Consider the following 56,076-nt stretch of genomic DNA (forward strand, 5'->3'; position numbering starts at 1 on the left):
CCGGAGGTGTGGGCGAAGACCGCGCTGTTCATCACCTACGACGAGAACGACGGCTTCTTCGACCACGTCGTGCCGCCGTTCCCGCCGTCCTCGGCGAACCAGGGCCTGTCGACGGTGGCGACGGGTGCGGACTACTTCGGTGGCAACGTCAGCTACGGCGCGGGTGCGTACGGTCTCGGGCAGCGGGTGCCGATGCTGGTGGTCTCGCCGTGGAGCAAGGGCGGGTTCACCTGCTCGGAGACCTTCGACCACACCTCGATCATCCGGTTCATGGAGCGGCGCTTCGGTGTCGCCGAGCCGAACATCTCGCCCTGGCGCCGGGCGATCTGCGGTGACCTGACCGCGGCCTTCGACTTCACCGCCTCGAACTCCGCACCGGTGACCCTGCCGTCCACCACCGGCTACCAGCCGCCGGACCGCAACCGCCATCCCGACTACGTCCCCGCCCCGCCGGCGATCGGCACCATGCCGAAGCAGGAGGCCGGCAGCAAGCCGACCCGTCCGCTGAAGTACGCGCCCTACGTGGACGGTTCGGCGAACATCAGCACCGGCAAGTACGCGCTGACCTTCAGCGCGGGCGCGGCGGCGGGCGGCCAGTTCCTGGTGACCTCGCCGAACCGCACCGACGGCCCGTGGACCTACACCACCGAAGCCGGCAAGACCGTCACGGACTCGTGGAACACCTACTACTCCGGCGGCGTCACCGACCTGACCGTGCACGGGCCGAACGGCTTCCTGCGCCGCTTCCGCAGCCCCGGCAAGACCGCCGGCCCGGAGGTCGTGGCCCGCCACAACACCGGCACCGGCAACCTCGACCTGACCTTCACCAACCCGGCCGGCGCCGACGCGGTCCTGACCGTCACCAACGCCTACGCCGGCACCCCGCAGACCGTCACCGTCCGCAAGGGCGCCACCGTCAACCTCACCGTCGGCCTGGGCACGTGCCGCAACTGGTACGACGTCACCATCACGTCCAACGTCACCACCGACTTCGTCCGCCGCCTCGCCGGACACGTCGAGACCGGCGCCGCCGGCCTCTCCGACCCCGGCCTCATCACGTACTGAGGTCGGCGTCCGGCGTCAGCCGTACGAGTAGCCGAGCGGCGTGATGTCGTCGACCTGGGCGGCCGTGGTCGGCTGCCACGGGTCGAGGACGGCGTCCGTCCCGGCGAGGGACGGGCGCCCGGAGTGGGTGAGCTGCCAGTGGTCCCAGACCCGGTCGACGTTGGCGTGCAGCAGCCAGAAGATCGGGTCCTGGGTGGCGGTCATCGGGTCGCTGATGGTGCCGTTGCACCAGTTGTGGACGTTGTTGTGGGCGTCCGTCTCCAGGTGCGAGGTGAACCCGGTGTAGGTGCGGCGGTGCTGCAGGCCGTCGATCACCGCCTGCGTGGGCAGGTGGTCGCCGGCCGCGCCCGGGACGCCGCGCTGCACGCCCGGCGGCTGCCACACCCAGTCCGGGCGGTGGTGGTCGGTGGCGAAGTCCCAGTACGGGATGGTCAGCCCGGGCTGCTTGCGCCGCAGCAGGTCCTCGCAGCGCAGCGTGTACAGGCGGTGCCAGGGCAGGAAGCGCCGGGTGCCGATCGGGCCCATCATCGAGTGCATCATGTGGCCCATGTCGGCGTGGATCGCCGCGAACGGCTGGTACGAGTGGTCGGCGTGGGCGTCCTTCAGCGCCTTGTTGAAGCGGTCCTTCGCGGCCTGGTCGAGCCGCCGGTGGTCGACCCGGACACGGGAGAGACTGCTCGTCAGCTGCACCAGCCAGCGGCGCACCTCCGCCACCGGGACGGTCGGCGCGCCGTCGGCCCCGGCCACGCGGACGGCGGCGGGCGGAGCGGGGACGGTCGCCAGGTGGCGGTCCAGGCGCAGTGCCAGCGCCTCCGGGTCGACGGCGGGGCGCAGGCCCCACTCGTCCTCCAGCACGCGCAGCTGCTCGCCGCTGGGGAACCGTCCAGCGGGTGCGGCGACCGCGGCGGCGGTGGTCTTCCTGGTGCGGGTGGTGGCCTTCTTACGAGGGGCGGGAGGCATGGGCGGCGGGTCCTCTCGGCAGTCCCGGTCGGCCGGTGCGGGCCGCCGGGGGCGGCTCCGGCACCGTCCACCATGAGCGGGGCGGGCCGCGAACCGGCGGCGACGCCCGGTCGCCCGGGACGAGGACCACCCGGACGGACGGGCGTACGCCGGGTGGGGCCGGCGAATAACCCTGTGCGGCCTGTCAGTGGTCGGTGGTAGACAGCCGAGGTGACGACGACAACGCTCGAATTCCCCTTGCTGCTGCGGCTGATTGACGAACGATCGGCCGCCCTCCGTGCCGCGGTCGGCTCCGCGCCGAGCCTGGACGCGCAGGTGCCGAGCTGCCCGGAGTGGACGCTGTTCGACCTGGCCCACCACTTGGGCGAGGTCCACCGGTTCTGGGCGGTGGTGCTCGGTGCCGGGCCTTCCGCCGTGCGGCCCGAGGTGGAGCGGCCGGTGGCGCCGCGCGAGCGGGAGGCGCTGCTGGCGTGGTCGGCGGAGTCGACGGAGCTGCTGCTCGGCGCGCTGCGCGAGGCCGGTCCGGAGCGGGGCTGCTGGACGTGGTGGGCCGGCTCGGAGTCGCCGCGGAACGCGGGCGCGGTGGCGCGGCGCCAGGTCCAGGAGGCCATGGTGCACGCCTACGACGCCCAGCTGGTGGCGGGTGAGCCGGAGCCGCTGCCGGTGGTGGCGGCGCTCGACGGGGTGGCGGAGTTCCTGGCCACCAGCAGCGCCGGGGCCGCGGGCTGGCCGCACGGCGAGGCGGTGATCGACTACCACGCGGGCGAGGGCGGGTCGTGGCGCCTGGAGCTGTCCGCGGAGGCCGTTCGGACCGCCGCGGTGGGCGAGGTGCGGCCGGGCGTGGTGTTCGCCTCGGCGAGCGGCCCGGCCGCCGACCTGGTCCTCGCCCTGCGCGGCCGCATCCCGCTGGACTGGCTGAAGCTGGACGGCGACCTCCGGCTCTTCGACCTGCTGGAGGAGTGGGAGCCGGAGGTGTGACCCGTGGAGGCGCTCGACGGCCCCGGCTCACACGGTGACGTCGGGGCTGTCCGCGCCGAGGTGGGCGACGGTGGTGCCGTCGCCGTGCGGGGCCAGGAGCGCCCGCAGCTCCTCGGCGGCGGTGGCGAGGTGGTGGCCGTCGCGGTCGGCGCGGAGGGTCTCCAGGAGGAAGGTGACGTGCGTGGAGTCGGCGGTGACACGGGTGCGGTGCGCGTCGCGGTGGTTCCAGTGGCGGGTGAGCACGCCGGTGGTGTCGGCGTAGACGATCTCGCCGGGCCGGGGGTGCTCGACGGTGTCGGGTTCGCCGAGCGGGGTGAAGGTCTCGGTGCCGTCGGCCGGGCGGATCACGACGCCGCCGGTCACGTGCGCGAGGTCGAACGCCCCGGCGGGCAGGCCGTGGCGGACAGAGACGGCGTTGTAGGAGTCGACGGCCGGGTTGATCCGGGGCAGCAGGCCCTGCTTGGCGAGCCGGCGTCCGAGCGCGTCGACGCTGGGCCGGATCCGGCGCGGGTTGGTGCCGAAAGAGCGGTAGGCGGTGTGCCAGGCGTCGATCCGCGGGTCGCTCTCGCCGGCGGGCTGCCAGGAGCCGTCCGCGAGCTGCCGCTCCAGCGCGGCGAGGGCGGCGTCGGTGGCCGGCCAGGGCTCGTGGCCGCGCAGGCTGGTCGCGGTGACCAGTGCGATCCGGACGTCGGGGAAAGCGGCGGCGACGGCGGGCGTCAGGTGGAAGGTGGTCGGCATGGCGGGGTCCGCTCCCAGAGGGTTCGTCAGGCGAGGGCGAGCAGGCTGACGGCGACGGCGGCGACGCCGAGGCCGAGGAGTTGGCTGCGGTGGATGCGTTCGCCGAGCACGCTGCGGGCGAGCAGCACGGTGCCGGCGGGGTAGAGCGCGGTGATCACGGCGACCACGGTCAGGTTGCCGTCGCGGACGGCGAGCAGGAACAGCAGGTTCGCGACCGAGTCCAGGACACCGGCCGCCGCCGAGATGCCGTACGCGGGCCGCTCCTCGCCCAGCCGGCGCCGCAGCAGGAGCGCGGCGGCCAGGGTGACCGCCGAGGACACCGCGCGGCCGACGATCAGCGGGGCCACGCCGCTGTCGGACGGCGCCCGGTCGAGGCAGACCAACTGCAGCGCGATCGCCGTGCCCGCGCCGAAGGCCAGCAGCAGCGCCGTGCGCGACGGGCGGGCCGCGCCGACCCCCGGGCCGGCGCTGACCAGGACGACGGCCGAGAGCGCGAGGACCAGGCCGAGGACGCCGACGGTGCCGAGGTGCTCGCCCTGCAGCAGGCCGACGGCGACCGGCAGCGCCGCCGAGACCAGCGCGGTGACCGGCGAGAGCACGTTCATCGGCCCGATCGCGAGCGTCCGGTACAGCAGCACGAACGCCGCGGCGGACGCGGCGCCGGAGGCCGCTCCCCAGCCCACCGCGCCGGTGCTGAAGTCGGCCCCGAGGAACGGCCAGATCAGCAGCTCGACGGCGAGGCTGGCGGGTGCGGCGATCAGCACCGTGCGCAGGACGTGCGCCTTGCGGGCGCCGAGTCCGCCGAGGAAGTCGGCGCACCCGTAGGCGAGGGAACTGCCCAGGGCCAGCAGGAGAGCGATCACGGCAGATCCTTCGGCGTTACAGTGGAACGACTGAACGGTACAACGGATCGACCGATTTAGGCCAATGGAGTGACCTGGGCGGTGCACTGCAGTGGTCGAAGGCGTGGAGGGGACAGCCAGGTGAGCGAGACGGACGCCACGCTGCGCGCGGTCGCGTACAACGTCCGGTCCGCCCGGCTGCGGGCCGGGCTGTCACTGGAGGAACTGAGCCGGCGGGCCCAGGTCAGCAAGGGCGCGCTGGTCGGACTCGAACGGGCCCAGGGCAACCCCAACCTGGCCACCCTGGTCCGGCTCGCCGACACCCTCGGCATCTCGGTGTCCGACCTGATGCAGGGCCGCGCCGAGGGCCGCGTCCGGGTGGTGGCGGAGGACGCGACCGCGCCGCTCTGGACCGGGGCGCGGGGGAGCGAGGCCCGGCTGCTCCTCACCACCACCGGCCCGGTACCGGTGGAGATCTGGCGCTGGCGCCTGCAACCGGGGGAGGAGTACCCGAGCCACCCCCACCGGGCCGGCGTGGTCGAGACCGTCAGCGTCACCGCCGGCCGGATGGTCCTGCTCGTCGACGGCGTCGAACACCCCGTCCACGCCGGCCAGACCGCGACCTTCGACGGCGACACCCCGCACGGCTACCGCGGCGCGGGCGACACGACCTGCCACCTGATCATGACCGTCCAACTCCCCCCGGGCCCCGCCACCACCGGCTGAAGGCCGCCGGCTGGGGGCTCCCGGCATCGACACCCGGGGGCTCCGCCCGGCCTTCCGCCACGGTCGGGACTGCGTATCCGTAGGCAGCCCTGCCGTAGGGGTCGGCCTACATCAACTCCAGAACGGACGCGCTCCATCCGAGAGCCTCAGGGGTGTGCCAGCGGGGTCGCTGTCCTGTCTCGGCCATGGCCCGGCCCGCAGCGAACAGGTGCTGATGGGTCGGGTTTTGCTTCTGGACCCGTTCCCACAGCATTCGCGCCTGCGCGTGATGTCCGGTGCTGACGAGGAACTCGAACAGGTCCTGAGCGAATCCCCATGCGGTGAGCAGAGCATCGGGGGCCGCCGGCGCGGCCTGATCGGGGTCCGCGGTGGCGGCGAACCACGGGAGTGCGGTCTCGCGAAGGTGCGCTGCGAACTGTTCCAGCCTTGCGGGGCGATCCTCGGGCCGAGTCAGCACCACGAAGTACTGCCTCGACATGTCCAGGAAGCTGGTGGCGCAGACGATCGACTCCACCGGTTCCGGCCGGCCGACGGTCAGCTCAGGATTGGCTCGACGCCACGCGCCCAGGCCCTCGTCGAAGACCGTCAGGCTCGTGACCGTGAACTTGATCAGGCTTTCCGATCGGTTCCACTTGCTCTTCTCCAGCTGGATCACCTCACGGCGCCCTGCCTCCCGCCGCTCCAGCGACTGCCGCGACCTGACCCACCCGAACCCGCCGAGCAACCGGGCGAGGCAAGCGGCTCCGGCACGGACGACATCGGCCGGCTTCTCGGCCTGGACGAGGCGAACGGTCAGATCGTCCGGCTGTGTCAGCTTCACCCGCCCATGATGCCGCACGAAGATCCGCAGCCAGGCCGCGATCGGATACAGAAGCGAGCGTCTGCTACTCGGTCGTGGCCGGAGACTCCCGCTCCCTTCGGCGCTGCTCGTACCGTGAGGGCGCGCGGAGTATCCAGGACCATGACTCGTACTCGTCGACGGGTCCCACCCGGTCGGCGCCGTCGATACAGCGCGGATCGTCCCGCTCGGCCAGTCCGTAGACGGCCCAGATGCGGGTCTGCTGGTTCTCCTCGTCGAGCAGGCCGGCCAGGGTGTCCCCGATGGCGGGTTCGGGATTCAGGCTGTGCGCGAGTCGGTAGCCAGCGACGTGGCGAACGGAGGCGTTGGCGTCCCGGGCCAGCGCAAGTACAGCGTTCAGCCCCTCGGAGGTGAACGTCTGCCGCCCAGACCTCTCCGAGTTCACGATTCTCAGGGTCGAGAGCACCCTGGCGCGTACCCGCGGGGCAGGGTGGGCCAGGTATGTGAGCCCCAGCGGCTCGATCCTCGGGTCCTCATGGTGGCTCAGGCCGGCCAGGGTCTCGGCCAGGACGTCCGGGTGTTCCTCTTGCTGTGCCCAGTCGAGGAAAAGTTCGAGCGTGCGCTGCTCGAACGGGCTCGGGACGTTCGTATGGTCAGCCTCGAGGTGGAGGCAGACGAGGACCTCTGCGCCGAAGCGGCGGTGCAGGGGATCGGGATGGTCCCGCAGTGCCGCCGCAGCCTTCCAGGTCTCGTCGTTCTGCCTCTTGGCAAGGGTTGTGACGATTTCCGACCAGACGGCGTGTTCATAGTCCGGGTACTCGAGTGCGCACGCGCGCGCCGCCAATTCGTCAATGCCCAGGTGCAGTCCGAAGTACTTCTCAAGAAGGGTGAGGATCCCTGTGTGGCCGTCGCGGACGGTCATTCCACCGAGCCGGAGCTCGTGGTAGTCGGTGAACCATTCCCTGTCCCGGACCCGAACCCGCTCGACCTCGTCCGAGGCGCCGGTCCGCTGTCGCAGCATGGCGACCGGGCCCATCTCATGCCACTGCCGGGCGCGTGCCAGGAGTTCCACCCGGGTGGCCTCGCTGATCAGCGCCGCGTCACCGAGCAGGCAGAAGACGAGGCCGATGGAGCCCCTGTCGATGGCCCGCAAGAGGGGCGTGGTCCCGTCGGGCAGCCGGCGGTCCGGGTCCGCGCCGCCTTCCACCAGATAGCCGGCGATCGTCAAGTTGAACGCCGAGATGGCCAGGCAGAGTGCGGGGGTGCCCTGCTGGTCGAAGACGTCGGGGTCCGCCCCGTCCTCGAGCAGTATTCTCACCGCGTTCTCGTCCCCGTTCCGCACCGCCGTGATGAGTGGATCCTCGCCCATCCCCAACCCCCTGTTGCGCTCGATGGCCACGCAGCCGCAGGCCGGGGGACGTCACCGTCCGATGTCCGCGCGGATGCGGTAGCGGAGATCCCGCCACCTGCTCGACGCCCTGCTGAACCCAACGATCACCCCCCGCAGGCTGCTGCACCGGTCGAACCGGCGCAGACACCAGCAGGCAACGGCCCGTCGCAGCCGCCACCGGCGGCGACTCGCCGCCTCCTCGACCGGATGGACCGCGAAGTCGCACGGGAGCGCTAGCCGAGGACGAGTTCGTGCTCGACGGACGACTCTTCGCCCGGGACGGGGACGGAGTGGCCGCTGCGGGTGAAGCCGAGCTTGCGGTAGAAGGCCTCGGCCCGCTGGTTGTCCTGGTGCACGTACAGGCGGACGCGGGTGACCTTCGGCTCGTCGAGCTCGTGGGCGAACGCGATCGCCGCGTCGAACAGGGCGCGGGCCAGGCCGGTGCCGCGCCGCTCAGGGCGGACGAACACGCCGACCAGGTGGGCCTGGTCGACGGTGGTCGGCGTACACAGGACGTCCTGGTGGCCGGCCCGCTCGATGAGGACCGTCACCGATCCGTCCCAGCCGCCGTCCGTCCGCTCGGCGACGAACTGCTGCGCGATCATGTCGCCGCGGGAACCGGCCGCGCGTGCCTGCCAGAACTCGTCCGGCTTGGAGGCGGCGCTCTCGTACGTGTCCAGGAAGGCGATTCCCGCGACCGGATCCCGCAGGGCCTCCAGGCGCAGCTCCTTGACGTGCTGCCAGTCCTCGCCGGTGACGGCTCGTACGACGTGGTTCATGTGCCGATCCTCGGGCGCGCGCGGAGATCGGGGCAAGCGGGTTTCGGTCGGTCTTCCGCGGGCCGCCCCGGTCTCACCGGCCGGGTGGCGCCCCGGCGAGACCGGAGAGGGCGGATCGGACCTGCTCGCGGAACCAGCGCTGCGCCGGGTCGTTGTCGTGGCGCGGGTGCCAGCCCATGGAGATGTCGATGGGCGGCAGTGGCAGGGGAATCGGCAGCGGGACGAGGCCGAGGGCGGCGACCAGGGGCGCCCCGGTCCGGGCCGGGACCTGGCTCACCAGGTCGGAGGCGGCGACGAGTTGGAGTGCGGAGGCGAAGGTCGGCATCGCCGCGACCACGCGCCGCCGCAGCCCGACGGCCTCCAGTGCGTCGTCGAGCGGTCCGCGCAGGCGGCCGCGCCGGGACGGGGTGACGTGCAGGGCGCCGGCGAGCGCGGCGGGGGTGAGGGGGCCGAGGGTGAGCGGGTGGCCGGGGCGGACGACGGCGACCATCTCGTCGACGAGCAGCGGTTCGATCCGGGTCTCGGGTGCCGGGGCGGTGATCACCCGGACCTCCAGGTCGGCCGTTCCCTCGCGCAGGACCAGGTCGTCGGGGTAGGGGCCCTCGGCGAGCAGGACGACGGTCACGCCGGGCGCGGTCTGCCGCAGGCGCGGGAGGAGGCGCGCGGCGAGGGTGCCGGCGAGCAGGTCGTTGGCGATGATCGTGAACGCCCGGTCGAGCCGGGCCGGGTCGACCGGGCGGCCTTCGGCGAACAGTGCGCGCGAGCGGTCGAGGAGGGCCTTCACCTCCGCGTGCACGGCCTCCGCGCGCGGTGTCGGCACCATGGACCGCCCGGAGCGGACCAGGATCGGATCGGCGAACGCGGTGCGGATGCGTGCGAGCGTGCGGCTCATCGCGGGTGCGGACAGGCCGAGCCGGTCGGCGGCGGCCGAGACCGAGCACTCGTCGAGCAGGACGTCGAGCGCGACGAGGAGATTCAGGTCGACGTCCCGGGCCGCGGCACCCACGATTTCTCCTCCCACCTGCAGAATTGTGTCTGCTGCAACATACTCTTGTGATGCGTGCATTTGAAGTTATGGTAGCCCGCTCCTAGCGTCCTTCCCGTTGAGGTCCGAGACCCGGAGGGGACGACGTGGAGACCAAGCAACTACCGGCCACCGAGCAGGCGGCGGCGGACCGGCCGAACGCCAGGGCGACCGTGATCCTGATGTCCCTGTGCGCGGGGACCCTGCAGGCGATGGCCGCCGCGATGAACCTCGCGGTGCCGTCGATCGCGCAGAGCGGCCTGCACCCGAGCCCGACCGCCCTGGTGTGGATCGTGGACGCCTACCTGATCGCCTTCGCCTGCCTGCTGATCCCCGGCGGCGCGCTGGCCGACCGGCTCGGCCGCAAGGGCGTCCTGCTGGCCGGGCTCGGCCTGTTCGCGGGCGGCGGCCTGCTCGCGGCCGCCGCCGGGAACGTGCCGCTGCTGATCGCCGGACGGCTGGTCGCCGGCGCCGGCGCGGCCCTCGCCCTGCCCGTCACCCTGGGGCTGCTGATGCTGGTCGTCCCGCAGGCCGGCCGCCCGGCCGCCGTGGCGACCTGGACCGCCTCGCTCGCCGTCGGCGGCATCCTCGGCAACGTGGTCGGCGGCGTGGTGCTCCAATTCCTGCCCTGGCAGGGGCTGTTCCTGGTGTTCGGCACCGCCGGCGCGCTGCTCCTCGGGGTCTCCGCACTGCGGGCGCCCCGGACACCCCGGCGCGCCGTGCCGCTGGACGTCCCCGGCTCGGTGCTCCTCGCCGCCGCGATCGTCGCGCTGATCCACGGACTGATCGAGGGCCGCGAGCGCGGCTGGACCTCCGCCTGGGTGCTCGGCTCCTTCGCCGCCGCCGGCCTGATCGCCCTGGTGTACGTCCGCGTCGCGCTGCGCCGCAGCCAGCCGCTGCTCGACCCGCGGGTGTTCGCGCTGCGCCCCGTGCGGGCCGGCACCATCGGCGTCACGGTGGCGTTCGCCGGGGCGTTCGCCATGTTCTACGTCAACGCCCAGTACCTGACGCTCGCCCACGGCTACTCCCTCGCGCCGGCGGGCTTCGCGATCGCGCCGATCGCCGTCGCGATGACGCTCGCCTCGCGGTCCTCCACCGGGCTGGTGAAGCGCTGGGGCGCCAAGCGGGTGGTGGCCCTCGGCTTCGCCGGGATGGTCGTCGGCCTCGGCGCCTTCTCCTTCGTCGGCGCGGGCACCCCGTACGCCCTGTACATCCTCTGCCCGGCGCTGGCCCTGGCCGGCATGGGCCTGGCCCTGCCCTCGCTCTCCGGCGGCATCATGACCGGCCTGCCCGCCGACCGGGCCGGGATGGGCTCCGGACTCAACGGCGCCGCCCGCGAGGTCGGCAGCGCCGTCGGCGTGGCGGCCATGGGCACCGCACTCGGCGCCAACGCCGCCGGCACCGGCGCGTCCGCCGCCGCACTCAGCGCCGCCATGGACTCCGGCTTCCGCGTGATCGCCGTCGCGGTCGCCCTGGCCGCCGTCCTCGTCGTCCGCTGGACCGACTGAGCCGGGTTGCAGCCCCCGGAGGCCGACGACGGTGGGCCGGTCTCCGGGAGTCTTTGCCAAACGGTCGACCAATCGGCGCTCCCGGTCGGGTAGCTTCCAAGACATCCAAGAAACGTGATGAGCGGGCCCGTTCGGCTTGACCGAGCAGGTCCGGCGGGAGGCGTGTGCCCATGAACGTGATCAACCTGACCGAGACCGCGGCCGGCCTCCCGGAGGCGTGGAGCTCGCTCCTGCTGGGCCGGGTGGGAACGGCCGGCGTGAAGGTCCTGCGGATGGACGGGACACCGGTGGCGGAGGAGAGCCACGACGCCGACGAGGCGCTCCTCGTGCTCGACGGCCGTATGGAGTTGGTGGTGGACGGCACCCCGGTGTCGGTCCGGGCCGGAGAGCTGTACCTGGTCGCGGCGGGAGCGGTGCACGCGGTCGCTCCGGGCAGCCGGGGCACGCTGGTGATCGTGGAACTCCCGGAGGACTGACGGTTCGTCGGATCGGCGTCGTTCTCACCGTCCGAGCTTGCGGCCGGCCTCGGCGGCGTCCGACAACTGGCCTTCCTCGTCCGTGCGTTGACGGGACCGCAGCACACCCAGCGCGAAGGCGATGCCGGGCGGGGCCTGGGCCGCGACCTCGTGCAGAGTCGTCTCGCCCACCACGCCGTCCTGGTGGGCGCCGAGCGCCTGCTGGACGCGCTTCGTACGCTTCGCCTGCCGGCGGGCGTGCTTCCCGAGGAGCGGCTCGCTGCTCTCCGCCGCGTAGCGGGCCCGCTTCGCCGCCTTGCGCGCCCGGTGCAGGGCGAGGTCGCGGTCGTGCCCGGGAGACAGGGCGAGGGCGGGACGCAGGCGCTCCACGACCCGCTTCCGCTGCTTCGCCATGGCCTTTTGGGCCTGCTTGCGGCCGCGGCGGGCCCTGCCCCGCAGCGGCGGATCGGCGGCGAGGTCCTCCAGCGCGTCGACCAGCGCGAAGTAGCGGGGCCGCTCCATCGCCTCGACGGCGGCACGCCAGGCGCTCGCGTACCGGTCCCGGAAGACGGCGTCCAGCAGCCGGCGGGTCGCCCGCGGCCGGAGGTCGCCGGGCAGGTCGGACGCGGCGGCGCCGAGCCGCTCGCCCATGACCTCCGCGTCCCGGGCCCGCCCGAGGATGCGGCCCAGCCGGCGGAGCTCCCTGTCGACGTCCTCCACCGCGTCCCGGCGGAGGAAACGGCGGTGCGCGGCCAGCACGCTGCGCAGGCGGCGGATGTGGACCCGCATCCGGTGCACGGAGTCGGGCTCGTCGAGCCGGACCGCCGCGTCCAGTGACTCCATCGCGGCGATGTGGGACCGCAGGTAGGCCGTGAGGCAGTCGCCGACCGAGTCGCAGGTGTCCGGCCCGGGCGGGGGCGCGGACCGGGTGCGGGCCGGGAGCGCGTCGAGTCGCCCCTTCAGGGCCCGGCCGAGCTTCGTCGGGGAGTCGGACGGCCGCAGCCCGTCCGCGAGCAGCCGCTCCTCCACCGCGTCGAGCAGCTCCGGCCCCGCCTCCGCGAGCTCCACCTCGGTCTCGGTCCAGTCCAGGGGGTGGGCCGCCGGATCGCCGGCGCCGAGCGGTTCGGCGGACACCGTGTCCCGGACGAGCTCGGCGAGGGTACGCCCGTCCTCGTCCAGCAGCAGCGTCGGCTCCCGCCGCGTCCGCAGGTGGGCCACCGCGTCGAGCCGGCCGCCACGGGCATGGACCGCGGCACGGGCGAGAAGCTCCTCCGGCGGCCCGTCCCGCTCCCCGGCGCCCGCGGGCAGACGGGTCTCGGTACGGCTCCCGTCCAGTGCGGGCGTCTTCAGATGCCACCCCGCGTCACGGCCCCCGGTGCGCCGGCGCAGCGTGACACCGCGGCGCAGCAGACGCAGGTCGGGGGTGTCGAAATACACGGCGTCGAGCCGCATCACCGGCTCCCGGCGTACGGACGCCGCTCCCGGCAGGCCGTCCGCGGCCAACGGCGTGCGCGGGGCGCCGTCGTACGACCGCTCTGTCTCCTGATGTTCAGTCGCCACCCCGGGCGTCTGCCCGAACCGGCCCGTCCGAATCACCCCGACCGGGGACGGCCGGGGCCGGATCGGCTCACACGCCGGGCGCCCACGCGGGCCGGTAGTCGGGATGTCCGGCGAACGGGAGGGCGAGCAGCCGGAGCGTCCACTCCGTCGTCACCGGCGGCGGGGCATGCCGGGCACCGGAGTCGTCGTACAGCCACCGCCCGTCCGCCTCCTCGTGCAGCGGGCCCATCCAGTGCAGACCGCACGACCTGCTGAACGCATGCTCGACGGCGCAGCCCGGCGAGCAATCGATGTTGGAGACCGCCACCAGCTGCCGCTTCACCGCCGTCTCCGCCAGCACCCGCGCCGGCGCCCAGCGCGCGACGTGATCGCCACCGGTCGCCGGGCCGGCGGCGGCCGCCCGCGCGATCTGCGCGTCCTCGTCGAGTCGGGCGCGCAGGAACGCGACCAGGTCGGAACTCATGCGCTCATCCTCCCCGGACGGCGGCGGTCCAGTCGAGCGTGCGAGGCGACATCGGACGGGTTCCGTTCCCGCGCCTGTGTGCCGTCAGCGCGCTGCCCGGCGCTTGGTCCTCGCCCGGACGCGCTCGCGCAGCAGCGCCCGGTAGTGCGCCGACTTGCCGTCACCGAGGTCGAAGTACTCGCAGAGATCGGCCACCGTCTCGGCGTCCTGCGCACTGCCGGTGAGCCCGGCGCGCACGAGCGGCCAGAAGCCCTCCTGCATCAACGCCCGGTACTCGTCGTTCGCCCGCTTCGACGGCCGCGCGCTGTTGTACCCCGAACCGTGGGCCACCGACAGCAGCGTCTCCAGAAACTCGGTGCGGACCATCGGTGAAACCTCACCCGCCAGCGCCGCGAGGATGACGCCGACGGCCGGCACGGTGCACTCGGCGAGGACGCAGCTGTACTCGACATGCCCGAAGAGTCCGTATCCGGAAGCGTCCTCGGGACTCTCGGCAGTCAGCAGCGTCTCGAACACCAGCGGCAGATGCTCTGCCCAGTCCCCGCAGGCGCAGCTCAACGCGGACCAGTCGTGCCGCGCCAGCTCGGCACGCACCAATGCACTGACAGCCATCCCCACCCACCCCAGTCGTCGACCCGGCCAGCCGCCCGAGTGGCCAAGGATCTCCTACCCGGTCACCGCCTTCCACCGTGACCGGGGCCGCGACACCTGGGCGGACGTGATCTTTGGTACCTGGGGTGGCGGAACGGAGACGTGGGACGACCACGTCGCCTTCGGGTGCCGGGTGGGGCCCGTGCCCGGGCAGGCGGCGCCGGCCGCCACGCTGGTGAGTGCGGGGACGATCTACCCGGACGGTCCCCTGTTCGGGCGGAAGCTCGATCGTGCGGCCGGGCTCGTGCGCCCGCTGCTCGCCGACTTCTGGGCCGTGGTCGACTTCGTTCTGGAGAACGATCCGCTTGTCCGGGGCCACCTCTACGGTTGAGCTGCCCGCACGGGCGGCGGATGGAAGGGAAGGCGTTGATGCCTGGTCAGGCGAAGCGGAAGCGGCGGCAGGAGCAGGCCCGCCAGGACCGTACCGCGACGACGTGTCCGGCGGACGTCGAGGCGTGCTGGCAGGTGGTCTTCGAAACTCAGGACTACGACGACTGGCAGGCGTACCTGCGTCGCATCCGGGCTGAGCGCACGTACGAGGGCGAGTCGGAGCTGCGGGTGGACACGCTCTGCGGACGCCTTGTGCACCCGACGACGTACCGCTTGAGCGTGCGGCTTCCCGGAGGAGTCGTCGCAGCTCCTCCGGCGGAGGGGTGAGTCGTGCGGCCGGGCGGGCGGGGGCCGGCTCGTCAGCCGATCTGTTCGGCGAGGGCGAGGAGGATGCCCGAGGGGCCGCGGAGGTAGCAGAGGCGGTAGATGTCCTTGTACTGCGCCACCTCGCCGAGCAGTTCGGCGCCGTGGGGGCGCAGGCGGGTGATGGTGTCGTCGATGTCGTCGACGGCGAACATGACGCGGTGCAGGCCGACCGTGTTCGGCGGTGGAACGTCGGCTCCGGCGCCGATCGGGGCGGGGTGGTGGTACTGGGCGAGCTCCAGCTTGCTGTGACCGTCGGGGGTGCGCATCATCGCGATGTCGCTGCGGACTCCGTCGAGCCCGACGGCCTGGTCGGCGAAGTGGCCCTCGATCTGGGCCCTGCCTTCGACCACCAGTCCGAGTTCGGTGAAGAAGGCGACGGCGGCGTCCAGGTCTTCGACGATGATGCCGACGTTGTCCATCCGCTGGAGCGTCATGACGGTTCTCCCTCTGCGTGTGCGCGGCCCTCTGACGCCCCAGGTATACCGAGGACGGTCCCGGTGGACCGGTCTCGACACCCGGGAAGGGCTGAGATCCGGAATCGGTGTGCATGGTCCCGGGAGACGGGGGCACGCGAGGGGGCAGCCGTACAGGACGTTGCGTCGAGAGGAGACGCCGTGAGCACGGATGACAAGGCTTCCCACGCGTTCCGCGACTGATGTGCGGGCGGCGGCGGCCGCCGGGCACCGGTACGCGACGAGGACGCACCGAAGTTGCAGGAAAGAGGAGGTAGTTGTGAGCACCGGTCTGTGGGGATACGGGAACGCCGAGGGCTACAGCGCGGGGAGCGACCTGACGGGGTTCCGCGTGGAGGCGGAGGACGGCCACATCGGCAAGGTCGACAGGCACACCGACGAGGTGGACTCCGCACACATCGTGGTGGACACCGGTCCGTGGATCTTCGGTCGGGAGGTTCTGCTTCCGGCGGGGACGATCCAGCGGGTGGACGTCGAGGGCAAGACGGTCTGGGTGAACCGGACCAAGGAGGAGATCAGGAACTCCCCGGAGTTCTACCGCGACAGGCACCTCGACGACCCGGAGTACCGCGCGCAGGTGGGCGGGTACTACGGCGGCGGGATCTTCTGACCGCGTGACGCCCGAACGACCAGCGGCGGGGCCCCGATCCTCTGGGTCGGGGCCCCGCCGCCGTTCCCGGTGGCGGACCCGCCGGTGGGCGGTCAGTGGGGCAGCGGGGTGGTGTCGAGCCGGCCGGCGGCGAGGGCGGTGAGGACGGGGAGGGTGGGGGTGAAGGCGTAGAGGGTGCCTTCGGTGCGGACGAAGCGGGTGAAGTGGAGGGGGGTGACCCGGCTGCCGGTGCCGCTCGGGGCGGGGGTTTCGAAGGCGATGGGGCTGTCGGGGCCGAGGACGGGGTCGGTGCCGGGCTTGGGGGTACGGGCGGGTGGGAAGTCGGGGGCGTCGATCCAGGCGCGTTGGATGAACTCGAACTGGGCGACCAGGTCGGCCTGGTGGCTGAGGAAGACCATACCGCGGGCGGCGGTGGGGCCGTTGGGGCCGGAGTCGTGGCCGGGGAGGAAGGGTGCGCCGTACGGCAGGCCGCGGCGGATGATCCGATGGCCGTCCAGTTGCGCCGCGGGGAGCGGGCGGGAGCCGGGCGCGAGGACGAGTCCGTCGCGCGGGTTGCTCTTGCGGATGTGGGCGAAGAGCGGGGTGGTCCAGCCGTCGGGGTCGGTGGCGTAGCCGATGTCGTTGTCGGGGGTGCGGCCGGTGCCGGGGTCGGCGTGCGGGTGGGCGGCGAGGGAGGCGCCGGAGGGCCAGCGGCCGACGAGGCGGGCGCCGAGCCATTCGGGTGGGGCGTCGGCGGGGGCGGTGCCGACGGCCTGGAGGGTGGTGAGCCGGCTGCGGATCTGGGCCCACCAGCCGGGGACGTCCTGGGCGAGGCGGCGGACCACCAGGAAGCTGCCGTCCCGGGCCCAGCTGGGGAGTCCGCTGGGCAGGCCGTGGGCGCGGGGGTGGCCGACGAGGAACTCGCCGGCCGGGACGAGCCGGGTTCCGGGGGCGCCGGCGACCTGGTCGGGGTGGGCGGGGTCGGCCGGGTCGTAGCCGTGGACGCCGGGCTGGCTGATGCAGTCGCGGAAGCCGAAGTGTTCGCGTTCGCCGGGCAGGGCGGCGGCGGGCTGCCGGTGGACGAGGCGCAGGCCGTGCTGCCCGGCGTCGGAGAGGGCGGCGGTGACGGCGGCGGCGAGTCGGCCGGGGTGGTCGGCGGCGACGGTGAGGACGGCGTGGACGGTCGGCCGGGTGGGGCCGCCGAACAGCCAACTGCCGGGTGCGCTGGGGCCGGTGTCGCCGAGCAGGGCGGCGCGGGCGGCCGGGCCCCGGCGGAAGGCCTCGGCGGTGCCGCCGACGGCGGCGACGGGCAGCGGGTCGCGGCCGGCGAGGTGGGCGAGGCCGTCGTGGGTGAGGGCGAGGCCGGTCCACAGGACGCTCATCGCGCCGGGGTCGGGCTGCCCTTGGTGGGCGTGGGCGGCGACGCGGTCGTTGACGGCGGTGACGTCGGCGGTGGTGGCGAGCCGGGGGACGAGGGCGGCCAGCCATCGTCGGGCGGTGTCGGCCGGTCCGAAGGTGAGCAGGAGCAGTTCGGCGCGGCTGCGGCGGAAGCCGGCGAGGATGTCGCCCTGGATCTCCCGGCTCCCGCGCAGCGACGTGGCGGCGGAAGGAGCGGCGGAGGCGGCAGGAGAGGCGGAGGCGGCGGGTGCGAGGGCGAGGCCCGCGGTGGCGGTGGCCGCGGCGGCTGCGGTGAGCAGGGTGCGGCGGGTGAGGGCGTACGGGCAGGCGGTGAGGTCCACGGGCCGGGCAACTCGCTTCCGGGGTAGGGGTGTTCGCCGCCGCACCCGCGCAGGGGTGGCGGGCGCGGCGGCGAAGGGTGGGGGAGTCCTACTTGAGGGCGGTGGCGCTGCGGAGGGCGTCGGGGGCGAGCTGGACCCATTGCGCGGTGCTCGGTACGCCGTTGGCGTCGAGCAGGAAGAGCATGTACCAGCCGGGGACGGCGGCGGCCGCGCTGGGCGGGGCCTGGAGGGTGAGGGTGTTGCCCTCGCGCGCCTTGATCCGCAGCTCCAGGTGGCGCTGGCTGGTGTTGACGGCGTGGGTGGCGGTGGTGGGTGACAGCAGGACGGCGCGCTGCACCTGGTCGGGGGTGGAGGTGGTGACGGTGAACCGGGAGTCGTACCCGAGCGCCTGCTGCGGGACCTGGTCGAGCGCGGGGCGCGGGCCCTTGTGCAGGTAGGCGGGTTCGTAGATCTCGATCGTGCCGTTCTGGTCGCTGGTGATGTCGGGGTTGTTGGCGAGCTGCTGCAGTTCGTCGCCGGTGACCATGATCCGGCCGTCCGGCATCACGACGGCGTTGGAGTGGTAGCCGCGCGGCAGCCGCTGGACGGGGCCGAGCTGCCACTTGCCCTCGGCGTCGCGCAGTTCGACCTGGCGGTACTTCAGGTCGGCGTTGGGGTTGTAGGTGCCGTTGCCGTAGTCGCGGATGTCGTACGCGCCGTTGACGGTGAACAGGGTGCCGTCGGGCAGGATCAGGGTGTCGTCCTGGGTGCGGCCGAAGGCGCGGGCCTGGTCGGCGGTCCACTTGCCGTCGCTGAAGCGGTAGGTGCCCGGGTCGTCGCGGTCGCCGCCGAGGATCAGCGCGGAGTTCGGGCCCTCCCAGCCGCCGGGCAGCGGGACGGCGGAGCCGTAGTTGCGCATGGTGCCGTCGGGGCGGGCGGGGAGGTCGGAGCGGGTCTCGGCGACGGGGTCGAACACCCACTGCTCGGCGGCCTGCCGGCCGAAGGCGTACACCTGGCCGTCGCGCAGCGAGAAGAGGTGGGGGTAGTCGCGGGTGAACGGCGCGTCCGCCTTGAAGCGTTCGATCGGCTGGTTGCGCGGCACGTCGGTCTTGGCGTACGGGACGGGGCGGCTGAGTGCGGGGAAGCGTTCGACGATCGGGGTGGGGGTGCCCCAGCCGAGTTCGGACTGGCCGGACATGATGAGCTGCCGCCCGTCGGCGCCGGTCACCACGGAGGGGTACCAGCGGCCGGTGGCCATGTCCTGGTTCTGCGCCCAGGTCTCCGTCCACGGGTCGAAGACCAGGGAGAGCTTGGCGCCGCTGCCGCCGTTGCCGCCGAGGTTGCCGCCGAAGACGCCGAGCATGCCGTTGGGCAGGAAGGAGTGTCCGGCGCAGAAGAACGGGGCCGGGCGGGCGATGTTGAGGCCGTCCGGCATCACCACCGTGGGCGGGGTGACCTTCTTGAACGCGTCCGTCCCGGTGCCCTTGGCCGGGTCCCAGACGAAGGCGCGGCCGGCGTTCTCGGCGCCGATGGTGTCGGTGGGCGCCGGTTCCTTCTGCGGGTTGGTCTCGATCCGTTCGAAGGAGAACAGCAGCACCTTGCCGGTGGGCAGCATCGCCACGTGCGCGGCGAAGTCGGGGGAGGGGAAGTACTCCTTGAACGCGCCGAACGCCGAGGCGTCGAAGCCCGCGTTGATGCGCGCCTGGGTGTCGGTCAGCTCCTTCAGGCGGGCGGTCCGGGTGGACTGCGGGTACTCGCCGACGGCGCGCAGGCCGAGCCGGGCGCGGGCGTGGGCCTCGGCGTGCTCGGTGCCGAGCGCCGCGGCCTCGCCGGGGTCGACCTCCGCCCGGACCTCCGCGGCGGTGAAGGACCGGCCCTCGGCGGCGGGGGCCGGGTGGTCGTGCGCGGGAGGGGCCTGGGCGGGACGGGCCTGGGCGGTGGCGGGGACGGCCACCAGGACAGCCGGGGCCAGCAGGCAGGCGGCGAGCAGCCGGGACGGGCGATGACGGGACATCGGTCTCCTCAGGACGGGCCGGGGCAAGGGGGGACCTACCGCGGGGTAGCGCTGCGGACGCAGCGGGCGCCGGCACCACAGCCAAGTGTTCGAGTACAAACCGATTGCTGTCGCGCCGGACGGTCCGCCGGGGTGAGGAGTCGGGGCAGTGGGGTGACGGCGTGTCACGTTCAGCCGAGCTGCTTGAGGAAGTCGATCCGGTCCAGGGCCTGCTGGTACGCCGTCGGATCGACGTGCACCGAGCCGCCGTACGGGTGGTTGATCTGCAGCACCAGCCAGATGCCGAAGGCGAAGAGCACCCCGATCACCGAGATCGCCACCGTGCCCCGCCGCCCGCGCGGCCAGCCCATCAGGACCAGGAACAGGATGGTGAGCACCGAGGTGCCGACCAGGAAGAAGATCAGCGGGTACGGCAGGCCCTCCTGGGCCTGGGCCAGCCGGTCCCGGCGGTGCCCCATCACGCCGTGCATCGAGTCGTGCAGGTCGGCGGCGGTGTGCGCCGGGGTCTGCGGCTGCGCGGCGGCGGCGTTGACCCGCAGCGCCAGCTGGTACGCCGCCTCCCGGGTGGGGAAGTCCTGGTGCCCGGCGGCCAGGGCGGGCCACTCGTCGCTGATGATGCGCCGGGTGTAGTCCGCCAACTCCTCGCGCAGCTCGCCGCGCTGCGGCTCGGCGAGGTCGTGGGTGGCCATGTAGAGGTCGCTGATCGCGCCCGCCTCGGCGTACGTGCCCTGGCGGGCGGCGCCGAGACTGGCGGTCGCGGTGACCGTCATGAAGGCGATGGTGAAGATGAAGAAGGAGGCCACGGCGCCGGCCGCGGTGCCGATGGCCGGGCCGGTGTCGGGCACCTTGTCCCGGTGGACCAGACGGTGGCTCAGCCAGGCCATGCCGGCGCCGAACAGGGCGGCCGCGACGGCCGCGAGCAGGAGGGTGATCACGGGCGGCGCCCGGGTGCGGGCGCGGCGGCGGAAGGTCGGTTCGTGTACGGGGTCATGGTGGGAGGGCATACCCCCGGGCCCGGCCCGAGCGATCACCGCGGCGGCCGTTCGGCGCAACGCCCGTCACCGGCCCGCTTCGCGCAGCGCCTTGCGGGTGGTGCCCAACTTCTGCAGGACGGCGGCGACATGGTGCTCGGCCGTGCGCTCGGAGAGGAACAGGGCGGCGGCGATGTCCTTGTTCCTGGCGCCGCGCGCGAGCAGGTCGGCGACCTGCCGTTCGCGCGGGGAGAGCAGGCCGGACGGGTCGCGGGGGCCGCGGGGCTTGGAGCGGTCGAGGGCGCGCAGCCGGTGCCGGCAGCGGGAGGCGTCGGTGACGGCGCCGAGCCCGTCGAGGACGGCGATCGCCCCGGTGAGGGCGGCCGCCGCGGTCTCCGGGTCGGCGGTGCCGGCCGCGGCGGCCCGTTCGGTGGCCAGGGCGGCGGGGTAGGGGCGGCCGATCGCCTGCCAGCCGGCGCGGGCCCGGTCGAAGGCGGCGGCCGCCTCGGCGGGGGCGTCCTCGGCCAGCAGCAGGCCCTCGGCGAGACGGTGCTCGGCGTCCGCGCCCGGGCACTCCAGGCCGGCCGTCCCGGCCGCGTGGTCGGCGACCAGGGCGCTCGCGGTGGCCCGGTCCTTGCGCAGCAGGGCGGTCTCGACGGCGGTCGGCAGCAGGTCGAAGGCGAACGGCCACAGCTCCCGCCGGCGCAGCAGCCGGACGGCCGGGGCGAGCACCTGCCAGGCCGCGTCGGGGTCGGCGGCGGCCAGGGCAAGCCGGGCCAGCCCGGCGGCGGAGGGCAGGGTGAGCACGCCGGTGGCGTCGTGGCCGACGGCCCGGCGGAACCGCTCGGCGGCCTCCCCGGCGTGCCCGCGGGCGGCGGCCACCACGCCCTGGGCGGCGCCGAGCAGGCCGATGTCGGCGACCGGGCCGTCGGGGAAGCGGGCCCGGTACGCGGCGAGCGCGGTGTCCCAGCGCTGCCAGTTCCCGGAGGTCCACTCCAGCAGGACGGGGTAGCTGCTGGAGTACACCACCAGCCCGGGCAGATCGGCCCGCTCGCCGAGCGCGACGGCCTCCTCCGCCCACGCGGCCACCCGCCCGTCCAGGCCCGCGCAGAGGGCGATCTCGGCGGCGTTGGACAGCCCGATCACGGTGGTGAACAGCAGCCGGGGGTTGTCGCTGTGCCGGGGAAGCGCGGCGATCAGCCCGGGAATCTCGGGGGAGACGCAGGCCGGCAGGGAGACCAGCCGGTTGATGTGGACGATCGCCGCGGTCTCCGGGTCGTCGATCCGGTCGAGGATCGCCAGCGCGCGGTCCATCCACGCGGTCCGGTCCGCGGCCGGGGCGTCGCCGGTGTCCATCGCGGCGATCACGGCGAGGGTCTTGGCGGCGTGCGCCGGGTTGTCGGCCTCCAGCTCGCCCGCCGCGGTCTCCAGGTCCTCCACGCCGGCGGAGCCGCCGTCCCGGGTGCGCAGGATGTTGCCGATCCGGGCCCGGATCTCGCCCCGGACGGCGGGTGCCAGGCCCGGGGTGGCGACGATCCGGCGCAGCGCGGCGATCGTGGTGTCGGTGGCCTCGGCGGTGTAGCCGATCGCCTCGGCGAGCGAGCGCGCCGCCTCGCCGAGGTCGGCGGTGGGCAGGCCGGGCAGGTCGAGGATCTGCCGCAGCAGGGTCGCGGCGGTGCCCTGGTCGCCGACCGCCAGGGCCTGGTCGATCGCGGCCCTGGCGTGCCCCAGCCACCGCTCGGTGTCGCCCAGGGCCCGTGTGTGGTGGGCGAGTTGGACCAGTGGCGGCGGGTCCTGCGCGGACAGCAGGGCGAGCACCCGCCGGTGCAGCCGGGTGCGGCGGGGGCCGGGCAGCCCGTCGTACACCGCGCGGCCCGCCAGGGCGTGCGAGAACCCGTAGGCGTCCGGCCCGAGTTCGACCAGGACGGAGCGGGCCAGCGCCTCGACGAGGGCGTCCGTGCCGCGGGTGTCCGTCAGGTCGGCCGAGCGGAGCAGCAGGTCCTCGTGGGCGGGGACGGCGACCACCGCGGCGGCCTCGACCAGCGCGAGGGCCGGCCCGGACAGCGGCTCGATCCGGGCGGCCAGCACCTCGCGCAGACTGCGCGGCACGCCCAGCAGTTCGGGCCGCTCGGCGGCGTCCGGCTCGGCGGCCAGGGTGATCAGGTCCTCCTCGGCGATCAGCGGCAGCCCGGCGCTGCGCTCGTACAGCACCCGGGTCAGCTCGCCGGACGGGCGGGTGTCGAGCGCGGCGCCCGCCAGCCGGGAGACCGCGGCCGGGTCCAGCCGCTGGAGGGCCAGGTCGAGCAGGGTGGTGCCGGCCGGGCGGCGGAACGCCTGGCCGAGCAGCGGTCCGGCCTGCTCCTCGCCGCGGAAGGTCAGCACCAGGCCGACGCCGTCCGGCAGGCCGCCCGCCAGCAGCAGGAGCAGCTCGCGGGTGGCGTCGTCGGCCCAGTGCAGGTCCTCGACGGTGAGCACCACCGGCGCGGCGGCGGTCAGCAGCGCCCGGGTCGCGCCGAGGACGGCACGCAGCTGACCGGCCGGGCCGGCCGGCTCCTCGGGCGGCGGGGGCAGCCGGTCGGCGAGGTCCGGCAGCAGCGGTGCCAGCGCGCCGGCCGCGGCGCCGATCCGCGCGTCCGGGGGCAGCAGCGGGCCGATCGTCTCCAGCGCGTCGATCACCGGGCCGAAGGGCAGCGGCTCGCGCAGCGGATGGCAGCCGCCGAGCACCGAGCCGACGCCCCGGCCGCGCAGCACCGCCGAGGCCTCCGCGACCAGCCGGGACTTGCCGACCCCCGCCTCGCCCTGCACCAGGACCACCGCGGGCCGGGCGGACAGCGCCCCGACCACGGCGGCGAGCTCCCGCTCCCGGCCGACGAACGCGAAGCCGCGCGGACCGGCCGCCCGGCCCCCGCGCCCAGCCGCGTCCTGTGCCATGGTCCGCTCCCGGTCCACCGGCGGGCCCGCCCGCCGGTGGACCCACGCTACTGCGGCGCCCCGGCCGACGCGCGGTGCGGGAGTACCGGGGTTCCGCGCCGCGACTACCCGGGATCGCGCGGGGGAGCTGCGGAAATGGGCACCGGCGACCGTGGCCGGGAACCGTCCGGCGGGCCTTCCCTGGAAGCAGTGAAGGACATCGCAGGAGGCGAGAGGCCATGAACACCAGGATCCGGCCGGTGGCGACCCGGCCCACCGCGATCTACCTGCGGTGCTACCCGTACGACGCGGCCTACCTGCTGGACTTCTGGGACGTGCTGGCCCGCCATGCGCTGGACACCGGGCTCGGCGAGGCCACCGTCTTCCTGGACAACGGACGGCGCTCGGGCGGCCCGCTGCCCGCGCTGGCCCAGCTGCTGCGGGCCGCCGAGCAGGGCAGCGTGCAGGCGGTGGTGGTGCCCGGGCCGTTCGTCTTCTCGCTGAACGACGAGGTGGCGCGGCGGACCGTCCGGCAGCTGGCGGAGCTGGGGTGCCGGGTGCACGAGCTGCCGGGACGCCCGGCCGATCAGCCGGCCGGGTCCGGTCGGTCCGACGGGCTCCCGGCGACGATCAGCCGGCCGACGGACTCCTCCAGCACCGCGCGGGCCGGCGCGTCCAGCCCGTCGTCGGTGACGAAGCAGTCGATCTCGGTCAGTGCCGCGAAGGCGCTCAGCCCCACCACGCCCCACTTGCTGTGATCGGCGACCGCCACCACCCGGCGGGCGGCGGCGATCAGTGCGCGGTTGGTCTGCGCCTCGGCGAGGTTCGGCGTGGTCAGCCCGGCCCGTTCGGAGACGCCGTGCGCCCCGATGATCAGCAGGTCCACGTAGAGCGAGCGGATCGCCTGGTCGGCGAGCGGGCCGACCAGGGCGGCCGAGGGCGTGGGGGTGCCGCCCGTGAGCAGCAGGGTCGGGCCGGTGCCGGCGGGGTCGGCGGCGTTGTCCCGGAGCAGGTCGGCGACCGGCAGCGAGTTGGTGACCACGGTCAGCCCGCGGATCTGGAGCAGCCGGCTGGCCACCGCGTACGCGGTCGTCCCGGCCGAGACCGCCACCACGCTGCCCGGCTCCACCAGGGCCGCCGCCGCGTCGGCGAGCGCCGCCTTGGCGCCGGACGCCAGGTGCGTCTTGGCCTCGAAACCGGGCTCCTCGGCGCGGGCGCCGCTGGCCACCGCGCCGCCGTAGATCTTCTCCACCTCGCCGGCCCGGGCGAGCGCGTCCAGGTCGCGGCGGATCGTCATGTCGGAGACGCCGAGCTGTTCGACCAGGTCGGCCACCCGGACCGCGCCCGAGCGCTTCACCAGGTCGAGGATCAGCGCCCGGCGCTGCGGCCCCAACAGTCCGGGGTCGGCCACGGTCTCACCCTCTCCTCGCGGAAATCATCAGGAAGCAACAGTCTAGGCCGGGCCTGTTCGCCGGGTGAACTCAACAAGATCGAACATCAACGGCGGCATATGTCCTAGTTTTGGCCGGGACTTCGCGCGAGACCCCTTGACACAACCCAACATCGCTCCGAGACTCTCCCGCAATCGCCTGTTTGCGCGAACACGGTGCGCCCCGCGTGACACCGGCGAACCCCCACCCCACCCCCACCCGAGGTACGTGAACCATGCGGCGAATCAGAACCACCCTGTGCGGCACCCTGCTGGCGCTGTCCCTCCCCGTGACGGGCCTGGCGGCGAGCCAGCCGGCCCAGGCGGCGCAGGTGACCGTCACCAACGGCACCCAGTTCACCGACACCACCGGCGCCGTCGTGCACGCGCACGGCGGCGGCGTCCTCAAGGTCGGCCAGTACTACTACTGGTTCGGCGAGGACCGGAACGCCGACAACACCTTCCGCTACGTCTCGGCCTACCGGTCGACCGACCTGAAGACCTGGGAGTTCCGCAACCACGTCCTCACCCAGGCCACCGACCCCGAGCTCGGCTACGCCAACATCGAGCGGCCGAAGGTGATGTACAACGCCGCCACCGGCCAGTTCGTGATGTGGATGCACAAGGAGAACGGCAACGACTACGGCGAGGCCCGGGCCGCCGTCGCCGTCTCCTCCACCGTCGACGGCGACTACAGCTGGCGCGGCAGCTTCCGGCCGCTCGGCGAGATGTCCCGGGACATCACCACCTTCGTCGACGACGACGGCACCGGATACATGATCTCCGCCTCCAACGAGAACCGGGACCTGCACGTCTACCGGCTCACCGCCGACTTCACCGGCATCGACGCCCAGGTGCAGAGCCTGTGGAACGGCTGGTCCCGCGAGGCCCCCGCGATGTTCAAGCGGGGCGGCGTGTACTTCCTGCTGACCTCCGGCGCCACCGGCTGGGCCCCCAACCAGCAGATGTACGCCACCGCGAGCAGCGTCACCGGCAGCTGGAGCGGCCTGAGCGACATCGGCGACGGCGTCACGTACGGCAGCCAGACCGCGTACGTGCTGCCCGTCCAGGGCACCTCCGGCACCGGCTACCTGTACATGGGCGACCGCTGGGGCAACTCGATGGGCGGCACCGTCCAGGACTCCCAGTACGTGTGGCTGCCACTGAAGTTCCCCACCGCCACCACCATGACCATGGGCGCCTCCCCGCAGATCACCGTCGACACCGCCACCGGCACCGTCGCGGGCCTCAACGCCACCTGGGAGTCGCTCACCGGGCGGCAGAGCGGCAAGTGTGCGGACGTCTCCGACTACGCCTTCGGCCAGGGCGCCCGGGCCATCCAGTGGTCGTGCGGCAACGGCGCCAACCAGAACTACTGGTTCAAGAGCGCCGGCAACGGCTACGTCCAGCTGATGGCCCGGCACAGCGGCAAGTGCCTGGAGGTGAACGGCGCCTCCACCGCCGACGGCGCCCTCGTCGTGCAGAACACCTGCTCCGCCGCCACCTCCCAGCAGTGGCAGGTGCAGAAGGTCGACAACACCTACGTCCGCCTGATCGCCCGGCACAGCGGCAAGTGCCTGGACGTCACCAACCAGTCCACCGCCAACGGCACCGCGCTCGAGCAGTGGACCTGCAACACCGGCACCAACCAGCAGTGGAAGCGCACCACCGTGAGCTGACCCGCCGTCCGACCCCGCCCCGGCACGCCCCTCCACCTCGCAGGCCCGAGGGGCGTGCCGTCGTGTGCCCGCCCCCCGCGCACCCCCGCACCGTTCCCGAAGGGAGCCCCGATGCCCAGAGGCATCCGCACCACCGGCCTCGGCCCGGCCCTCGCCGCCGCGCTCGCCGCCGGCGCCCTGGCCGCCCCGCCCGCCGGCGCCGCCGAGGCCGCGGCGCACGTTACCGTCCGGCTCGACCCGAGCTACCAGCAGCAGCCGTTCCAGGGCTTCGGCACCGCGCTCGCCTGGTTCGCCAACGTCACCGGCGGCTGGCCCGACAGCATCCGCAACCGGCTCGCCGACGACCTGTACGGTGCCGACGGCCTCGGCTTCACCGTCGCCCGCTACAACATCGGCGGCGGCGACAGCCCCGAGACCGGCCCCTACCTGCGGGCCGGCGCCGCCGTCCCCGGCTGGTGGAACCGCCCCGCCGCGTACGCCCCGCCCAACGCCGAACCCGCCGGCTGGTGGAACCCGGCCGACCCCACCCACTGGAACCCGCAGGCCGACGCCAACCAGCGCTGGTGGCTGACCGCCGCCAAGAACCGCGGCGCCGACACCTTCGAGGCCTTCTCCAACTCCGCGCCCTACTTCATGACCGAGAGCGGCCTGGTCTCCGGCGCCGCCAACGCCTGGCAGGACAACCTCCGCGCCGACCAGTACGACCGCTTCGCCGCCTACCTCGCCGGCTCCCTGCAACGGGCCCAGGCCGCCGCCGGCGTCACCTTCGGCTCGCTCTCGCCGGTCAACGAACCCGCCACCTGGTACTGGCACGCCGGCGGCCCGCAGGAGGGCTCGCACTGGGAGCCCGCCTCCCAGGCCCACATGATCACCAGCCTGCGCACCGCCCTGACCGCCGCCGGCCTCGCCACCCCCGTCGCCGCGATGGACGAGACCGACCCCGCCCAGTTCCGCGGCGACTGGAACGGCTACGACACCGCCACCCGCGCCGCCGTCGGCAAGCTCAACACCCACACCTACAGCACCGCCGGCCGCGGCGGCGTCCGCGACCTCGCCCGCGGCGCCGGAAAGCCGCTCTGGATGTCCGAGACCGACGTCGGCGGCACCGTGCCGCAGAGCTTCACCGCCATGTCCCCGGCCCTCGACCTCTCCCGCCGGATCACCGGCGACCTGCGCGAACTCGAGCCCGGCGCCTGGGTGATGTGGCAGGCCGTCGAGGACTACGAGAACATGACGCCCGGCCACGAGAACTCCAACTGGGGCCTGATCCAGGTCGACCTCACCCCCGCCGACCCGGCCGCCGAACCGATCCGCAAGAACAAGAAGTACTGGGCGATGGCCAACTACAGCCGCTTCGTCCGCCCCGGCGCCCGGGTGATCGCCACCGACAGCGCCGACACCGTCGCCGCGCTGCGCCCCGGCGGCACCGGCGCGGTCGCCGTGTACACCAACACCGGCGGCGCACCGCAGACCGTCACCCTCGACCTGGCCGGCTTCCAGAGCGTCGACACGTCGGTGCCCGTGCAGCAGTGGACCACCGACGCCGACAAGAACCTGCAGCGCGAGGCGGACCTCACCGCGACCGCCGCCAGGACCGTCACCGCCACCGTCGGCCCCGGCTCGGTCACCACCTTCGTGCTGCCCGGCGCGACCGGCGTCTCCACCACCGCCGCGACCGCGCCCACCGGAGGCGTCCGGCAGATCCTCGGCGACCACAGCGGACTCGCCCTCTCCGCGGGCGCCACCAACCAGAGCGCCCCCGTCCAGCGCACCCCCGACGCCGCCGACGCCGCCCAGCAGTGGACCTTCACCAGACTCGCCGGCGGCTGGGACGCAACCGCCCTCTACCGGATCATCAACGGCCGCAGCGGCAAGGCGCTCTCCGTCGCCTCCGGCACCCTCGGCTTCGCCAACTCCGGTACCTCCACCGCCCAGCAGTGGATGCTCTCGACCACCGGCGACGGCCACGCCACCCTGGTCAACAAGGCGAGCGGCCTGCTGCTCGACGTCGCCAGCGCCGCCACCGCCGACGGCGCACCCGTCGGCGTCTGGCAGCCCACCACCGGCGACAACCAGTCCTGGACCGTCCGCAGCGCCGCGCCCGACACGTGGAAGACACTGAAGGGCCGGCAGAGCACCAAGTGCGCAGCCGTCCAGGGCGCCTCCACCGCCCCTGCCGCGCCGGTCGTGCAGAGCACCTGCGTGACCGGCACGAGCAGCCAGCAGTGGGCGCTGCGGCCCGGCGGCCCCGGCCAGGTCACCCTGGTCGCCCGGCACAGCGGGCAGTGCCTGGACGTCTCCGGCGCCTCCACCGCCGACGGCGCCGAACTGGTCCAGTACCCGTGCAACGGCAACAGCAACGAGCAGTGGTCGGTCCGCGACACCGGCTCCGGCTACGTGACCCTGCTCGCCCGCCACAGCGGCAAATGCCTGGACGTCGCGGCCGGCTCCACCGCCGACGGCGCCAAGCTGGTCCAGAACCCGTGCACCGGCGCCCCGGGCCAGCAGTTCCAGATCGGCTAGCCGGGCCGCCGACGGGCAGGTCCCCCTGTAGTAATTTACGCAGCGTGCCAGCGCCGTGTCCGGGTCACCGATGCGGCGATTCCTGTACCCAGCGGGGGACCTGATGCAGCATCCGTCCTACGATCCGTCATCCCAGCCGACGCAGCCGGGATTCGGACCGCCCTCGTACGGACCGCACGGCCACCCGCCGGAGCGGCGCTCGAACGCCAAGGTGTGGGGCGCGATCGCCGCGGTGGTCAGCGCCGTCGCCGGCGTGGCGAGCGCGGCGGCCGCCTTCATGGGCGGGGGCGACTCGCCGAACCCCGCCCCCGCACCCCAGGTGACCGTCACCGTCGCCGCGCAGGCCGGCACCGGGGGCGGTACCGCCTCGGCCCCCTCGGCCCAGGGGACGGCTGCCCCCGCGCCGGCCCCCGGCACCGCCGCGAAGGTCGTGTGGACGGGGCCCTTCCGGCTGGGCATGGAGGGCGTCGACCTGACCTCGAACCCGCCCGCCGCCGGTACCAGCGGCAGCTTCCTCTTCCTGCGGCCGGACGCCCAGCGCAGTGGCAGCAACGGCATGGTGGTGAAGGGCACGGTCGCTCCCTGGTCCGGGACCGGGGAACCGACCGCAGAGGGCTGCCGGGTCCAACTGCTCACCCAGAAGCGCCAGGAGGTCGAGGTCGCCGTGAACGACCAGGTGTGCGTGGTCGAGGGCAGCTCGCCCATCGGAGTCCTGAAGATCACCGGTGTGCACTACGACGCCGGCTCCTACGGCGAGCTCGACACCGTCCTCACCGTGTGGAACCTCAAGATGAACCGCTGACCGCCCGGACCCGCTGACCGCCCGCGCCGTCAGGTGCGGAAACCGGCGTGCACATGGTCGCGGTGGGTCCGGTCCGTGAAGAACTGATTGGCCACCGCGCCGCCGGACAACTGCCGCGGCCCGCCCACGTTGTACGAGCCGGCCGCGGCGGCGGCCCGCATGAAACCGTCGACCAGGTCGGCCGGCGTCGCCGGATCCACCACCGCCCGGCCGTCGATCTGCCAGGTGTCGAACGCCCGGCCCACCGGATGGTCGCTCGGCCGGTCCGTCCCGAACACGTCCAGCGGATGCCCCGAGCGGAGCACGCTCACCTGGAAGGCGTACGGACCGGCGAGGTTCAGCATCGCCTGCAGCACGCTGTCGTGCACCGCGCCGCTGCGCACGTCCGCGACGGCCGCCGGAGGCAGCACGATCCGGGGCTGGGCGAGGACCCGGGTGGCCGGGTCCGGGAGCTGCGCCGCCGGCGACCCGGGCTCGGCCGGGTGCAGCGCGGTCACGTCCCACCGGGGGCTCGCGGCGCTCAGCCGGACATCCACCGTCGTCCCGCCGGCCGTCACCGACCCGCCCGACGCGGACCACTGCCGGCAGACCACCATCACACTCGCCGAATCCGACAGGATGCCGCCGTACTGCGCATAGACCACCTCCACCACCGCCTCCGCCGCGGCCGGCAGCAGCGGCCCGGCCTGGTCGGCGAGCCCCGGCGGCAACCCGAGCGCCGCCACCCGCCCCCGAGCCGCCTCCACCCCCTGGCCGCCCGGCCCCCACGTACCGAGCGCCTCCACCACCTCGACCGCCCGCAGCTTCACGTCCGGCTCGACCTCGCCCGGCCCGGGCCGCCACGCGACGGCCGCAGGCAACGACGAGGAGGCCTGCGGCGTGGCGGAGGCCGACGGCATCGGAGTGGACGTGGTGGACGTGGGTGAGGCCGAGGATGCCCCGGTAGCCGCGGCGCCGCCACCACTCGAACACCCGCAGACCGCGCCGAGCGCCAGGCCGAGCCCACCGGCCACAACCGCCCGCCGCCCCATCACCGGCCCGGGACCACGCACGCCTCCCACTATGCGCCCACCACCTACCCCGCCCCGGACCGACGCGCCCACCTGGCCTTCTGCACGAGAACGGGCAGACGCGAATGCTGCCGGCACCGTGATCCCCCTGTCGGTGGCCCGTGCGAGGATCCCGGGACTGCGACACGAGGAGACCGCCGTGGGTACCTGGGACATCGGCCCGTTCGACAACGACACCGCCGCCGATTTCGCCGGTGACCTCGACGACGCTCCGATCGGGGAACGGGAGGCACTGGTCCGCCGCATCCTGAAGCGTGCCGCCGACTCCGCGGACCACCTCGACCAGTCCGACGGTGAGCGGGCCGTGGCCGCCGCGGCCCTGATCGCCGCCCAGCACGGCGGCGAACCGACCTGCCCGTTCCACGGTCCGTCCGAGCCGCTGCCGACGTTCTCCGCGGACCTCACGCTGCTCGCCGTCGATGCGTTGGATCAGGTGGTGGCGGAGCATTCCGACCTTGTCGAGGGCTGGTTCGAGTTCGCGACCTACCAGCGCTGGCGTCAGGGGATCCGGACACTCCGTGGCCTGCTCGCCCCTCCGATCCCGCCACAGGAGGACGCACTCTTCGACCTCTGACGACAGCCTCTGCTGTTCAGGCCTGCCGGGCGGTGGAGGCGCGGAGGACCAGCTCCGGGGTGACGGCGACCGAGGCGGTCGGGGACTCGCCGGGGGAGTCGATCTGGCGGAGGAGTTGGGCGACGCACTCGCGGCCGACCTCCTCGAAGTCCTGCCGGACGGTGGTCAGCGGGGGCAGGTAGTACGCGGACTCCGGCAGGTCGTCGAAGCCCACCACGCTGACGTCCTCCGGCACCCGCCGCCCCGCCTCGTGCAGCGCCCGGACCAGGCCGAGGGCCAGATGGTCGTTGGCGGCGAACACCGCGGTCACGTCCGGCCGGGCGGCCAGCTCGCGGCCGATCTCGTAGCCGGAGGCGGCCGTCCAGTCGCCGAAGCGCAGGGGTGGCACGGGCGCGCCGGCGGCCTTGAGCGCGGCGTGCCAGGCGGCGGCGCGGCGGCGGGCCGCGTAGGAGTCCTGCGGCCCGCCGAGGTGCCACACGGTGCGGTGGCCGAGGTCGAGCAGGTGGCGGGTGGCGGCGGCCGCGCCCGCGGCCTGGTCGGTGTCGACGGAGGGGAAGCGGCGTTCGGGGTCGCCGTCGGCGACGACCACGGGGACGCCGGAGGAGACGTTGAAGCCGGGCCGGTCGAGGATCTGCGCCTCGATGACCACCAGCCCGTCCACGGCCTGCTCGGTGAGCTGCCGGACGGCCTGCTGCACGGCCTCCTCGGTCTGGTCCTCGACGCAGACGACGTTCAGCGAGTAACCGGCGCGCTGGGCGGCGCGGGAGATCGCGGCGAGGGTGCGGGCGTTGCCCTGCGCGGTGACGTCGAAGGTGACGACGCCGAGCACCTGGAACCGGCCCAGGGTGAGCGCGCGGGCCGCGCTGTTGCGCTGGTAGCCGAGGATCCGCATGGCGGAGAGCACCCGGTCGCGGGTCTCGGGTTCGACGTTGCTGCGGTTGTTGGCGACGCGGGAGACGGTCTGCGAGGACACCCCGGCGAGCGCGGCGACGTCCGCCTGCGAGGGCGGCCGGTTCCGGCCCTTGGCGGCGGCGGGCCCTTCCGTCTTCTCCATGCCGGTCCTTCCCGTGATGTCTGCGTGAACATGGTACTGGCCGGAGACAGCCGGACGCCGCCGCCCTTCCCGTGTGGGGACGGGAAGGACGGCGGCAGCGGCGGGTGGGGCCGACCCTCACGGCCCTCCGCCGGTCATGGGGGCCGGGTCAGGCGGGGAGGCCGACGGCGCGTTCGCCGCTGCGGCGCTGCTGGACGACGACGGCGAGGACCAGCAGGGTGCCCTGGGCGACGTTCTGCCAGAAGGAGTTGATGCCCTGGACGGTGAGGCCGTTCTCCAGGGCGCCGAGCAGGGCGACGGCGAGCAGGGTGCCCCCGATGCCGCCCTTGCCGCCCTTGAGGGCGCAGCCGCCGAGGGCGGCGGCGGTGATGGCCTTGAGTTCGAGGCCTTCGCTGCCGGAGGTGGGTTGGCCGGAGCCGGTGCGGGCGGTGAGCAGGATGCCGGCGACGGCGGAGACGATGCCGATGAGGCCGTAGACGGCGACCAGGTACTTGTTGATGTTGATGCCGGCGAGGCGGGCGGCGGTGTCGTTGCCGCCGATGGCGTAGAGGTTGCGGCCGAGGTCGGTGTACTTGAGCAGGACGTGGACGGCGAGCGCCACCACGATCAGGATCCACACCATGACCGGCAGCCCGGCGACGGCGCCGCGGCCGAGGAAGACGAAGACGGGGTCGTTGAGAACGTAGCCCTGGGCGCGCCCGTCGGAGAGCAGCTGGGCGAGGCCCTTGTACGCGGCGAGGCCGGCCAGGGTGGCGATGGTGGGGTTGACCCGGCCGTAGACGATGACGGCGCCGTTGAGCAGGCCGATCAGCAGTCCGACGGCGACGGCGGCGGCCATCCCGGCGAAGGCGTTGGAGCCCGCGCCGGTGAAGGCCATCGCCGAGACGACGGAGGCCACGCCGGCCTGGGAGCCGACGGAGATGTCGAGGCCGCCGCAGATGATGACGACGGTCTGGACGACGGCGAGCAGGCCGGTGATGGTGGCGGCCTCGGCGATGACCTGGAGGTTGGTCAGGCTGAGGTAGTTCTCGTTGAGGACACCGAAGACGGTCAGCACCAGGACGAGGGCGCCGGTGAGGCTGAGGTTCTGCCCGTTGATCCGGGAGGCGAGGGCGGGCCGGGTGCGCGGCGCGGTCGCGGGGGTGGCGGTGGTGGTCATCGGGTGGCTCCTGTGGTGGTGGCGGCGAGGTCGTCGGCCATGGCGAGGGCGAGGATCGCCTCTTCGGTGGCGTCGCGGCGGTCGAGTTCGCCGGTGACGCGGCCGTTCTGCATCACCACGACGCGGTCGGCGAGGCCGAGGACCTCGGGCAGTTCGGAGGAGATGACCAGCAGGGCGACGCCCTGTTCGGCGAGGTCGGCGATGATCCGGTAGATCTCGGCCTTGGCGCCGATGTCGATGCCGCGGGTCGGCTCGTCCAGGATCAGCAGCTTGGGCCTGCGGGCGAGCCAGCGGGCGAGGACCACCTTCTGCTGGTTGCCGCCGGAGAGCTTGCCGACCTCGTGCTCGATCGACGGGGTGCGCACCCGCAGCCGGTCGGCGTACTCCTGGGCGAGCTGCTTCTCCGCGCCGCGGCGGACGAAGCGCAGGCGGCGCAGGCGTTCCAGCACGGCGACGGAGGTGTTGTCGCGGATCGAGCGCTGCAGGAACAGCGCCTGGGCCTTGCGCTCCTCGGGGGCGAGGCCGAGGCCGGCGCGGATGACGGCGCCGGGCCGGCCGAAGGGCAGCGGACGGCCGTCCAGGGTGGCGGTGCCGGAGCGGACGGGCAGGTCGCCGGCCAGGGCGAGGGCGAGTTCGGAGCGTCCGGCACCGATCAGCCCGGCCAGGCCGACCACCTCACCGGCGTGCACCGTGAGGTCGATGTCGCGGACGTGGTCGGTGGTGAGCCCGCGGACGGCCAGCACCGGGCGGTCGGTGGCGACGCGCCGACGGGTGAAGACCGCGGACAGGTCGCGGCCGACCATCAGCCGGACCAGGTCCGCCTCGCCGGTGGTCGAGGCGCTCTGGACGCCGGCGAGTTCACCGTCGCGCAGCACGGCGATCCGGTCGGCGAGGCGGAAGATCTCCTGCATCCGGTGCGAGACGTAGATGACGGCGACGCCCTGGGCGCGGAGCCGGCCGATCAGGGCGAACAGCGCGTCCACCTCGTGCTCGGAGAGCGAGGAGGTCGGCTCGTCGAAGGCGATGACCTTCGCCTCGCCGGTCAGGGCGCGCAGGATCTCCACCAACTGCCGCTGGGCGGGCGTGAGCTCGGAGCCCAGCAGGTCGGGGTCGAGGACTCCGGTGAAGCCGAGCCGCTCCAGGTCGGCGGTGATCCGGCGGCGCAGTTCGGCGCGGTCCAGGCGGCGGCCGGCCCGGCGGGGGAGGGCGCCGGCGTAGACGTTCTCGGCGACCGAGACGTGCGGGACGATCTCGGGTTCCTGCGGGATGATCCGCACCCCGGCCGCCCGGGCGTCCGCGGGCGAGGCGAACTCGACGCGGCGGCCGTCCAGTTCGAGGTGGCCGTCGGTGGGGCGGTGGTCGCCGGTGAGGATCTTCAGCAGGGTGGACTTGCCGGCGCCGTTCTCGCCCATCAGCGCGGTGACCTGCCCGCCGGGGAAGTCCAGGGTCACCCCGCCGAGCGCCCGGACGGCGCCGAAGGTCTTGGTCACCGCCACCACCCGGGCGGCGGCGGGCACCCCGGGCGGTGGGGAGGGGGTCTGCGTACTGGTCAAGGGGGATCACCTCGGAGCGGCGGAGGGTCTGGTCGGGCGGGGTGGTGCCGCCCCGCCCGGACGCGGGGGCGGTGGTCCGGGCGGGGCGGCGGCTGGGCCGGCCCCGGCTGGGGCGGCGGGGCCGGCGGTCGGTGCGCCGGTGGCGGTGGGCCGGGGGCTCAGCCGCAGTTGACGCCGGCGTCCTTCCAGGTGGCGGCGTCGACCATCCGGGTGGGGGCGAAGGCCTCGGCGGGGAAGTCCTTGCCGTTCTTCAGGCGGTCGACCATGGTCTGGACGGCGAGCGCGCCGACGTCCTTGCCGTTGATGAACAGCGCGGCCTTCATCCCGGACGGCTTGCCGCCGTTCCAGTCCTTGCAGGCGAGGTACGCGCCGAGGCCGACGCCGATCACGTCCTCGGCCTTGAAGCCGGCGTTGGCCAGTGCGGTGACGCCGCCCTGGACGTTCTCGTCGTTGCAGCCCCAGACCACCCAGTGCTTGACGGCCGGGTTGGCGGTGACGGTGGCGGCGATCCTGTCCTGGGCGCCGGTGGGGGTGTTGTCGGTGGCGACGTCGATGTTCTGCACGCCGCCCACGGTGGCGCCGAAGGCGTCCTTCGCGGCCTTGACCCGGTCGCCGCAGACGGTGACGTCCTGCTTCCAGGCGGAGATCGTGCGGGTCTCGGCCGGGTTCCAGCCCGCCTTCTTGAACTCCTCGGCGGCGCGCTTGCCGACCTCGCCGCCCATCTGCTGCCCGGAGAAGCCGATCCGGGGCACCAGGTTCTCCTTCGCGCAGGCGGACGGGTCCGGGCCGTTGGCGCAGATCTGGTCGTCGGAGGTGAGCAGGGCGACCTTGGCGTCCCTGGCTGCCTGGGCGACCTGCGGGCCGACGGCCGGGTCCGGCACGACGATGATCAGGCCGTTGGACTTCTGCGCGATCGCGGACTGCACCTCGCTGACCGTCTTGTTGGCGTCGTTGCCGAGGTTGACCACCTTGAGGTCCACCCCCAGCTCGGCGGCCTTGGCCTTCGCGCCGGCCGCCTCACCGACGAAGTACTCCTGGTCGCCCTGCTTCTGCAGGTAGGTGATCGAGATCCTGCCGGTGACCGGTGCGACCTGGTCGGCACCGGAGCCGGAACCGGACTGCCGGCCGGTCGAGCAGGCGGCGGTCGCACCGAGGGCGAGCAGCAGACCGGCGGCCGTGACGGCACGGCTGGCGGAGGTACGGGACATGGGGGACTCCTTCACACCGGCACGGCGGGACGTGCCGCCGCGGGCAGGGAGGGACAAGGGGGAGGGGCCACCTGGGCCGGGGGCTGGACCGGAACCGGAAGCCCAACAAGACTCAACATCACTCAACGTGATGCAACAATGAGACGCAATGGCGCAGGTCGGAGTCAAGCCGGTCGCCCCGCCGATACGCGGTCGTAACCTTCGCCGGCGGAGTCGAAAATCCGTCCACGGGCCCGAGTTGCCCGCCTGACCAGCGGAGATGCCTCCGATCCTGCGGTGGATGCCGGTCACGAACTCGCATCGCGGCGCTACGACCGCTTGACGCCCCCGCTCCGCCAGGTCAACACTTCACGCCAACGCCATGTTGGCGCAAACATCCGCCGAAGGGCCTCACCCGTGAGCACGTCGCACACCCCCCTCGCGCCCAGTCCGAAACCGCCGCCCGTCCGGCGCCGCCCGGCCGTCCCGGCCGGATCGACCAGCCGCCTCGGCCACGGGGCGTACGGCTACGCGTTCTTCGCGCCCTTCCTGGCGGTCTTCGTGATCGGCGTGGTCGCACCGCTCGGCTACGCCGCCTACCTGAGCTTCTTCCAGGACCGGCTGATCGGCGGCACGGTGTTCGTCGGACTCGACAACTACCGCCGGGCCCTGGGCGACGAGCTCTTCCGGGCCGGCCTGTGGCGGGTGCTGCTGTTCCTGCTGGTCCAGGTCCCGGTGATGCTCGGCCTGGCCCTGCTCGCCGCCCTCGCCGTGGACAGCGGACGGCTGCGCCGGGCCGGGCTCTTCAGGATCGGCATCTTCGTCCCGTACGCCGTCCCCGCCGTGGTGGCCTCCCTGATGTGGGGCTACCTCTACGGCGACCGCTTCGGCCTGGCCGGGCAGATCGGCGACCTGCTCGGCGTCGACGTGCCCGACCTGCTGAGCTCGAACTGGATGCTCGCCTCCATCGGCAACGTGGTCACCTGGGAGTACGTCGGCTACAACATGCTGATCCTCTACGCCGCGCTGCGCACCGTCCCCGAGGAGCTCTACGAGGCGGCCGAGATGGACGGCGCCGGCGAGTTCCGCAAGGCCTGGTCGATCAAACTCCCGGCCGTGCGGCCCGCGTTGGTGCTGGCCACGGTGTTCTCGATCATCGGCACCTTCCAGCTCTTCAACGAGCCGAACGTGATGCAGACGCTGGCCCCCGGCGTGATCTCCACGAGCTACACGCCCAACATGTACGCCTACAACCTGGCGTTCAACGGACAGCAGTTCAACTACTCGGCCGCGGTCGCGGTGGTCCTCGGCGGCGTGACCGCGGTGGTCGCCTACGCGGTGCAGGTCCGGTCGATGCGCAAGGAGCAGGGCCGATGAGCCGCCGTACCACCCCCGCCCGCCGCCGCCCGAGCAACGCGCTCACCCTGGCCATGGGCCTGATGCTGCTGTACGCACTGCTCCCGCTGGTCTGGCTGTTCATGTCCAGCACCAAGGACACCGCCTCGCTGATGAACAGCTTCGGCCTGTGGTTCGGCGACGGCTTCCACCTGTTCGGCAACATCGCGGACGTCCTGACCTACGACGACGGGATCTACCTGCGCTGGTTCGGCAACACCCTGCTGTACGCGGTGGTCGGCGCCGGCGGCGCGGCGTTCGTCTCCACCGCCGCCGGGTACGGCCTGGCCAAGTACCGCTTCCGCGGCCGCACCGCGCTCTCCGCCCTGGTGCTCGGCGCGATCGCCATCCCCGGCACCGCCCTGGCCGTCCCCACCTACCTGCTGTTCAGCAAGGCCGGGATCGTCGACACCCCGTGGGCCGTCCTGCTGCCCTCGCTGGTCAGCCCGTTCGGCGTCTACCTGATGCGGGTCTACGCCGCCGAGGCCGTGCCCGACACGGTGCTGGAGGCCGCCAGGATCGACGGCTCCGGCGAGCTGCGGACCTTCTTCACCATCTCGCTGCGGATGCTGGCACCCGGGTTCGTCACCGTGCTGCTGTTCGCCCTGGTCGCCACCTGGAACAACTACTTCCTGCCGCTGATCGTGCTGAGCGACCCGCAGTGGTTCCCGCTCACCGTCGGCCTCAACCAGTGGAACGCCCTGGCCACCGGCGCGGCCGGCAGCGGCGTCACCACCGTCAACTTCTACCCCCTGGTCGTCACCGGCAGCCTGCTGGCGATCGTCCCGCTGGTGGTCGCCTTCCTCTTCCTCCAGCGTTTCTGGCAGTCCGGCCTGGCCGCGGGCAGCGTCAAGGAATGACCCCGGCCGCCGGCCGTCCGTCCGGCCCAACCCTCCACCACAGCAAGGAAACCGCCATGATCCCTGTCCGCCCCCGCCGCAGACTCCTCGCGCTGGTCCCGGCGGCCGCGCTGGCCCTCGGCCTCACCGCGTGCGGCTCCTCCGGCCCCTCCGCGGCGCCCTCCACCGATCCGGCCGCCGCGCTGGACACCCCCACCACCCTGACCTTCTGGACCTGGGCACCCGGCCTCGACAAGACCGTCGCGCTGTTCGAGCAGAAGTACCCCAAGATCAAGGTCAACATCGTCAACGCCGGCCAGTCCGCGACCGAGTACACCAAGCTGCAGACCGCCATCAAGGCCGGCACCGGCGGCCCCGACGTCGCCCAGATCGAGTACTTCGCGCTGCCCGAGTTCGCCCTCTCCAAGCGGCTGGTCAACCTGAAGGACTTCGGCGCCGCCGCGCTGGAGCCGAAGTTCACCGCCTCCGCCTGGTCGCAGGTCGCCGTCGCCGACGGCGTCTGGGCCGTCCCGCAGGACACCGGCCCGATGGCGATGTTCTACAACAAGAAGCTCTTCGACGAGCTGAAGCTCGAACCCCCGAAGACCTGGGCCGAGTTCGAGCAGGTCGCGGTCAAGATCAAGGAGTCCGACCCGAAGCGCTTCATCACCTCCATCGACCCCGGCGACGCCGGCGGCCTGGACAGCCTGATGTGGCAGGCCGGCAGCCGCCCCTTCCAGCAGAAGGACGCCACCACCGTCGCCGTGAACCTGCAGGACGCCGGCGCGAAGAAGACCGCCGACCTGTGGACCTCCCTGCTCTCCCGCAAGCTCGTCGACCCCGCCCCCGGCTGGACCAACGAGTGGTGGCAGGGCATGGGCAGCGGCCAGTACGCGATGTGGCTGACCGGCGCCTGGGCGCCCGGCAACATCGCCTCCACCATCCCCGACACCGCCAAGGACTGGCGCGCCGCCCCGATGCCGCAGTGGACCGCCGGCGACAACGTCTCCGCGGAGAACGGCGGTTCGGCCGTCGCCGTGCCGTCCACCAGCAAGAACAAGGCCGCCGCCGCCGCGTTCGCGATCTGGCTCAACTCCGACCCGCAGGCCGTCCGCTCGCTCAACGAGAACGGCCTCTTCCCCGCCACCACCGAGCTGCTCAAGGACCCGGCCTTCCTCGACAAGCCGCTCACCTCGCTCGGCGGCCAGCCCGCCAACCAGGTCTTCGCCGCCTCCTCGGCCGCCGTCGGCAAGGGCTGGCAGTACCTGCCCTACCAGGTCTACGCCAACTCCGTCTTCAAGGACACCGTCGGCCAGGCCCTCGGCGCCGGCACCGACGTCAACGCCGGCCTGACCGCCTGGCAGAAGCGCATCACCGACTACGGCACCCAGCAGGGCTTCAAGGTCACCACCCCGTGACCCGCAGGCCGGCGCCCGCTCCCACCGGGCGGGCGCCGGCCCCGCCTCCCACACCCCCCCAGGAGCAGCACCACCATGCCCGTACTCGCGATCGACGGCGACGACTTCACCCTCGACGGCGAACCCTTCCGGATCATCTCCGGGGGCCTGCACTACTTCCGCGTCCACCCCGACCAGTGGGCCGACCGGCTGCGCAAGGCCCGGCTGATGGGACTCAACACGGTCGAGACGTACGTGCCGTGGAACCTCCACCAGCCCAGGCCCGACGTCTTCCGGCTCGACGCCGGGCTCGACCTGCCCGCCTTCCTCGACCTCGCCGCCGCCGAGGGCCTGCACGTCCTGCTCCGCCCCGGCCCGTACATCTGCGCCGAATGGGAGGGCGGCGGCCTGCCGTCCTGGCTGCTCACCGACCCCGACATCCGGCTGCGCAGCCAGCACCCCGCCTACCTCAGCGCCGTCGAGGGCTACTTCGAGCAGCTCCTGCCGCCGCTGCTCGACCGCCTCGCCACCCGCGGCGGACCGGTGATCGCCGTCCAGGTGGAGAACGAGTTCGGCGCGTACAGCGACGAGTGGGCGCACCTCCACCACCTCGCCGAGCTGCTGCGCCGCCACGGCGTCGACGTCCCGCTGTTCACCTGCGACCAGCCCGCCGACCTGGCCCGCGGCAGCCTGCCCGGCGTCCTCGCCACCGCCAACTTCGGCAGCCGCGCCCGCCAGGGCCTCGCCACCCTGCGCGCGCACCAGCCGGACGGGCCACTGATGTGCACCGAGTTCTGGATCGGCTGGTTCGACCGCTGGGGCGGCCACCACGTCGTCCGCGAACCGGCAGCGGCCGCACAGGAGTTGGACGAGCTGCTGGCCACCGGCGCCTCGGTCAACCTGTACATGTTCCACGGCGGCACCAGCTACGGCTTCACCAACGGCGCCAACGACAAGCACACCTACCGGCCCACCGTCGGCTCCTACGACTACGACGCCCCGCTCGACGAGGCCGGCGACCCGACGGCCAAGTACCACGCCTTCCGCGAGGTGATCGCCAAGTACGCGCCCGTGCCGGAGGAGCCGGTGCCGCAGCCGTCGCCGAAGCTCGGCGGCATCACGGTGCCGCTGATCGAGAGCGCGCCGCTGTTCGGCAACCTGCCGGTGCTCGGCACCCCCGTGCCCTCCGAACGGCCGCTCGCCATGGAGCAGTTGCAGCAGGACTTCGGGTACGTGCTGTACAAGGCGATCCTGCCCGGCGCCGGACCGGCGGTGCTCGAACTCGAGGACGTCCGCGACCGGGCCCAGGTCTTCGTCGACGGACAGCCGGTCGGCGTCCTCGAACGCGAACGGCACGAGCGGGCCCTCGCGTTCACCGTGCCGCGGGCCGGCAGCGTGCTGCGCGTCCTGGTCGAGAACCAGGGCCGGGTCAACTACGGGCAGGGACTGCACGACCGCAAGGGCCTGCTCGGCCGGGTACTGGTCAACGGCGTCGAGCTGACCGGGTGGACCAACCTGCCGCTCACCCTGCGCACCCTCGACGAGATCGGCTTCGGCGCGGGCGAGGGGCCGGTCGTCGGCCCCGCCTTCCACCGCGGCACCTTCGAGGTCGCCGAGCCCGCCGACACCTTCGTCCACCTGCCCGGCTGGACCAAGGGCAACGTCTGGGTCAACGGCTTCCACCTCGGCCGCCACTGGTCGCGCGGCCCGCAGCGCTCGCTCCACCTCCCCGGCCCCGTCCTGCGCCCGGGGCCGAACGAGATCACCGTCCTGGAACTCCACGCCACCGGCCCCGCCCGCACCGTCGAACTCCGCGACCGCCCCGACCTCGGCCCGACCGAGGAGTAGCCGAACCGGCCGCGCTCCTCCGTGCGAGGGGCGCGGCCGTCAGCGGGTCAGACCTTGTAGTACAGGTCGAACTGGCGGGTGCTGCCCGCATTGTTGGTGATGCCGAAGCACAGCCGGGGCGCGCCGCCGCCGGTGTAGATCGCCATGCCTTCCGGCTCGCGGGGGTCGGCGGCGGCGTCGGCCTCGGAGTGGGTGGACTTGATGTAGCCGGTCGCGGGCAGGTTGCCCGTGCCGTTCAGGTCGAAGGAGGTGGTGTGGATCGCGTACTTGTCGACGCCGGTGAGCGTCGCCGAGGGGGTGGTGACGCGCGGGTCGCCGTCGAGAATGTAGACGTACTGGCCGTACGAGGTGAACCCCTGGAACGTCGCCGGGGTGTTCGGGTCGGGGGTGCCGTCCGCCTTGTACTTGTACAGCGGCGGCTGCTGGATCCGGGCCAGCGGCGCTGGCAGGGTGTCGGCGCCGGCGGTCGCCACGGTGGCGGCCAGGTCGTAGGCCGCGAACCAGTGCGCCGAGCCCAGCGCGTAGCGGATCACCAGGAGGTTGTGGTCTACGTCCACGGACGGCGTCATCGAGGTCGCCGCCGGGTCCGGGGAGCCGAAGCGCCGGACGGCCGGGTGGCTGGTCCACAGCACGCCCTGGTCGGTGAACGGGAAGCGGACGACCTCCTGGCCGTAGCCGCTCTTTCCCGCCCCGGCCTCGGTCCAGACCTGCGCCGGGGCGCTGCCGTTCGCCGGCTCGATGCCGAGCGAGACGCCGTGGCCGAAACCCAGCAGGTACATGAAGCCGGTGACCGCGCCGGTGGTCAGGTCGTGCCGGGTCAGGCACAGGTCGCCGGACTCGGCATGGTCGTCGCCGCCGATCGCCTGGGTGACCGCGACCTGGCTCCCCGACCGGAGGTAGGCGACCTGGCTCAGGCCCGCGATCTGCAGCGTGTAGAGGTGCTTGTTGACCGAGTCGAAGGCGATGCCCTGCAGGGTGGTGGAGGAGTCCTGGTTGCCGACGCCGGCCAGCCAGCGGGTCGAGCCGTTCGAGACGTCGATCAGGGCCGTTCCGGTCGGGACGTTCGCCGGGTTGGAGCCGGCCGCCTCGGCGACGGTGCCGGCGCCGGGCAGCGCGAGGGCGGCGACGGTGCCGGCGGCGAGGCCGGTGCCGCCGCGTATCAGGTTCCGGCGGGTCAGGTTCGATGTCATGATCGCGACTTTACCGGCCGGACGTGCACCGACCACTCACAGGTGCAGCTCCGGCGGGAAGCCGGTCCACCGCAGGTCGTCGGGCAGGTGGCCCAGGTCGTTGAGGAGCGCGACCGTCGTCGGGCGGCCCGGTGCGTAGCGCAGCACGGTCAGTGCGGCGTTGGCGTGGTTGAGGCCGAGCCAGCGCCACGGCGGTGCGTCCAGGGCGTGCCGCACCAGCCAGCCGATCAGGAAGTTGTGCGTCACCACCAGCTCGTGACGGTCCGTGCCGCCCGGTGCCGGGCCGGTGAAGCGGGCGACGGCCTCGCGGGCCAGCTCCGGCCCGCGCTCGCGCTCCTCGTCCGTGGCGGAGGAGAGGAAGCGCAGCAGGTGGTCGGCGCAGTCCGGCGGCAGCTCGTCCCGTGCCGGGACGTACGGCACGTAGTCGCCGGCGCACTCCTCGGCCCGGACCTCGACGCCGGTGAGTTGCCCGGCGATCAGTTCGGCGGTCTGTGTCGCGCGGGGGAGCGGCCCGTGGTGCAGCACCCGGATCGGACGGCCCGCCAGCCGGCGGCCCAGCAGCTCGGCCTGGCGCCGGCCGCGCTCCGACAGGCCGCTCTCGTCCGGCAGTGCCTCGCCGTGGCGGACCAGGTACAGGTGACGGGTGGCGCTCGCGGCGGTGTTCACGGTCATGGCAGTGGTCCTCCGGGCGGCTCGGGTTCGGGTATGTCCTGGCTGGACGCCGGGAGGTCGACCTCGCCCCCGCCTCCGCGAGACCCTCGCCGACCTGCCGGGGCTGGGCCGCCTCGCCCGCTGACGGCGCGTTCAGTCCGGGCGGTTGGTGACGGTACGGCCGTGGTGGGCGAGCAGCGCCCGGTGGACGCTCGCCAGGGTGCCCAGGTGCTCGGTGAGGGTGTGCAGGGCGGCCGCGACCAGCTCGGGGTTGCCGGGGTCCAGGCGCAGGTCGACCAGGTCGGTGGCCACGTCGAGTGCCGCCTCCGCGCCGACCGCGTGGGCCTCCAGCTCGACGTCCTCCTCGCGCGGGTCCGTCCACGGGACGCGGCCGGGGGTCCGGTCGGCGGCGGGTCCGGCGTTCTCGTCGGTGTGGATCAGGCGGGTGAAGCGGCTCCTGGTGAACGTCATCTCCACCCGCGCCGCACGCCAGTTGTCCTCCGGCAGCGGCCAGCCGTGCGGCATCACCGCACCCGCCCGGCGGGCCGAGCCCGCCGCGTCCGGCCCCGTGCAGTTGACCAGGTTGTAGGTCGAGCTGGTCATCGCGCGCTGCAGGTGCGCGGAGAGCGCGGCCAGCCGCCTGCCCTCGTCGCGGTGCTCGATCTCGGCGGGCACCGCCAACCCCAGCGCGGCGTGCGCCGCCCGCAGCTGGGCCTCGTCCGGCAGGAAGTCCTCGTACACGCGGTCAAGCATGCCGCACGACCGGCCGGGAGCCGCGGCGGGACACCGCCGGCGGCACCGGGTGCGGCCGTCCGCTCCCGCCGGTGGTGCGGGCGGGGATAGGTTGGCCGCATGCGTCTGACCAAGTACGGCCACGCCTGCGTCCGCATCCAGGACGGCGACCGGGTGCTCGTCATCGACCCCGGCGTCTTCTCCGGCGCCGAGGCCCTGGCCGGTGCCACCGCCGTCCTGATCACCCACGAGCACGCCGACCACGTCGACCTCGACCTGCTCGCCGCCGCCCGGGAGCTCGACCCCGCGCTCACCGTCCACACCCACCCCGACCTCGCCGCCGCCCTCGGCGACGGCGCCACGGGCGTCGCGCCCGGCGAGAGCTTCACCGCCGCCGGGTTCGGCGTCACCGCGGTCGGCGGCCGGCACGCCGAGATCATCGACGGCCTGCCGGGCTGCCCGAACATCGGCTTCGTCGTCGACGGCGTCTACCACCCCGGCGACTCGCTGTTCGTCCCCGAGCAGCCGGTCGACACCCTCCTGGTACCGGCCTCCGGGCCCTGGCTGAAGCTCGCCGAGGCCATCGGCCTCGTCCGTGCGCTGCGTCCGGCCCGGACGTTCCCGATCCACGACGTCAACCTCAGCGAGACCGGCATGGCCAACTTCGACGGCTGGCTGGAGGCGGAGAAGGGGACCGCCTACGCCCGCATCCCGCTCGGCGAGTCGGTGGACCTGTAGGAGCCGGCCGCCCCGAGCTGCGCGGGGCGAATAGTCGGATGACCGTGGCCGGAGGGTCTGTTAGAACGTTCGGCATGCCTTCTCAGCGCACTCTGCTGCCACGTTCGGCGCCGGCGGACACCGGGATGTCGTCCCGGGCGATCGCCGCCTGGCTGGACCGTCTCGAAGAGCGGTCCGGCGAGTGCCACTCGATCATGGTCGTGCACCGGGGGCAGGTCGTCGCCGAAGGCTGGTGGTCCCCGTACTCCGCACAACGGCCGCACCTGCTCTACTCGTTGACCAAGTCGTTCACCTCGGTCGCGGTGGGCCTGGCGATCGCCGACGGGCTGCTCGCGCTGGACGACCGGGTGGTGGACGTCCTGCCCGAGCACGTCCCGGTCGACGTCTCGGAGCAGGGCGGCCGCATCACCGTCCACCACCTGCTGTCCATGACGGCCGGGCATCCCGTGGACAGCCTCGCCGCAGCCTGGCACCTGGAACCCGACGACCTGGTGAAGGGCTTCCTGCGCCTGCCGTTCGCCGCCTCCGAGGGAACGCGGCACACCTACGACAACGCGACCACCTTCCTCCTGGCCCGGATGGTGGAACGGGTCACCGGCCGCGGCCTCCCGGAATTCCTGGACGAGCGGCTCTTCGAACCGATGGGCATCGACCACGCCGAATGGGACCGGGTGGGGAGCGGCGCCGCCTTCGGATTCCACGGACTGCACCTCAGGACCGAGGCCGTCGCCGCGTTCGGCGAACTGCTGCTCCGGGGCGGACGCCGGGGCGACCGGCAGCTCGTCCCGCGCGAGTGGGTGGAGCTCGCGACCGGGTGGCAGGTCGACTGCGCGCCGTACAAGGACGACGGCTCGCACGACGCCGACTTCTGCTGCGGCTACGGCTACCAGTTCTGGATGTCGCGTCACGGGTACCACGGCCACGGCGCGTTCGGGCAGCAGTGCGTGGTGGTCCCCTCGCACGACCTCGTGATCGCGGTGACCGGGCAGGGGGAGGCCCAGGAGGTGCTCGACGCCCTGTGGGAGTGCCTGCTGCCGGGCGTCGGCCACCCGGCAGGCCCCGAGGACGACGCGGCCCTCGCCGAGCGGCTGCGGCGGCTGTCCCTGCCGCCGGTAGCGGGCGCACCCGGCCCGGCCCGCCCGGTGGAAGCGCGCCTGGACGCCTCCGCCGAGGGCTCGGCGCTGCCCGACGCAACCACGGTCGTCGTCGAACCCTGCGACGGCGGATGGCTGATCCGGCTGGGTGCCCACCTCGCCGTCGAGGCCGGGCACGGCGCATGGCGGGAGAGCTCCCCGCTGGGCCGGCCGGTCGTCGCGGCCGGGGCGTGGCAGGGCCGGCGGTTCGTCGCCGACCTCTACGTGATCACCACCCCGCACCGGGTCCGCCTGACCGTCGACGCCGACACGGGGACCGCGAGCGCGACGTGGAGCACCGTGCCCCTGACCGGCCCCGACCTGGACCTGCACCTGCGGTCACCGCTCATGACGCGCCCCGACGTCGCATAGGCCCGCTCTTTCGGATCACGGCCTGACGCTCCGGCCCCGGCGCGGGAGACCTGCTGTCACTGGCCGCCCTGGCCGGCGCTCCCCATCGGGCCGATCTTGACCGGGGAGCCGCCGCCCTCGGTGACGGGGAGCGAGCCGGCGCCCGGCCACGGCAGGGTGACCGGCTGGGTCTCGTCCGGCGGGGTCACCACCAGGCCGGTGATGCGGATGCCGGTGCCGCCCGAGGTGTTGGCCGGGTAGCTGATGCCGAAGTACGTCGACTTGCCGTTCGCCACGACGCCCGAGACGACCGGCTCGCCGGAGCGCTTCGCGGAGATCGTGCCCGCGGTGGTCTTCAGGTCGACGCCCGCGTACCCGGCGAGCGTGCAGTCCTTGCCGCTGTGGTTCTTCAGCTCGACGACGACGGTGTTCTCGGCGTCGCCGGTGATGGTGCGGTCCGCGGCGGTGATGGTCAGGTCCGTGGTCCGGCACCGGGCGGCCTTCCCGCCACCGGTGGAGCCGGTCGGCGCGGCGGTGGGCGACGCGCTGCCCTTGCCCGGGGCGCCCGAACCCTGACCGCCGCCGGTGGGGGAGGCCGTGGCGGACCCCGTCGGGGTGGCGACCGGGGCGCCCTGCGCGGTGCCCGGCTCGTCGTCCTCGCAGGCGGTCAGCGAGAGAGCGGCTGCAACGGCCAGGGCGGCGAAGGCGAGCTTGCTGACGCGCATGGTGTGTTCCTCCGGGCGGGGCGGTGGTGTCGGGTGCTCGGTGCGAGCGGGTTTCCGAAGAGCAGGACCGCCGGCCCGGACGAACCGTTCCGCCCGGGCCGGCCCCAGGACAGTGCTGTGACACGACGGCCTGTCACCACCCCCGGAACCTGCCGTCGCGTCAGGCCTCCGACCTGCCCTGACGCCGTCTCACCCGGTCTTCGCGCACCGCCGACGCCGTCACCGGCCGCCGGGACACACCCGTGACCCGGACGACCTTGACCGCGCGTCCGCAGGACCGACCGGTGTCGTCGCCGGGTGGTGCTTCCGGCGGCCGACGGCGGGCCGGAAGGTACGCGTCCGGCGCATGGCAGCTCTGCGAGGTATCCGCGGGTCGCAGTCGCGGCGCCTGCAACGCTGGACCGCATGACCACACCGCACACCACCGCCACCATGACCCTGCGCCACGGCCCCGACACCTTCACCGACCTCTTCCTGCTGGTCCGGACCGGGGACGGCTGGCGCATCGCGAACAAGGCCTACCACCGGCATCCCTGAGCGGCCCGTCCCCCCGGCGCGGCTGCCGGGCTTCACGGTCGCCCCCCGGCGCGGCTGCCGGGCTTCACGGTCGCCCCCCGGCGCGGCCGCCAGGCTTCACGGTCGCCCCGGCGCGGCCGCCGGGCCGGGGGCCGGGTCCGGCGTAAGAATGGGAGCGACCTGCTGTGCCCGCCCCCTCCGGAGGTACCGGTGAGCGATCTCGAGTTCGAGCAGAAGCGCACACTCTCCCGCACCGAGGCAGCCGACCAGCTGGAGGCGCTGGCGGCCGCGATCCGCCGCGGCGGCCAGGCCGAGCTGGACCTCGGACCCGGAAAGCTGACGCTCCGGATCCCCGACGAGCTCCGCACCGAACTCGAGGTCGAGCTGAAGGACGGCGAGATCGAGCTGGAGATCGAGATGTCCTGGCGCACGGGCCAGCCCGGCGACGACGACTGACGCACCGGCCCGAGCAGGAGCCGGCGCATGTCACCACCCCCCGATCGCCCGTCCGACGGCCGCGACGAGACCCCCGAGGAACGCGCCGACCGCCTGTGGGGCGAGATGCTCCAGGAGGTCCGCGTGTGCCAGACCGGCGCCCAGATCCTCTTCGGCTTCCTGCTCAGCGTGGTCTTCACCCCCCGCTACCGCACGCTGCCCGCGTTCGACCAGCACCTCTACGTGGCCACCGTCTTCCTCGGCGCCCTCGCCACCGGCACCCTGATCGCCCCGGTCGCGTTCCACCGCTTCCTGTCCGGCCACGGCATGAAACCGGAGCTCATCCGCGTCGCCGGCCGGCTGATCTCCGCCGGGCTGGTCCTGCTGGCCCTGACCATCAGCGCCGCGCTGCTGCTCCTGCTGCGCACCGCCACCGACCTGTCGCCGGTGGCGTGGGTGCTGTCCGGGGTGGCGCTCGCCTGGTTCGCGGTGGGCTGGCTGGTGCTGCCCCGGTACGTCCTGCGGCGGGGCGCCCGGGCGGGGAGGCGGAGCAGTGCGCAGGAGTGACCGCACCGACCGGACGGAGAGCTGTTCTCGCCGGACAGCAGCCTGCCGGCCACCACCGGCGGCACCGGAACCGTGTACCTGAACGACACACGCACGCTCCAGCCCGTCCGTGAGCTCAGCGCCGCGCGCCTCGGTGGACGCGGCGTCGGGACGGCCTTCTCCCCGGACGGCAGGATGCTCGCCACGACGGACAGCGCGCGTGACCTTGTGGGGCCTGCCGTAGCCCTGGAGATCGTCTTCCGGCCGACCGGGATCCGTCCATGAAACGATCTCCAGGACTCCCTCCGCGGCACCCGACGGCCGCTACCCCAGCGCGAGCATCGCCTCGGCGACCTCGCCGGCCGCCGCCCGGGGGAGTGCGGTGGCGGCCTCCTCCAGGACCAGCAGCCGGGCCCCGGGGATCTCGCGCGCGATCGCCTCGCCGTTGCCGACCGGGAAGAACCGGTCGTGGCGGCCGTGGACGACGAGCGTGGGGACCGCGATCCCGGGCAGCCGCTCGCGCCAGCGAGGCGCGCAGTCGAGCCGGGAGAACACCATGCGCAGCTGGTTGGCGGTCTGGACCGGGGGAGCGGTGCCGGGCGTACGGTCCCAGACGCGTCCGGCGAGTGCGCGGGCGGCGTCGGGGTCGTCGCCGAGGATCTCCGCGCCGGTGGCGGCGAACTCCGCGACCGCCTCGCGGTCGGACCAGTCGGGCATCGGGCGGGCGAACAGCCGGCCCATCGTCGCCGGGTCGTGGCCGGGGAGGTCGTCGTCGGGCGGTCCGGGCGCCACCGGGCGGGTGCCGACCACGGTGAGCGCCGAGAACGCGCCCGGACGGTCCAGCACGGCCACCTGGGCGACCATGCCGCCGACGCCGATGCCGGCGAGGTGCGCCGGGCCCCCGCCGAGGGCGTCGGCGAGGGCCGCCGCGTCGGCGGCGAGGTCGCGCAGGGTGTAGGCGGGCGCCTCGGGGTCCGCCGTCGTCGACTCCCCGCTGTCGCGCAGGTCGTAGCGCACCACGCGGCGGCCGCCGGCGGCGAGGCGCTCGCACAGCTCGTCGGGCCAGGAGAGCATCGTCGTCCCGCCGGCGAGCAGGACGAGCGGCGCGTCCTCGTCGCCGAAGGACTCGATGCCGAGGGCGGTCCCACGGACGTGGACGGTGGTCATCGGATCTCCACAGGAACGGTGCGGGTCGGGCAGGTCGAGGCCGGTAGGCCGGTCATGGGTGGTGTCACACCAGGTCGGACCGGATCCGCCGGCGAAACTCATCGCTCGCGCGTGAAGCAATCGGCCACGGTCGCGCGCCCGCCGCCCGGTGCGTACGGCGTCAGCGCGCGGGGTGCCACTCGGCGAGGAGGACGGTGGCGTCGTCGCGCAGCCGGTGGTCCTGGTGGAGGACGATCTGCTGGATGAGGCGGCGCAGGGCCTCCGGCGCGGGCAGGCCGTCGGCCATGGCGCGGACGACGGTGTCGGCGAGGCGCTCCTCGCCGAAGAGCTCGCCGGTGGCGGCGGCGCGGGCCTCGGTGACGCCGTCGGTGAACATCAGTACGCGGTCGCCGGGCTGGAGCTGGGCGGTGTGGACCTGCGGCGCGGGCAGGTCGGGGGCGTTCAGGCCGAGCGGCAGGTGCGGCGGGCGCAGCAGGGCGTCGGTCACGATGCGGCGGCCGCGGATCAGCAGGGGTGCCGGGTGGCCGCAGTTGATCCAGTCGAGCCGGCCGGTGGTGGTGTCGAGGTCGGCGACGAGGCAGGTGAGCAGGCGGTCGGGGATCCACTGGGCGAGGGTGCGGTCGATCCGGTCGGCGATGTCGGTGAGGCTTCCGCCGGCCCGGCGGGTGGAGCGGCAGGCGGCCAGTGCGACGGCGCTGCAGCCGCCGGAGGCGAGGTCGTGGCCCATGGCGTCGAGCAGGGTGAGGTGGAGGCGGGTGCCGGCCAGGCTGTGGTCGAAGGCGTCACCGCCGACCTCGTACGCGGGCTCCAGCAGGGCGGTGGAGGTCACCGACGCGGCGCCGATGGTGAGGGGCGGCACGAACGCCCACAGCAGTTCCGCCTGCAGCGTCATCGGCCGGCTGCGCACGGTCTGGGCGAGGACGTCGCTGTGGGTCCGCCTGGTCGCGATGATCATGGCGGTGAGGGAGGCGAGGGCCTCACCGCGCCGCTGCAGGGGCGGGTCGAGCGCGGGGGCGGTCACCCGCAGCACGCCGAGGCGCCCGATGCCGTCGACCAGCGGCAGCCAGCCCAGCGCGCCGGCCGGATCCGTGCCCGCCGGATCCCCGGGCGAGGAGATCTGCGCCGTCTCGGTGCGGTACGCGCGCCCGGCGAGCGAGGCGTCCACCGGCAGTGTCTCCAGCTCGGCGTCCGCGCCTTCGGCGATCAGCTGCGCCTGCCCGGGGGTGGGCAGGGCGACCAGGTTGTGCTGCTGCACGTCGGCGACGTAGACCCGGGCCTCGGACAGTCCCAGGCGTCGGCCCGCGTCCTGCACCAGCGCGGGGATCTCGCGCGGCGCGAGGCGGTGGGAGGCGGCCAGCGCGTCGGCCAGCACCTCACCGAGGTCGGAGTCCTCGACCGGCACGGGCCCGCCCTCCGCAGACGTCCGCCGGCGGTCCCCGGCGGTCTTCCCATCATCGCGCCGGAGCGAGGACCGGGTCGCGGCGGCGCGTGCTGCCGCAGTCTCCCGGGCTCGCAGCGCAGGCCGGCCTCACAGCGCCGGCTGGGCCCGGACGAACCCCAGGAACGCCCGTGCCGTCGAGGCCGCCGCCTGCTCGCCGGGCCAGGCCAGCGCGTACGTCCGCCGGCCGGTGCCCGCCGGGAGGCCGAGCACCGCGCAGTGCGCCATACCGGCGAGCACGGGGGCGATGCTGGCCGGGACCACGGCGGTGCCCAGCCCGGCCGCCACCAGCCCGGCGAGCGCGGCGCCCTGGGTGACCTCGAACGCGACCTGCCGTTCGGCCCCCGCCCGGGCGAACACCTCGTCGGCGAGGGCCCGCAGCTCGAAGCCGCCGACGAACTCGACCGTGGGCATCGCCGCCGCCAGCTCCTCGACCGTGATGCGGCGCCGCCGGGCGAGCGGGTGCACGGCGGGGACGAGGGCGGCGAGGTCCTCGGTCACGATCGGCTCGACGCCGATGCCGGCCGGCGGCGCCCCCTCCCGCAGGTGGACCAGCCCGAGGTCGATCACCCCGCGCCGCAGGTCGAGCAGGGTCTGCTCGGAGCGCAGGGCGCGCGCGGTCAGCTGGACCTCGGGGTGCAGGGCCTGGAAACCGGCCAGCAGCGCCGGCAGGTCGACCCGGGTCAGACCGGCCGGCATGCCCAGCGCCAGCCGCCCGCTGACCGTGCCGTCCGTGGACCGGGCCGCCGCCTCCGCCGCCTCGGCCTGGCGCAGCGTGCCGCGGGCGGGCGGCAGGAACTCCCGGCCCGCCGCCGTCAGACGTACCGCCCGGGTGGTGCGGTCGAAGAGCCGCACCCCGAGCGACTCCTCCAGCCGGGCGATCTGCTGGCTCAGCGCGGACTGGCCGATTCCCAGCTCGCGCGCCGCCCGGGTGAAGTTCAGCTGCTCGGCGGCGGCGACGAAGCACCGCAGCTGCCGCAGTTCCACGCGCACCTCCGCCGCGGCCGTGCCGTCGTCCCGCATTCATCACCCGGGCTAATCAATAGCAGGGACCGAGGTCCGATTGAGTAATGCCACTCCCGGAACGAACCTGGAGAAAGCACCACAGAAGGAACCAGAAGCATCCGGAAGGACCACGCCTTGCGCGCCCTCACCCTCGTCCCGGGACAACTCGACTCCCTGTCCGTCACCACCGTGCCGCAGCCCGAGCCCGGTCCTGGCGAACTGCTGGTCGAGGGCCTGGCCGTCGGCGTCTGCGGCATCGACCGCGAGATCGTCTCCGGTGCGTACGGCTGGGCGCCCGCCGGCGAGGAACGGCTCGTCCTCGGCCACGAGTCGCTCGGACGGGTCACCGCCGCCCCGGAGGACAGCGGATTCGACCCCGGCGACCTGGTCGTCGGCGTGGCCCGCCAGCCCGACCCGCAACCCTGCGGCGCCTGCGCCCGCGGCGAGTCCGACATGTGCCGCACCGGCCGCTACGCCGAACGCGGCGTCAAGCTCCGCCACGGGTACGGCTCCCAGCTGTGGACCGTCGAGGCCGACCACGCCGTCCGGATCGACCCCCGGCTGGAGAGCGTCGGCGTCCTGCTGGAACCCGCCGCGGTCGCCGCCAAGGCCTGGGAACAGATCGACCGGGTGACCGCCCGCGCGTGGTTCGAGCCCCGCACCGTGCTGGTCGCCGGCGCCGGCCCCACCGGCCTGCTCGCCGCGCTGCTCGGCCGGCAGCGCGGACTGGACGTCCACGTCCTGGACCAGGTCGGTACCGGCGTCAAGCCCCGGCTGGTCGCCGGCCTCGGAGCCACCCACCACTGCGCCCCGCTCACCGAGGTCGCCGCCAAGCTCCGCCCCGACATCGTCATCGAGGCCACCGGCGACGCCGCCCTCGCCCTCGACGCCGTCGAGTCCGCCGAGCCGGCCGCCACCGTCTGCCTCATCGGCAGCTCCGCGGCGGGCGTGCGCACCGTCCCGCTCGACGCCGGCGCGGCCGGGCGCAGCCTCGTGCTGGAGAACGAAGTCGTCCTCCGCACCGTCAGCGCCAACCGCCGGCACTTCCTGCTGGCCGCCGACGCCCTCGCCGAAGCCGGCCCCGGGTGGCTGGAGCGGCTGATCACCCGCCGCTTCCCGCTGAAACAGGCCCTGGACGCCTTCGAACCCGCCGACGGCAGCGACGTCAAGATCGTCATCGAGCTGAACCCCTGACCGGCGCCGGCAGCCCGACCCGCCGGACCGCCCCGCGCAGAGAACAAGGAACACCCATGAGTCAATGGCTCGTCAGCATTCCCACCCGCACGCCCGAAGGGCGGAACGGACAGCACGTCTTCGTCGTCGAGTCCCCCCACGGCAGGACCGCCCGGCACGAGGCGGAAGCCTACGCGCAGACCGCGGCGGCCTGCCGGCACCGCCGCTTCACCCCCCTCGACCCGGCCGGACAGGTCACCGTCGAGGCGGCGACCACCGGCGGCCTCGACCGCTACCGCTGACCCGCCGAACCACCGGCACCTCAACCGGGAACCCGCTATCGTCCAGAACCATGGGCGAACCAGCAGGCCGTTGGCGGGAGTTGAACAAGGCGTACTGGGACGAGCGGGTGCCGATCCACCTGGGCGGCGCCTTCTACGACGTGGACGGCCTGCGCGCCGGGCCCGACTCGCTGAAGGACTTCGAGACGGCCGAGGTCGGCGACGTCAGCGGCAAGAGCCTGATCCACCTGCAGTGCCACTTCGGCCGGGACACGCTCTCCTGGGCGGCCCGCGGAGCCACCGTCACCGGACTGGACTTCTCCGCGCCCGCGACCGGGGCGGGCACCCGACTCGCGGCCGAACTCGGCCTCGACGCACGGTTCCTGACCGCGGACGTCTACGACGCGGTGTCGGCCGTCCGGGGGCAGACCTTCGACATCGTCTACGCCAGCTTCGGGGCGCTGAACTGGCTTCCCGACATCGGACGCTGGGCGGCGGTGGCCGCCGAACTGCTCACCCCCGGCGGGTTCCTCTACCTCGCGGAGTTCCACCCCTTCAGCTTCGTCCTCGACGACGAGACCGCGAGCACGGTCACCCACGACTACTTCGACGAGGGCCCGGAAGCCTCCGGCGGCCCCGGCACCTACGCCGACGAGACGGCACAGACCGAGCACAACGACACCGTCGAATGGCGGCACAGCCTCGCGACCGTCGTCTCGGCGATCGCCGCGGCCGGACTGCGGATCCGGTTCCTCCACGAGCACGACCACACCTTCTACCGGCAGCGGCAGTCGCTGGAGAGCCGGGACGGCCAGATCTACCGCCACCCGGACGGCGTACCGCGGACCCCCCTCACCTACTCGATCCGCGCCGAAAAGGCGTGAGGCGCGACGAGCCTGCGCGAGCCGGTGGCCCGCGGACGGACCCGGGTGCCCCGGGCGGTCGGTGATGTCCGTCGCGGCACGTATCGTGGCGTCGATCATCGTCACAGCGCATCGCACGGGGGCCACACATGACTGTTCATCGACCGGGACTTCCGTCGGACCTTCCGCCGGCGGAGGAGCTGTGGGCGCGCTGGGCGCTGCTCGCCGCGCTCGGGGCGAGCAGCGAGGACGAGGAGACCCCGTCGGTCCACCGGAGCGGCCGGTGGATCGACGACGAGGGCCTGCACTGGGACGACTGCGGCTGCACCTGGTGGATCATGTCGAGGGAGGGCGACGGCTGCTTCGTGCTCTACGGCGAGGACGAGTCGAGCGGCGTCAAGTGGCACGAGCCGGCGATCGACGTGCTGGCGGGCGGCCCGGACTGGCTGCCCTACGAGGAACTGCGCTACCGACTCGAGGGGAACGAGATCGGCTGCGTCTACTGGTACGAGAACGGCACCTGGGCCCGCGCGCCGTACCCGGACGACCTGGACGACGACGGCCTGGACTGCGGCCTGAGCTCCTTCATCGAGCGCGGCGAGGTCCTGGACGAGCTGACGGGCCATCTGGACGGCTCGGCCGGAGGGAAGGACGCGTCCACCCTGCTGGCCGACGCGGAGGCGTACCGGCTGGAGCCACGGACGCTGCTGGAACGCCTGGGCGCGACCGACCGCGACGGCGATCCGCTGGACCCGCCGGCCGTCCTCCGGGCGCTGGTGCGCGCGGGCCTGACGGGGGAACCCGCGGCGACCGACGCGCTCTGACGGCCGGGACGGCGCGGCGGCCCGGGCGGGGTCCGGACCGCAGGAGGGGGACATTCCATGGCCATCACCGCGATGCACGCCGGGCGCGGCCGACTGGACGCCAGCCAGGACGACCTCGGGTGCGGCTGGGCGTGGCCGGCGATCCACCGGGTACGGCCCCGGGTGCCACTGGCCTGCCCGGAGTGCGGGCACGGCGTGCACCCGAAGGTCTCCTCGGGCGGGCTGCGGTTCTTCGCCCACGACGCCGGGGCACCGAACTGCGCGCTGGCGCAGGAGAGCATGGAACACCACCTGCTGAAGCTGGAGCTCGCCCAAGCCGTGCGCGCCGGCGGATGGTTCGCCGAGCTGGAGGTCCGGGCCCCGGACGGGGCCTGGCGGGCCGACGTGATGGCCTCGTCCCCCGACGGCGGCCGCCGCATGGCGTGGGAGGCACAGCTGTCCCCGATCACCCCGGACGAGATAGGCGAACGTACCGCCCGCTTCGCCGCGG

The 56,076-nt window shown here is 73.7% G+C and carries 53 protein-coding genes and 1 pseudogene (1 of these 54 only partly in view); 26 read left to right on the plus strand and 28 right to left on the minus strand.

Annotated elements, in window-relative coordinates; all coding sequences use genetic code 11:
* On the plus strand, positions 1-1,065 hold a 1,065-nt coding region (locus ACGFX4_RS29055; RefSeq protein ID WP_393080386.1), incomplete at its 5' end, for a phospholipase domain-containing protein.
* A 15-nt stretch (positions 1,066-1,080) separates the two neighbouring features.
* Here the strand turns inward: ACGFX4_RS29055 and ACGFX4_RS29060 are convergent.
* The gene (locus ACGFX4_RS29060) at positions 1,081-2,025 is read right to left on the minus strand and encodes a tyrosinase family protein (protein ID WP_393080388.1); all 945 of its coding nucleotides are present in this window, start codon (positions 2,023-2,025) and stop codon (positions 1,081-1,083) included.
* Between the two features lie 210 nt (positions 2,026-2,235).
* Between ACGFX4_RS29060 and ACGFX4_RS29065 the strand changes: the two genes are divergently transcribed.
* Positions 2,236-3,003: a maleylpyruvate isomerase N-terminal domain-containing protein gene (locus ACGFX4_RS29065; RefSeq protein ID WP_393080390.1), complete on the plus strand. Its 768-nt coding sequence runs from the start codon at positions 2,236-2,238 to the stop codon at positions 3,001-3,003.
* Positions 3,004-3,030: 27 nt separating this feature from the next.
* On the opposite strand, the gene ACGFX4_RS29070 is transcribed toward ACGFX4_RS29065, so the two are convergent.
* Both ACGFX4_RS29070 and ACGFX4_RS29075 read right to left on the minus strand, forming a co-directional pair.
* Complete coding sequence (locus ACGFX4_RS29070) at positions 3,031-3,741, minus strand: B3/4 domain-containing protein (protein WP_393080392.1); 711 nt, start codon at positions 3,739-3,741, stop codon at positions 3,031-3,033.
* Between the two features lie 26 nt (positions 3,742-3,767).
* Positions 3,768-4,604 carry an EamA family transporter gene (locus ACGFX4_RS29075; RefSeq protein ID WP_393080395.1) on the minus strand — a complete coding sequence of 279 codons (837 nt, stop codon included), beginning with the start codon at positions 4,602-4,604 and terminating at the stop codon, positions 3,768-3,770.
* Between the two features lie 120 nt (positions 4,605-4,724).
* Here ACGFX4_RS29075 and ACGFX4_RS29080 point away from each other — a divergent pair, with 120 nt between their 5' ends.
* Positions 4,725-5,309: a helix-turn-helix domain-containing protein gene (locus ACGFX4_RS29080; RefSeq protein WP_393080397.1), complete on the plus strand. Its 585-nt coding sequence runs from the start codon at positions 4,725-4,727 to the stop codon at positions 5,307-5,309.
* Positions 5,310-5,415: 106 nt separating this feature from the next.
* On the opposite strand, the gene ACGFX4_RS29085 is transcribed toward ACGFX4_RS29080, so the two are convergent.
* From ACGFX4_RS29085 to ACGFX4_RS29100, 4 genes are all read right to left on the minus strand, one after another.
* Positions 5,416-6,129: a hypothetical protein gene (locus ACGFX4_RS29085; RefSeq protein WP_393080399.1), complete on the minus strand. Its 714-nt coding sequence runs from the start codon at positions 6,127-6,129 to the stop codon at positions 5,416-5,418.
* Between the two features lie 64 nt (positions 6,130-6,193).
* Positions 6,194-7,507, minus strand: coding sequence for an ankyrin repeat domain-containing protein (locus tag ACGFX4_RS29090; RefSeq protein ID WP_393080402.1), 1,314 nt, complete (start codon positions 7,505-7,507; stop codon positions 6,194-6,196).
* A 224-nt stretch (positions 7,508-7,731) separates the two neighbouring features.
* Positions 7,732-8,277, minus strand: coding sequence for a GNAT family N-acetyltransferase (locus ACGFX4_RS29095; protein WP_393080405.1), 546 nt, complete (start codon positions 8,275-8,277; stop codon positions 7,732-7,734).
* A gap of 73 nt (positions 8,278-8,350) precedes the next feature.
* Complete coding sequence (locus ACGFX4_RS29100; protein ID WP_393080407.1) at positions 8,351-9,298, minus strand: LysR family transcriptional regulator; 948 nt, start codon at positions 9,296-9,298, stop codon at positions 8,351-8,353.
* A gap of 110 nt (positions 9,299-9,408) precedes the next feature.
* Between ACGFX4_RS29100 and ACGFX4_RS29105 the strand changes: the two genes are divergently transcribed.
* Both ACGFX4_RS29105 and ACGFX4_RS29110 read left to right on the plus strand, forming a co-directional pair.
* Positions 9,409-10,809 carry an MFS transporter gene (locus ACGFX4_RS29105; protein ID WP_393080410.1) on the plus strand — a complete coding sequence of 467 codons (1,401 nt, stop codon included), beginning with the start codon at positions 9,409-9,411 and terminating at the stop codon, positions 10,807-10,809.
* 170 nt (positions 10,810-10,979) lie between these two features.
* Positions 10,980-11,285, plus strand: a complete 306-nt coding sequence (locus tag ACGFX4_RS29110) for a cupin domain-containing protein (protein WP_393080413.1) — start codon at positions 10,980-10,982, stop codon at positions 11,283-11,285.
* Between the two features lie 24 nt (positions 11,286-11,309).
* On the opposite strand, the gene ACGFX4_RS29115 is transcribed toward ACGFX4_RS29110, so the two are convergent.
* The 3 genes from ACGFX4_RS29115 to ACGFX4_RS29125 form a co-directional block, all read right to left on the minus strand.
* A complete protein-coding gene (locus ACGFX4_RS29115) occupies positions 11,310-12,824 on the minus strand; it encodes a CHAD domain-containing protein (RefSeq protein ID WP_393080415.1) in 1,515 nt (504 codons plus the stop codon).
* Positions 12,825-12,891: 67 nt separating this feature from the next.
* The gene (locus ACGFX4_RS29120) at positions 12,892-13,287 is read right to left on the minus strand and encodes a DUF6221 family protein (RefSeq protein ID WP_393080418.1); all 396 of its coding nucleotides are present in this window, start codon (positions 13,285-13,287) and stop codon (positions 12,892-12,894) included.
* 84 nt (positions 13,288-13,371) lie between these two features.
* The gene (locus ACGFX4_RS29125) at positions 13,372-13,899 is read right to left on the minus strand and encodes a hypothetical protein (RefSeq protein WP_393080420.1); all 528 of its coding nucleotides are present in this window, start codon (positions 13,897-13,899) and stop codon (positions 13,372-13,374) included.
* Positions 13,900-14,080: 181 nt separating this feature from the next.
* On the opposite strand from ACGFX4_RS29125, the gene ACGFX4_RS29130 reads away from it, so the two are divergent.
* Together ACGFX4_RS29130 and ACGFX4_RS29135 are read left to right on the plus strand one after the other, a co-directional pair.
* Entirely contained in the window at positions 14,081-14,269 is a 189-nt protein-coding gene (locus ACGFX4_RS29130; RefSeq protein WP_393080422.1) for a hypothetical protein, read from the plus strand.
* Positions 14,270-14,307: 38 nt separating this feature from the next.
* Positions 14,308-14,595 carry a hypothetical protein gene (locus tag ACGFX4_RS29135; RefSeq protein ID WP_393080425.1) on the plus strand — a complete coding sequence of 96 codons (288 nt, stop codon included), beginning with the start codon at positions 14,308-14,310 and terminating at the stop codon, positions 14,593-14,595.
* Between the two features lie 32 nt (positions 14,596-14,627).
* Here ACGFX4_RS29135 and ACGFX4_RS29140 read toward each other — a convergent pair whose 3' ends face one another.
* A complete protein-coding gene (locus ACGFX4_RS29140; protein ID WP_393080427.1) occupies positions 14,628-15,068 on the minus strand; it encodes a VOC family protein in 441 nt (146 codons plus the stop codon).
* A 298-nt stretch (positions 15,069-15,366) separates the two neighbouring features.
* On the opposite strand from ACGFX4_RS29140, the gene ACGFX4_RS29145 reads away from it, so the two are divergent.
* On the plus strand, positions 15,367-15,717 hold the full coding sequence (locus ACGFX4_RS29145; RefSeq protein ID WP_393080429.1) for a PRC-barrel domain-containing protein: 351 nt from the start codon (positions 15,367-15,369) through the stop codon (positions 15,715-15,717).
* A 92-nt stretch (positions 15,718-15,809) separates the two neighbouring features.
* Here the strand turns inward: ACGFX4_RS29145 and ACGFX4_RS29150 are convergent, their stop codons facing one another.
* From ACGFX4_RS29150 to ACGFX4_RS29170, 5 genes are all read right to left on the minus strand, one after another.
* A complete protein-coding gene (locus ACGFX4_RS29150) occupies positions 15,810-17,435 on the minus strand; it encodes a Dyp-type peroxidase (protein ID WP_393080432.1) in 1,626 nt (541 codons plus the stop codon).
* An 88-nt stretch (positions 17,436-17,523) separates the two neighbouring features.
* Complete coding sequence (locus ACGFX4_RS29155; protein ID WP_393080434.1) at positions 17,524-19,428, minus strand: galactose oxidase-like domain-containing protein; 1,905 nt, start codon at positions 19,426-19,428, stop codon at positions 17,524-17,526.
* Between the two features lie 170 nt (positions 19,429-19,598).
* A complete protein-coding gene (locus ACGFX4_RS29160) occupies positions 19,599-20,363 on the minus strand; it encodes a hypothetical protein (RefSeq protein WP_393080437.1) in 765 nt (254 codons plus the stop codon).
* A gap of 123 nt (positions 20,364-20,486) precedes the next feature.
* Positions 20,487-23,330 carry an ATP-binding protein gene (locus tag ACGFX4_RS29165; RefSeq protein WP_393080439.1) on the minus strand — a complete coding sequence of 948 codons (2,844 nt, stop codon included), beginning with the start codon at positions 23,328-23,330 and terminating at the stop codon, positions 20,487-20,489.
* Positions 23,331-23,895: 565 nt separating this feature from the next.
* Positions 23,896-24,720: a DeoR/GlpR family DNA-binding transcription regulator gene (locus ACGFX4_RS29170; protein ID WP_393080441.1), complete on the minus strand. Its 825-nt coding sequence runs from the start codon at positions 24,718-24,720 to the stop codon at positions 23,896-23,898.
* A gap of 254 nt (positions 24,721-24,974) precedes the next feature.
* Here ACGFX4_RS29170 and ACGFX4_RS29175 point away from each other — a divergent pair, with 254 nt between their 5' ends.
* From ACGFX4_RS29175 to ACGFX4_RS29185, 3 genes are all read left to right on the plus strand, one after another.
* Positions 24,975-26,417, plus strand: coding sequence for an RICIN domain-containing protein (locus ACGFX4_RS29175; protein ID WP_393080443.1), 1,443 nt, complete (start codon positions 24,975-24,977; stop codon positions 26,415-26,417).
* 111 nt (positions 26,418-26,528) lie between these two features.
* On the plus strand, positions 26,529-28,940 hold the full coding sequence (locus tag ACGFX4_RS29180) for an RICIN domain-containing protein (RefSeq protein ID WP_393080444.1): 2,412 nt from the start codon (positions 26,529-26,531) through the stop codon (positions 28,938-28,940).
* Between the two features lie 103 nt (positions 28,941-29,043).
* The gene (locus ACGFX4_RS29185) at positions 29,044-29,742 is read left to right on the plus strand and encodes a hypothetical protein (RefSeq protein ID WP_393080446.1); all 699 of its coding nucleotides are present in this window, start codon (positions 29,044-29,046) and stop codon (positions 29,740-29,742) included.
* A 29-nt stretch (positions 29,743-29,771) separates the two neighbouring features.
* On the opposite strand, the gene ACGFX4_RS29190 is transcribed toward ACGFX4_RS29185, so the two are convergent.
* Positions 29,772-30,641 (minus strand): hypothetical protein, encoded by an 870-nt coding sequence (locus tag ACGFX4_RS29190; RefSeq protein ID WP_393080447.1) that lies wholly within the window; start codon positions 30,639-30,641, stop codon positions 29,772-29,774.
* Between the two features lie 310 nt (positions 30,642-30,951).
* On the opposite strand from ACGFX4_RS29190, the gene ACGFX4_RS29195 reads away from it, so the two are divergent.
* Positions 30,952-31,386, plus strand: coding sequence for a DUF4259 domain-containing protein (locus ACGFX4_RS29195; protein WP_393080449.1), 435 nt, complete (start codon positions 30,952-30,954; stop codon positions 31,384-31,386).
* A 16-nt stretch (positions 31,387-31,402) separates the two neighbouring features.
* Here ACGFX4_RS29195 and ACGFX4_RS29200 read toward each other — a convergent pair whose 3' ends face one another.
* The 4 genes from ACGFX4_RS29200 to ACGFX4_RS29215 all read right to left on the minus strand — a co-directional run bounded on the left by ACGFX4_RS29200 (position 31,403) and on the right by ACGFX4_RS29215 (position 36,360).
* A complete protein-coding gene (locus ACGFX4_RS29200; protein WP_393080451.1) occupies positions 31,403-32,440 on the minus strand; it encodes a LacI family DNA-binding transcriptional regulator in 1,038 nt (345 codons plus the stop codon).
* 148 nt (positions 32,441-32,588) lie between these two features.
* The gene (locus ACGFX4_RS29205; protein ID WP_393080453.1) at positions 32,589-33,599 is read right to left on the minus strand and encodes an ABC transporter permease; all 1,011 of its coding nucleotides are present in this window, start codon (positions 33,597-33,599) and stop codon (positions 32,589-32,591) included.
* Positions 33,596-35,116, minus strand: a complete 1,521-nt coding sequence (locus ACGFX4_RS29210) for a sugar ABC transporter ATP-binding protein (RefSeq protein ID WP_393080604.1) — start codon at positions 35,114-35,116, stop codon at positions 33,596-33,598. Before ACGFX4_RS29210 ends, ACGFX4_RS29205 begins: the two co-directional genes overlap by 4 nt.
* A gap of 194 nt (positions 35,117-35,310) precedes the next feature.
* Positions 35,311-36,360 (minus strand): substrate-binding domain-containing protein, encoded by a 1,050-nt coding sequence (locus ACGFX4_RS29215; protein ID WP_393080455.1) that lies wholly within the window; start codon positions 36,358-36,360, stop codon positions 35,311-35,313.
* Between the two features lie 396 nt (positions 36,361-36,756).
* Between ACGFX4_RS29215 and ACGFX4_RS29220 the strand changes: the two genes are divergently transcribed.
* The 4 genes from ACGFX4_RS29220 to ACGFX4_RS29235 all read left to right on the plus strand — a co-directional run bounded on the left by ACGFX4_RS29220 (position 36,757) and on the right by ACGFX4_RS29235 (position 41,818).
* On the plus strand, positions 36,757-37,716 hold the full coding sequence (locus ACGFX4_RS29220) for a carbohydrate ABC transporter permease (protein WP_393080457.1): 960 nt from the start codon (positions 36,757-36,759) through the stop codon (positions 37,714-37,716).
* The gene (locus ACGFX4_RS29225; protein ID WP_393080460.1) at positions 37,713-38,594 is read left to right on the plus strand and encodes a carbohydrate ABC transporter permease; all 882 of its coding nucleotides are present in this window, start codon (positions 37,713-37,715) and stop codon (positions 38,592-38,594) included. Before ACGFX4_RS29220 ends, ACGFX4_RS29225 begins: the two co-directional genes overlap by 4 nt.
* Before the next feature lie 56 nt (positions 38,595-38,650).
* Positions 38,651-39,991, plus strand: coding sequence for an ABC transporter substrate-binding protein (locus ACGFX4_RS29230; RefSeq protein ID WP_393080462.1), 1,341 nt, complete (start codon positions 38,651-38,653; stop codon positions 39,989-39,991).
* Between the two features lie 75 nt (positions 39,992-40,066).
* Entirely contained in the window at positions 40,067-41,818 is a 1,752-nt protein-coding gene (locus ACGFX4_RS29235) for a glycoside hydrolase family 35 protein (protein ID WP_393080465.1), read from the plus strand.
* Between the two features lie 47 nt (positions 41,819-41,865).
* Here ACGFX4_RS29235 and ACGFX4_RS29240 read toward each other — a convergent pair whose 3' ends face one another.
* The 3 genes from ACGFX4_RS29240 to ACGFX4_RS29250 form a co-directional block, all read right to left on the minus strand.
* Entirely contained in the window at positions 41,866-43,008 is a 1,143-nt protein-coding gene (locus ACGFX4_RS29240; RefSeq protein WP_393080467.1) for a hypothetical protein, read from the minus strand.
* Positions 43,009-43,044: 36 nt separating this feature from the next.
* On the minus strand, positions 43,045-43,680 hold the full coding sequence (locus tag ACGFX4_RS29245) for a histidine phosphatase family protein (protein ID WP_393080469.1): 636 nt from the start codon (positions 43,678-43,680) through the stop codon (positions 43,045-43,047).
* A gap of 132 nt (positions 43,681-43,812) precedes the next feature.
* On the minus strand, positions 43,813-44,400 hold the full coding sequence (locus tag ACGFX4_RS29250; protein WP_393080472.1) for a hypothetical protein: 588 nt from the start codon (positions 44,398-44,400) through the stop codon (positions 43,813-43,815).
* Positions 44,401-44,511: 111 nt separating this feature from the next.
* Here ACGFX4_RS29250 and ACGFX4_RS29255 point away from each other — a divergent pair, with 111 nt between their 5' ends.
* Together ACGFX4_RS29255 and ACGFX4_RS29260 are read left to right on the plus strand one after the other, a co-directional pair.
* Complete coding sequence (locus ACGFX4_RS29255) at positions 44,512-45,129, plus strand: MBL fold metallo-hydrolase (protein WP_393080475.1); 618 nt, start codon at positions 44,512-44,514, stop codon at positions 45,127-45,129.
* Between the two features lie 74 nt (positions 45,130-45,203).
* Positions 45,204-46,634, plus strand: coding sequence for a serine hydrolase domain-containing protein (locus ACGFX4_RS29260; RefSeq protein ID WP_393080478.1), 1,431 nt, complete (start codon positions 45,204-45,206; stop codon positions 46,632-46,634).
* Positions 46,635-46,690: 56 nt separating this feature from the next.
* On the opposite strand, the gene ACGFX4_RS29265 is transcribed toward ACGFX4_RS29260, so the two are convergent.
* Positions 46,691-47,338 (minus strand): DUF4232 domain-containing protein, encoded by a 648-nt coding sequence (locus ACGFX4_RS29265; protein WP_393080481.1) that lies wholly within the window; start codon positions 47,336-47,338, stop codon positions 46,691-46,693.
* Positions 47,339-47,761: 423 nt separating this feature from the next.
* Here ACGFX4_RS29265 and ACGFX4_RS29270 point away from each other — a divergent pair.
* From ACGFX4_RS29270 to ACGFX4_RS29280, 3 genes and pseudogenes are all read left to right on the plus strand, one after another.
* Positions 47,762-47,875, plus strand: a pseudogene (locus ACGFX4_RS29270) (nuclear transport factor 2 family protein); the annotation flags it as partial.
* 189 nt (positions 47,876-48,064) lie between these two features.
* Positions 48,065-48,310: an amphi-Trp domain-containing protein gene (locus ACGFX4_RS29275; RefSeq protein ID WP_393080484.1), complete on the plus strand. Its 246-nt coding sequence runs from the start codon at positions 48,065-48,067 to the stop codon at positions 48,308-48,310.
* Between the two features lie 27 nt (positions 48,311-48,337).
* Entirely contained in the window at positions 48,338-48,856 is a 519-nt protein-coding gene (locus ACGFX4_RS29280; RefSeq protein ID WP_393080487.1) for a DUF6328 family protein, read from the plus strand.
* 303 nt (positions 48,857-49,159) lie between these two features.
* Here ACGFX4_RS29280 and ACGFX4_RS29285 read toward each other — a convergent pair whose 3' ends face one another.
* The 3 genes from ACGFX4_RS29285 to ACGFX4_RS29295 form a co-directional block, all read right to left on the minus strand.
* Positions 49,160-50,002 carry an alpha/beta fold hydrolase gene (locus ACGFX4_RS29285; protein ID WP_393080490.1) on the minus strand — a complete coding sequence of 281 codons (843 nt, stop codon included), beginning with the start codon at positions 50,000-50,002 and terminating at the stop codon, positions 49,160-49,162.
* Positions 50,003-50,162: 160 nt separating this feature from the next.
* The gene (locus ACGFX4_RS29290) at positions 50,163-51,404 is read right to left on the minus strand and encodes a PP2C family protein-serine/threonine phosphatase (protein WP_393080493.1); all 1,242 of its coding nucleotides are present in this window, start codon (positions 51,402-51,404) and stop codon (positions 50,163-50,165) included.
* A gap of 126 nt (positions 51,405-51,530) precedes the next feature.
* On the minus strand, positions 51,531-52,427 hold the full coding sequence (locus tag ACGFX4_RS29295; RefSeq protein WP_393080496.1) for a LysR family transcriptional regulator: 897 nt from the start codon (positions 52,425-52,427) through the stop codon (positions 51,531-51,533).
* A gap of 153 nt (positions 52,428-52,580) precedes the next feature.
* Here ACGFX4_RS29295 and ACGFX4_RS29300 point away from each other — a divergent pair, with 153 nt between their 5' ends.
* The 5 genes from ACGFX4_RS29300 to ACGFX4_RS29320 all read left to right on the plus strand — a co-directional run.
* Positions 52,581-53,639, plus strand: coding sequence for a glucose 1-dehydrogenase (locus ACGFX4_RS29300; RefSeq protein ID WP_393080499.1), 1,059 nt, complete (start codon positions 52,581-52,583; stop codon positions 53,637-53,639).
* A 56-nt stretch (positions 53,640-53,695) separates the two neighbouring features.
* Positions 53,696-53,920: a hypothetical protein gene (locus tag ACGFX4_RS29305; RefSeq protein WP_393080501.1), complete on the plus strand. Its 225-nt coding sequence runs from the start codon at positions 53,696-53,698 to the stop codon at positions 53,918-53,920.
* Between the two features lie 50 nt (positions 53,921-53,970).
* Entirely contained in the window at positions 53,971-54,783 is an 813-nt protein-coding gene (locus tag ACGFX4_RS29310; protein WP_393080504.1) for a class I SAM-dependent methyltransferase, read from the plus strand.
* A 128-nt stretch (positions 54,784-54,911) separates the two neighbouring features.
* Positions 54,912-55,586, plus strand: a complete 675-nt coding sequence (locus tag ACGFX4_RS29315) for a hypothetical protein (RefSeq protein WP_393080507.1) — start codon at positions 54,912-54,914, stop codon at positions 55,584-55,586.
* A gap of 57 nt (positions 55,587-55,643) precedes the next feature.
* On the plus strand, positions 55,644-56,076 hold the beginning of the coding sequence (locus ACGFX4_RS29320; RefSeq protein WP_393080509.1) for a competence protein CoiA. The gene runs 752 nt beyond the window's last position; only the first 433 of its 1,185 coding nucleotides appear in the window; the start codon lies at positions 55,644-55,646; its stop codon lies beyond the right edge, outside the window.

Origin of the sequence: Kitasatospora sp. NPDC048365 (assembly GCF_043200835.1) — a bacterium.
Taxonomy (GTDB): Bacteria; Actinomycetota; Actinomycetes; order Streptomycetales; family Streptomycetaceae; genus Kitasatospora; species Kitasatospora terrestris.

Excerpts from the sequence above, each read along its gene's own strand:
- ACGFX4_RS29310 (WP_393080504.1), top strand. The coding sequence starts at position 53,971 with ATGGGCGAACCAGCAGGCCGTTGGCGGGAGTTGAACAAGGCGTACTGG.
- ACGFX4_RS29230 (WP_393080462.1), top strand. The coding sequence starts at position 38,651 with ATGATCCCTGTCCGCCCCCGCCGCAGACTCCTCGCGCTGGTCCCGGCG.
- ACGFX4_RS29260 (WP_393080478.1), top strand. The coding sequence starts at position 45,204 with ATGCCTTCTCAGCGCACTCTGCTGCCACGTTCGGCGCCGGCGGACACC.
- ACGFX4_RS29060 (WP_393080388.1), bottom strand. The coding sequence starts at position 2,025 with ATGCCTCCCGCCCCTCGTAAGAAGGCCACCACCCGCACCAGGAAGACC.
- ACGFX4_RS29285 (WP_393080490.1), bottom strand. The coding sequence starts at position 50,002 with ATGACCACCGTCCACGTCCGTGGGACCGCCCTCGGCATCGAGTCCTTC.
- ACGFX4_RS29305 (WP_393080501.1), top strand. The coding sequence starts at position 53,696 with ATGAGTCAATGGCTCGTCAGCATTCCCACCCGCACGCCCGAAGGGCGG.
- ACGFX4_RS29175 (WP_393080443.1), top strand. The coding sequence starts at position 24,975 with ATGCGGCGAATCAGAACCACCCTGTGCGGCACCCTGCTGGCGCTGTCC.
- ACGFX4_RS29165 (WP_393080439.1), bottom strand. The coding sequence starts at position 23,330 with ATGGCACAGGACGCGGCTGGGCGCGGGGGCCGGGCGGCCGGTCCGCGC.
- ACGFX4_RS29185 (WP_393080446.1), top strand. The coding sequence starts at position 29,044 with ATGCAGCATCCGTCCTACGATCCGTCATCCCAGCCGACGCAGCCGGGA.
- ACGFX4_RS29140 (WP_393080427.1), bottom strand. The coding sequence starts at position 15,068 with ATGACGCTCCAGCGGATGGACAACGTCGGCATCATCGTCGAAGACCTG.
- ACGFX4_RS29280 (WP_393080487.1), top strand. The coding sequence starts at position 48,338 with ATGTCACCACCCCCCGATCGCCCGTCCGACGGCCGCGACGAGACCCCC.
- ACGFX4_RS29215 (WP_393080455.1), bottom strand. The coding sequence starts at position 36,360 with ATGTCCCGTACCTCCGCCAGCCGTGCCGTCACGGCCGCCGGTCTGCTG.
- ACGFX4_RS29190 (WP_393080447.1), bottom strand. The coding sequence starts at position 30,641 with ATGCCGTCGGCCTCCGCCACGCCGCAGGCCTCCTCGTCGTTGCCTGCG.
- ACGFX4_RS29200 (WP_393080451.1), bottom strand. The coding sequence starts at position 32,440 with ATGGAGAAGACGGAAGGGCCCGCCGCCGCCAAGGGCCGGAACCGGCCG.
- ACGFX4_RS29110 (WP_393080413.1), top strand. The coding sequence starts at position 10,980 with ATGAACGTGATCAACCTGACCGAGACCGCGGCCGGCCTCCCGGAGGCG.
- ACGFX4_RS29245 (WP_393080469.1), bottom strand. The coding sequence starts at position 43,680 with ATGACCGTGAACACCGCCGCGAGCGCCACCCGTCACCTGTACCTGGTC.
- ACGFX4_RS29255 (WP_393080475.1), top strand. The coding sequence starts at position 44,512 with ATGCGTCTGACCAAGTACGGCCACGCCTGCGTCCGCATCCAGGACGGC.
- ACGFX4_RS29225 (WP_393080460.1), top strand. The coding sequence starts at position 37,713 with ATGAGCCGCCGTACCACCCCCGCCCGCCGCCGCCCGAGCAACGCGCTC.
- ACGFX4_RS29095 (WP_393080405.1), bottom strand. The coding sequence starts at position 8,277 with ATGAACCACGTCGTACGAGCCGTCACCGGCGAGGACTGGCAGCACGTC.
- ACGFX4_RS29315 (WP_393080507.1), top strand. The coding sequence starts at position 54,912 with ATGACTGTTCATCGACCGGGACTTCCGTCGGACCTTCCGCCGGCGGAG.
- ACGFX4_RS29240 (WP_393080467.1), bottom strand. The coding sequence starts at position 43,008 with ATGACATCGAACCTGACCCGCCGGAACCTGATACGCGGCGGCACCGGC.
- ACGFX4_RS29135 (WP_393080425.1), top strand. The coding sequence starts at position 14,308 with ATGCCTGGTCAGGCGAAGCGGAAGCGGCGGCAGGAGCAGGCCCGCCAG.
- ACGFX4_RS29070 (WP_393080392.1), bottom strand. The coding sequence starts at position 3,741 with ATGCCGACCACCTTCCACCTGACGCCCGCCGTCGCCGCCGCTTTCCCC.
- ACGFX4_RS29125 (WP_393080420.1), bottom strand. The coding sequence starts at position 13,899 with ATGGCTGTCAGTGCATTGGTGCGTGCCGAGCTGGCGCGGCACGACTGG.
- ACGFX4_RS29120 (WP_393080418.1), bottom strand. The coding sequence starts at position 13,287 with ATGAGTTCCGACCTGGTCGCGTTCCTGCGCGCCCGACTCGACGAGGAC.
- ACGFX4_RS29205 (WP_393080453.1), bottom strand. The coding sequence starts at position 33,599 with ATGACCACCACCGCCACCCCCGCGACCGCGCCGCGCACCCGGCCCGCC.
- ACGFX4_RS29235 (WP_393080465.1), top strand. The coding sequence starts at position 40,067 with ATGCCCGTACTCGCGATCGACGGCGACGACTTCACCCTCGACGGCGAA.
- ACGFX4_RS29180 (WP_393080444.1), top strand. The coding sequence starts at position 26,529 with ATGCCCAGAGGCATCCGCACCACCGGCCTCGGCCCGGCCCTCGCCGCC.
- ACGFX4_RS29265 (WP_393080481.1), bottom strand. The coding sequence starts at position 47,338 with ATGCGCGTCAGCAAGCTCGCCTTCGCCGCCCTGGCCGTTGCAGCCGCT.
- ACGFX4_RS29155 (WP_393080434.1), bottom strand. The coding sequence starts at position 19,428 with ATGTCCCGTCATCGCCCGTCCCGGCTGCTCGCCGCCTGCCTGCTGGCC.